The 57491-nt window shown below is 58.8% G+C and carries 54 protein-coding genes, 1 tRNA gene, 2 rRNA genes and 4 pseudogenes (2 of these 61 only partly in view); 32 read left to right on the forward strand and 29 right to left on the reverse strand.

What is annotated here, in order from left to right; all coding sequences use genetic code 11:
• The 4 genes from RNZ50_24545 to RNZ50_24560 all read left to right on the forward strand — a co-directional run.
• Positions 1-1027: ribosomal RNA gene (locus tag RNZ50_24545) — 23S ribosomal RNA — on the forward strand (it extends 1903 nt beyond the left edge of the window).
• 186 nt (positions 1028-1213) lie between these two features.
• Positions 1214-1328 (forward strand): 5S ribosomal RNA (rrf, locus tag RNZ50_24550).
• Between the two features lie 70 nt (positions 1329-1398).
• Positions 1399-1475, forward strand: a tRNA-Met gene (locus tag RNZ50_24555).
• A 161-nt stretch (positions 1476-1636) separates the two neighbouring features.
• Entirely contained in the window at positions 1637-1888 is a 252-nt protein-coding gene (locus RNZ50_24560) for a hypothetical protein (protein MDT8858142.1), read from the forward strand.
• Between the two features lie 10 nt (positions 1889-1898).
• Here RNZ50_24560 and RNZ50_24565 read toward each other — a convergent pair whose 3' ends face one another.
• The gene (locus RNZ50_24565; protein ID MDT8858143.1) at positions 1899-3038 is read right to left on the reverse strand and encodes a radical SAM protein; all 1140 of its coding nucleotides are present in this window, start codon (positions 3036-3038) and stop codon (positions 1899-1901) included.
• Between the two features lie 285 nt (positions 3039-3323).
• Here RNZ50_24565 and RNZ50_24570 point away from each other — a divergent pair, with 285 nt between their 5' ends.
• The 19 genes and pseudogenes from RNZ50_24570 to RNZ50_24660 all read left to right on the forward strand — a co-directional run bounded on the left by RNZ50_24570 (position 3324) and on the right by RNZ50_24660 (position 24450).
• A complete protein-coding gene (locus tag RNZ50_24570) occupies positions 3324-4301 on the forward strand; it encodes an IS5 family transposase (protein MDT8858144.1) in 978 nt (325 codons plus the stop codon).
• A gap of 94 nt (positions 4302-4395) precedes the next feature.
• Positions 4396-5244, forward strand: coding sequence for a plasmid partitioning protein RepB C-terminal domain-containing protein (locus RNZ50_24575; GenBank protein ID MDT8858145.1), 849 nt, complete (start codon positions 4396-4398; stop codon positions 5242-5244).
• Between the two features lie 437 nt (positions 5245-5681).
• Entirely contained in the window at positions 5682-6041 is a 360-nt protein-coding gene (locus tag RNZ50_24580; protein ID MDT8858146.1) for a MarR family EPS-associated transcriptional regulator, read from the forward strand.
• 123 nt (positions 6042-6164) lie between these two features.
• Positions 6165-7307 (forward strand): UDP-N-acetylglucosamine 2-epimerase (non-hydrolyzing), encoded by a 1143-nt coding sequence (gene wecB, locus RNZ50_24585; GenBank protein ID MDT8858147.1) that lies wholly within the window; start codon positions 6165-6167, stop codon positions 7305-7307.
• Positions 7304-8578 carry a UDP-N-acetyl-D-mannosamine dehydrogenase gene (gene wecC, locus RNZ50_24590; protein ID MDT8858148.1) on the forward strand — a complete coding sequence of 425 codons (1275 nt, stop codon included), beginning with the start codon at positions 7304-7306 and terminating at the stop codon, positions 8576-8578. The genes wecB and wecC overlap by 4 nt, the downstream gene beginning before the upstream one ends.
• Positions 8575-9789 (forward strand): O-antigen ligase family protein, encoded by a 1215-nt coding sequence (locus tag RNZ50_24595; protein ID MDT8858149.1) that lies wholly within the window; start codon positions 8575-8577, stop codon positions 9787-9789. Before wecC ends, RNZ50_24595 begins: the two co-directional genes overlap by 4 nt.
• 111 nt (positions 9790-9900) lie before the next feature.
• Complete coding sequence (locus tag RNZ50_24600; GenBank protein ID MDT8858150.1) at positions 9901-11001, forward strand: hypothetical protein; 1101 nt, start codon at positions 9901-9903, stop codon at positions 10999-11001.
• Between the two features lie 388 nt (positions 11002-11389).
• The gene (locus RNZ50_24605; GenBank protein MDT8858151.1) at positions 11390-12241 is read left to right on the forward strand and encodes an FkbM family methyltransferase; all 852 of its coding nucleotides are present in this window, start codon (positions 11390-11392) and stop codon (positions 12239-12241) included.
• Between the two features lie 54 nt (positions 12242-12295).
• Positions 12296-13345 (forward strand): glycosyltransferase family 4 protein, encoded by a 1050-nt coding sequence (locus RNZ50_24610; GenBank protein MDT8858152.1) that lies wholly within the window; start codon positions 12296-12298, stop codon positions 13343-13345.
• Positions 13338-14465, forward strand: a complete 1128-nt coding sequence (locus RNZ50_24615; GenBank protein ID MDT8858153.1) for a glycosyltransferase — start codon at positions 13338-13340, stop codon at positions 14463-14465. Before RNZ50_24610 ends, RNZ50_24615 begins: the two co-directional genes overlap by 8 nt.
• Positions 14462-15598, forward strand: a complete 1137-nt coding sequence (locus RNZ50_24620) for an N-acetyl sugar amidotransferase (GenBank protein MDT8858154.1) — start codon at positions 14462-14464, stop codon at positions 15596-15598. The genes RNZ50_24615 and RNZ50_24620 overlap by 4 nt, the downstream gene beginning before the upstream one ends.
• A complete protein-coding gene (gene hisH / locus RNZ50_24625; protein ID MDT8858155.1) occupies positions 15595-16206 on the forward strand; it encodes an imidazole glycerol phosphate synthase subunit HisH in 612 nt (203 codons plus the stop codon). The genes RNZ50_24620 and hisH overlap by 4 nt, the downstream gene beginning before the upstream one ends.
• A 2-nt stretch (positions 16207-16208) precedes the next feature.
• Entirely contained in the window at positions 16209-16991 is a 783-nt protein-coding gene (locus tag RNZ50_24630; GenBank protein ID MDT8858156.1) for an AglZ/HisF2 family acetamidino modification protein, read from the forward strand.
• Complete coding sequence (locus RNZ50_24635; GenBank protein ID MDT8858157.1) at positions 16988-19105, forward strand: bi-domain-containing oxidoreductase; 2118 nt, start codon at positions 16988-16990, stop codon at positions 19103-19105. Before RNZ50_24630 ends, RNZ50_24635 begins: the two co-directional genes overlap by 4 nt.
• A complete protein-coding gene (locus RNZ50_24640) occupies positions 19102-19821 on the forward strand; it encodes a class I SAM-dependent methyltransferase (protein MDT8858158.1) in 720 nt (239 codons plus the stop codon). The genes RNZ50_24635 and RNZ50_24640 overlap by 4 nt, the downstream gene beginning before the upstream one ends.
• Before the next feature lie 65 nt (positions 19822-19886).
• Positions 19887-21461 (forward strand): alginate lyase family protein, encoded by a 1575-nt coding sequence (locus RNZ50_24645; GenBank protein MDT8858159.1) that lies wholly within the window; start codon positions 19887-19889, stop codon positions 21459-21461.
• Positions 21458-22684 (forward strand): glycosyltransferase family 4 protein, encoded by a 1227-nt coding sequence (locus tag RNZ50_24650; protein ID MDT8858160.1) that lies wholly within the window; start codon positions 21458-21460, stop codon positions 22682-22684. The genes RNZ50_24645 and RNZ50_24650 overlap by 4 nt, the downstream gene beginning before the upstream one ends.
• 228 nt (positions 22685-22912) lie before the next feature.
• A pseudogene (locus tag RNZ50_24655) lies at positions 22913-23956 on the forward strand (IS5 family transposase).
• Positions 23957-24183: 227 nt separating this feature from the next.
• Positions 24184-24450, forward strand: a complete 267-nt coding sequence (locus RNZ50_24660) for an HPF/RaiA family ribosome-associated protein (protein ID MDT8858161.1) — start codon at positions 24184-24186, stop codon at positions 24448-24450.
• A 183-nt stretch (positions 24451-24633) separates the two neighbouring features.
• On the opposite strand, the gene RNZ50_24665 is transcribed toward RNZ50_24660, so the two are convergent.
• The 12 genes from RNZ50_24665 to RNZ50_24720 form a co-directional block, all read right to left on the reverse strand.
• A complete protein-coding gene (locus RNZ50_24665) occupies positions 24634-26154 on the reverse strand; it encodes an IS66 family transposase (protein ID MDT8858162.1) in 1521 nt (506 codons plus the stop codon).
• 69 nt (positions 26155-26223) lie between these two features.
• On the reverse strand, positions 26224-26571 hold the full coding sequence (gene tnpB / locus RNZ50_24670) for an IS66 family insertion sequence element accessory protein TnpB (GenBank protein ID MDT8858163.1): 348 nt from the start codon (positions 26569-26571) through the stop codon (positions 26224-26226).
• Positions 26568-26978 carry a transposase gene (locus tag RNZ50_24675; protein MDT8858164.1) on the reverse strand — a complete coding sequence of 137 codons (411 nt, stop codon included), beginning with the start codon at positions 26976-26978 and terminating at the stop codon, positions 26568-26570. The genes tnpB and RNZ50_24675 overlap by 4 nt, the downstream gene beginning before the upstream one ends.
• A 68-nt stretch (positions 26979-27046) precedes the next feature.
• Positions 27047-27598: a DUF6441 family protein gene (locus RNZ50_24680; GenBank protein ID MDT8858165.1), complete on the reverse strand. Its 552-nt coding sequence runs from the start codon at positions 27596-27598 to the stop codon at positions 27047-27049.
• Complete coding sequence (locus tag RNZ50_24685; protein ID MDT8858166.1) at positions 27595-27906, reverse strand: hypothetical protein; 312 nt, start codon at positions 27904-27906, stop codon at positions 27595-27597. The genes RNZ50_24680 and RNZ50_24685 overlap by 4 nt, the downstream gene beginning before the upstream one ends.
• 10 nt (positions 27907-27916) lie before the next feature.
• Complete coding sequence (locus RNZ50_24690) at positions 27917-28939, reverse strand: major capsid protein (protein ID MDT8858167.1); 1023 nt, start codon at positions 28937-28939, stop codon at positions 27917-27919.
• 69 nt (positions 28940-29008) lie between these two features.
• Positions 29009-29389, reverse strand: coding sequence for a head decoration protein (locus RNZ50_24695; protein MDT8858168.1), 381 nt, complete (start codon positions 29387-29389; stop codon positions 29009-29011).
• Between the two features lie 97 nt (positions 29390-29486).
• The gene (locus RNZ50_24700) at positions 29487-30947 is read right to left on the reverse strand and encodes a S49 family peptidase (protein MDT8858169.1); all 1461 of its coding nucleotides are present in this window, start codon (positions 30945-30947) and stop codon (positions 29487-29489) included.
• Positions 30947-32452, reverse strand: a complete 1506-nt coding sequence (locus RNZ50_24705) for a phage portal protein (GenBank protein ID MDT8858170.1) — start codon at positions 32450-32452, stop codon at positions 30947-30949. Before RNZ50_24705 ends, RNZ50_24700 begins: the two co-directional genes overlap by 1 nt.
• Complete coding sequence (locus RNZ50_24710) at positions 32452-32661, reverse strand: hypothetical protein (protein ID MDT8858171.1); 210 nt, start codon at positions 32659-32661, stop codon at positions 32452-32454. The genes RNZ50_24705 and RNZ50_24710 overlap by 1 nt, the downstream gene beginning before the upstream one ends.
• A 3-nt stretch (positions 32662-32664) precedes the next feature.
• A complete protein-coding gene (locus RNZ50_24715) occupies positions 32665-34719 on the reverse strand; it encodes a phage terminase large subunit family protein (protein MDT8858172.1) in 2055 nt (684 codons plus the stop codon).
• Positions 34667-35233, reverse strand: coding sequence for a hypothetical protein (locus RNZ50_24720; protein MDT8858173.1), 567 nt, complete (start codon positions 35231-35233; stop codon positions 34667-34669). The genes RNZ50_24715 and RNZ50_24720 overlap by 53 nt, the downstream gene beginning before the upstream one ends.
• A gap of 159 nt (positions 35234-35392) precedes the next feature.
• Between RNZ50_24720 and RNZ50_24725 the strand changes: the two genes are divergently transcribed.
• From RNZ50_24725 to RNZ50_24745, 5 genes are all read left to right on the forward strand, one after another.
• A complete protein-coding gene (locus tag RNZ50_24725) occupies positions 35393-35611 on the forward strand; it encodes a hypothetical protein (GenBank protein MDT8858174.1) in 219 nt (72 codons plus the stop codon).
• Between the two features lie 12 nt (positions 35612-35623).
• Positions 35624-35914, forward strand: a complete 291-nt coding sequence (locus tag RNZ50_24730; protein MDT8858175.1) for a hypothetical protein — start codon at positions 35624-35626, stop codon at positions 35912-35914.
• Positions 35915-36008: 94 nt separating this feature from the next.
• Positions 36009-36236, forward strand: a complete 228-nt coding sequence (locus RNZ50_24735; protein ID MDT8858176.1) for a hypothetical protein — start codon at positions 36009-36011, stop codon at positions 36234-36236.
• Positions 36226-36810 (forward strand): DUF3489 domain-containing protein, encoded by a 585-nt coding sequence (locus RNZ50_24740; GenBank protein ID MDT8858177.1) that lies wholly within the window; start codon positions 36226-36228, stop codon positions 36808-36810. Before RNZ50_24735 ends, RNZ50_24740 begins: the two co-directional genes overlap by 11 nt.
• Positions 36811-36887: 77 nt before the next feature.
• Positions 36888-38267 (forward strand): ISNCY family transposase, encoded by a 1380-nt coding sequence (locus RNZ50_24745; protein MDT8858178.1) that lies wholly within the window; start codon positions 36888-36890, stop codon positions 38265-38267.
• A gap of 86 nt (positions 38268-38353) precedes the next feature.
• On the opposite strand, the gene RNZ50_24750 is transcribed toward RNZ50_24745, so the two are convergent.
• Together RNZ50_24750 and RNZ50_24755 are read right to left on the reverse strand one after the other, a co-directional pair.
• Positions 38354-38677 (reverse strand): VanZ family protein, encoded by a 324-nt coding sequence (locus tag RNZ50_24750; GenBank protein ID MDT8858179.1) that lies wholly within the window; start codon positions 38675-38677, stop codon positions 38354-38356.
• A 122-nt stretch (positions 38678-38799) separates the two neighbouring features.
• Positions 38800-39789: pseudogene (locus RNZ50_24755) on the reverse strand (site-specific DNA-methyltransferase).
• Positions 39790-39874: 85 nt separating this feature from the next.
• Here RNZ50_24755 and RNZ50_24760 point away from each other — a divergent pair.
• Positions 39875-40903 carry an IS110 family transposase gene (locus RNZ50_24760; GenBank protein ID MDT8858180.1) on the forward strand — a complete coding sequence of 343 codons (1029 nt, stop codon included), beginning with the start codon at positions 39875-39877 and terminating at the stop codon, positions 40901-40903.
• 274 nt (positions 40904-41177) lie between these two features.
• On the opposite strand, the pseudogene RNZ50_24765 reads toward RNZ50_24760, so the two are convergent.
• Positions 41178-41471 (reverse strand): annotated as a pseudogene (locus RNZ50_24765) (ParB/Srx family N-terminal domain-containing protein).
• A 163-nt stretch (positions 41472-41634) separates the two neighbouring features.
• Between RNZ50_24765 and RNZ50_24770 the strand changes: the two are divergent.
• Positions 41635-41841: a hypothetical protein gene (locus RNZ50_24770; protein ID MDT8858181.1), complete on the forward strand. Its 207-nt coding sequence runs from the start codon at positions 41635-41637 to the stop codon at positions 41839-41841.
• A 163-nt stretch (positions 41842-42004) separates the two neighbouring features.
• Here RNZ50_24770 and RNZ50_24775 read toward each other — a convergent pair whose 3' ends face one another.
• From RNZ50_24775 to RNZ50_24830, 12 genes and pseudogenes are all read right to left on the reverse strand, one after another.
• On the reverse strand, positions 42005-42583 hold the full coding sequence (locus tag RNZ50_24775) for a hypothetical protein (protein ID MDT8858182.1): 579 nt from the start codon (positions 42581-42583) through the stop codon (positions 42005-42007).
• A 41-nt stretch (positions 42584-42624) separates the two neighbouring features.
• Complete coding sequence (locus tag RNZ50_24780; protein ID MDT8858183.1) at positions 42625-46170, reverse strand: DEAD/DEAH box helicase family protein; 3546 nt, start codon at positions 46168-46170, stop codon at positions 42625-42627.
• Positions 46170-49127, reverse strand: coding sequence for a site-specific DNA-methyltransferase (locus RNZ50_24785; GenBank protein ID MDT8858184.1), 2958 nt, complete (start codon positions 49125-49127; stop codon positions 46170-46172). Before RNZ50_24785 ends, RNZ50_24780 begins: the two co-directional genes overlap by 1 nt.
• A gap of 108 nt (positions 49128-49235) precedes the next feature.
• The gene (locus RNZ50_24790) at positions 49236-49928 is read right to left on the reverse strand and encodes an RES family NAD+ phosphorylase (GenBank protein MDT8858185.1); all 693 of its coding nucleotides are present in this window, start codon (positions 49926-49928) and stop codon (positions 49236-49238) included.
• A complete protein-coding gene (locus RNZ50_24795; protein ID MDT8858186.1) occupies positions 49922-50335 on the reverse strand; it encodes an MbcA/ParS/Xre antitoxin family protein in 414 nt (137 codons plus the stop codon). The genes RNZ50_24790 and RNZ50_24795 overlap by 7 nt, the downstream gene beginning before the upstream one ends.
• Positions 50336-50416: 81 nt before the next feature.
• The gene (locus RNZ50_24800; protein ID MDT8858187.1) at positions 50417-51070 is read right to left on the reverse strand and encodes a hypothetical protein; all 654 of its coding nucleotides are present in this window, start codon (positions 51068-51070) and stop codon (positions 50417-50419) included.
• On the reverse strand, positions 51067-51813 hold the full coding sequence (locus RNZ50_24805; protein MDT8858188.1) for a DNA methyltransferase: 747 nt from the start codon (positions 51811-51813) through the stop codon (positions 51067-51069). Before RNZ50_24805 ends, RNZ50_24800 begins: the two co-directional genes overlap by 4 nt.
• A 52-nt stretch (positions 51814-51865) precedes the next feature.
• A pseudogene (locus RNZ50_24810) lies at positions 51866-52324 on the reverse strand (DNA cytosine methyltransferase).
• A 5-nt stretch (positions 52325-52329) separates the two neighbouring features.
• Positions 52330-53298: a helix-turn-helix domain-containing protein gene (locus tag RNZ50_24815; GenBank protein ID MDT8858189.1), complete on the reverse strand. Its 969-nt coding sequence runs from the start codon at positions 53296-53298 to the stop codon at positions 52330-52332.
• A complete protein-coding gene (locus RNZ50_24820) occupies positions 53295-53690 on the reverse strand; it encodes a VRR-NUC domain-containing protein (protein ID MDT8858190.1) in 396 nt (131 codons plus the stop codon). Before RNZ50_24820 ends, RNZ50_24815 begins: the two co-directional genes overlap by 4 nt.
• A complete protein-coding gene (locus RNZ50_24825) occupies positions 53687-53950 on the reverse strand; it encodes a hypothetical protein (GenBank protein ID MDT8858191.1) in 264 nt (87 codons plus the stop codon). Before RNZ50_24825 ends, RNZ50_24820 begins: the two co-directional genes overlap by 4 nt.
• Positions 53947-54192: a transcriptional regulator gene (locus RNZ50_24830; protein ID MDT8858192.1), complete on the reverse strand. Its 246-nt coding sequence runs from the start codon at positions 54190-54192 to the stop codon at positions 53947-53949. The genes RNZ50_24825 and RNZ50_24830 overlap by 4 nt, the downstream gene beginning before the upstream one ends.
• 566 nt (positions 54193-54758) lie before the next feature.
• On the opposite strand from RNZ50_24830, the gene RNZ50_24835 reads away from it, so the two are divergent.
• Positions 54759-56027 carry a site-specific integrase gene (locus RNZ50_24835; GenBank protein ID MDT8858193.1) on the forward strand — a complete coding sequence of 423 codons (1269 nt, stop codon included), beginning with the start codon at positions 54759-54761 and terminating at the stop codon, positions 56025-56027.
• 27 nt (positions 56028-56054) lie between these two features.
• Here RNZ50_24835 and RNZ50_24840 read toward each other — a convergent pair whose 3' ends face one another.
• Positions 56055-56645 (reverse strand): hypothetical protein, encoded by a 591-nt coding sequence (locus RNZ50_24840; protein ID MDT8858194.1) that lies wholly within the window; start codon positions 56643-56645, stop codon positions 56055-56057.
• Between the two features lie 579 nt (positions 56646-57224).
• Here RNZ50_24840 and RNZ50_24845 point away from each other — a divergent pair.
• On the forward strand, positions 57225-57491 hold the beginning of the coding sequence (locus RNZ50_24845; protein ID MDT8858195.1) for a hypothetical protein. Its footprint extends 639 nt past the window's final position; the window shows 267 of its 906 coding nt (coding positions 1-267); its start codon is at positions 57225-57227; its stop codon lies beyond the right edge, outside the window.

Here is a 57491-nt window from a genome sequence, read left to right on the forward strand (position 1 = left end):
TAAAAGGAGGGGTGCAAGCTCTGAATTGAAGCCCCAGTAAACGGCGGCCGTAACTATAACGGTCCTAAGGTAGCGAAATTCCTTGTCGGGTAAGTTCCGACCTGCACGAATGGCGTAACGATCTCCCCGCTGTCTCTGATGTGGACTCAGCGAAATTGAACTGTGTGTCAAGATGCACACTTCCCGCGGTTAGACGGAAAGACCCCATGCACCTTTACTCCAGCTTTGCACTGGTATCAGGATTGTGATGTGCAGGATAGGTGGTAGGCATCGAAGCGGGGACGCCAGTTCTCGTGGAGCCTCCCTTGAGATACCACCCTTCGCCATTCTGATATCTAACCGCGGTCCGTCATCCGGATCCGGGACCCTGCATGGTGGGGAGTTTGACTGGGGCGGTCGCCTCCCAAATCGTAACGGAGGCGCGCGAAGGTAGGCTCAGACCGGTCGGAAATCGGTCGTTGAGTGCAATGGCAGAAGCCTGCCTGACTGCAAGACTGACAAGTCGAGCAGAGACGAAAGTCGGTCATAGTGATCCGGTGGTCCCAAGTGGGAGGGCCATCGCTCAACGGATAAAAGGTACGCTGGGGATAACAGGCTGATGATGCCCAAGAGTCCATATCGACGGCATCGTTTGGCACCTCGATGTCGGCTCATCTCATCCTGGGGCTGGAGCAGGTCCCAAGGGTATGGCTGTTCGCCATTTAAAGAGGTACGTGAGCTGGGTTTAGAACGTCGTGAGACAGTTCGGTCCCTATCTGCCGTGGGTGTAGGAGACTTGAGAAGAGTTGCCCCTAGTACGAGAGGACCGGGGTGAACGAACCACTGGTGGACCAGTTATCGTGCCAACGGTAGTGCTGGGTAGCTATGTTCGGACAGGATAACCGCTGAAGGCATCTAAGCGGGAAGCCCCCTTCAAAACAAGGTCTCCCTTGAGGGCCGTGGTAGACCACCACGTCGATAGGCCAGAGGTGTAAGAGCGGCAACGCTTTCAGCTGACTGGTACTAATTGCCCGATAGGCTTGATTTGATCCAGAAACAGCAAGGTTCACAACCGTGAACCCTGCCAGGATCGTCAAAAGCAGCACAAATGGACTTGGAACAAAACCGATGTTGTACACCCCGGAAAAACCGGATCAAACCCCCGCCGAAAAGCAGGGCAAGACCCGAAACCCCGGGGCGGTTGCGCAACAAACGCAACCGGTTTCTTCCTCGGATTGGTGGTCATAGCACGAGCAAAACACCCGATCCCTTCCCGAACTCGGCAGTTAAGTGCCGTCGCGCCAATGGTACTGCATCTCAAGGTGTGGGAGAGTAGGTCACCGCCAATCCTAGAAAGAAACCACAGCCTCTCAAGAAGGATCAAAGACACCAGGACCCAAACAAAAAGGGCCCAACCGTCGCGGGGTGGAGCAGCCCGGTAGCTCGTCAGGCTCATAACCTGAAGGTCGTAGGTTCAAATCCTACTCCCGCAACCAAAATACTTAAATATAACAAATAGATAGAACCCGACTTAAACAGTCTGGATTTTGTCGTTTGTGTTTGACTCAACGCTGACTCAATATTTTCCCCTGACAAGAGTGCGACAAGTGCTATCCCGTGCTAAGTATCTGGGATACCGAGGAAATATGAGATCGTAGTGGCTGAGGAATTTCTTGCTTTTGAATTGGATTTGCTGGGCGCGGTCATGAACCAGTTCGTCCCGACTCTCGGCGCCATGGAGAGAGCGCCTCCTACGCAGGCCAAAGCCCAATCCCTCCCGGACGCGCAGGGCGTCTATCTTCTGATCTATGACGGTGAGGTTCTCTACGTCGACAAAACAGATGCTGATGCTGGCCCTAAAATCAAGGAATTACTTGTGAAATGCGGGTCTAGTATGACGTTGATTTGAAGATCGCGCTTCAATCGTCCGTGGCCTCGGCGGGTGTTTCTGTTGAAGCAGAAACCCCAACCACCACCATCCCCGTCAGATGCCAAATCGCGGCCATCATGACGCCGAAGTTAAACGCAAACTCATTGGCGCAGGACTGGGCGAAGAAGTCGCCCTCAAGAAACATGCAGGACCCTTTGCAGAGCTGGACAACCGGGCAGGCCATGCATTCGGGGCGGAAGGCAAAATGGGTGGCAGTATTGAGTGCGATCGCATCAAACGCCTCCACATGACCAATTTTATGCGCCCCCTTGGCCCCGGTGTTCTGACAGGTCATGACATTGCCGCGCAGATCGACGGCGATGGTGTCTTCGCGGTCCATCCCGCATTTCTGGCCAAGCGCGTCGATTGGGCGGCGTCGCTGGATGGAAGCGTAGAACTCGTCAAGGCGTGCGCCTAGGCCAAAGGCGTTTGGATCCTCGACCAGCGCCTCAAAGATTGACCTCGTGAGGCTGTTCAACTGCGCAGGCTCAAAACGCCCCGTCCCAATGGCGGTCGCTGCGTCATAGACATTCACCACACCTTCCAGCCCTACGAAGACATCCGGGCCAACCTTGTCGGCGAACCAAGCCTTGAGCGCACCAAGATCATGATGCGTGCGTGTCAGCACCGCATTGAAGGACGTCTTGTCCGGGCGCTCAGTCAGCAAAGCCTCAATCCAGCGGCGCGTCTCCGGATCCGCGAGCGGATCAGGCCCGCGCAAATGCTGGCCGGGCCCGTCATGCGAGATCGTGATGGCAATGTCATAGGCCGCGATGAAGTTGAGCTTTTCGCGGCTCAAAAGCGAGCCGTTGGTAATAATGGAGAAGCGTGCCGCCGGGAACCGCTCCGCCAGCGCCGGGATCAGCCGCCTGATCTTGGCCCAGTAGAGAAACGGCTCGCCGCCCCAAAGTTCAATGCTTTCCGGGGCATCAGTGATCCAGCCGTCGAGCTGGACCAGAAAGTGCTCAACATCTACCAGTTTCGAGACCGTAGCATCCGCAATCTGGAACGCCTGATTGCAATAGCTGCAGGCGTAGTTGCACGACAGACCCAGTGAGAACGGCAGTGCAAAAGTTTGCCACGGAAGTGGCGGGATAATCCTGCTGCGGGCAGAGTAAAACTTTGCCACTTTGGCCCTTTCTGGTGACAGGGAGGGCGGGGGTATTTTAATCGTGGAACTTTATCGGAAGGTCCGTCTCGCGCGTCGGGGCGGCATGAGTGAACGAGCGGCAGCAGTTCATTTTGGGGTGTCGCGCGCGAGCGTGAAGAAGATCATGGAGTTTTCCATACCGCCCGGTTACCGGCGAACGGCAAATATCAAGCGACCGAAGCTGGATGGCTTCACAGGGCGTTGTTGCACGGACCCTGCCGGTTCTGTTAGGACGGCCCTTTCCTGATCGATTGGATGGCGTTGATGCCGCACAAATTAAATGACGCGTGGCGTCACAAGTTTAAGAAGAAGCGGTATCGGATTTCGAACTGGCCGCAGTATAATGAAAGCCTGCGCCAGCGCGGCGATGTAACGGTTTGGTTGAGCCCCGAGGTAGAAGCTGCATGGCGTGCAGAGCGCCGCAAGACACGGGGTGGCCAGCCGGTCTATTCTGATCTGGCAATCACGGTCTGTTTGACACTTGGCATCGTTTACAAGCAGCCACTTCGTCAGACTGAAGGGTTTGTGCGGAGCCTTGTCAAGCTCATTGGTGTGGATTTGCCTGTGCCTGATTACTCGACCTTTTCACGTCGTGGGACTGGGCTGACCTTGCCGATCAGATCGCGTGCTGAAAAGGATGGCCCGGTCCATCTCGTCGTGGACAGCACCGGTCTGAAGATCTTTGGCGAAGGCGAATGGCTGGAGAATAAGCACAAAACAAAGCCCAGACGCAAATCCTGGCGCAAGCTACACCTTGGGTTAGACCTTGTCAGTGGTGACATCGTTTGTTCGGATTTGACCAAGGACGATGTGGGTGATCCGACTGCCTTGCCTGATCTTCTGGACCAGATTGACGCGGATGTGACCCGGTTCATAGCTGACGGCGCCTATGATGGCGACCCCACCAGCGCCCTGCTCGCAGAGCGGTTTGGTACTGCCGTGGAGATCATCATCCCGCCTCCGAAGACTGCGATTTTGAGCCCCAATGCGGATGACAATCCAACGCTTCGCGACCAGCGCATCACCGTCATAACCACTCGTGGTCGCATGGCCTGGCAGCGGAGCAGCGGATACAATCAGCGCAGTCGAGGAGAGACCGTAATGGGCCGTTGGAAGGCAGTCATCGGCCCCAAACTGAAAGCGCGCAGCTTTCCCAACCAAAAGACAGAAGCCAAGATTGGCACCCACATTCTCAATAAAATGACCGGGCTTGGCCACGCCAAGTTCGAGGTCATCACTTGACCAAATCTACGGGTAAGGGAAAACTCAACCAAACCCTGACCCGTGCAACAAGGCCTCTTCCATTCGTGAAATCGGCCTGATCGAGCCTTTGTCGGTGATCAAGCCCGATCCTGATGCGCCAGGGTTTCTGCTGCTCGATGGCAACCTGCGCGTGCTGGCGCTGAAGGAACTCGGTCAGGACACGGCACCCTGCCTGATTGCCAAGGATTTCGAGACCTACACCTACAACCACCGGATCAATCGGCTTTCAACGGTGCAGGAACATTACATGCTGCGCCGCGCCATCGACAAAGGCGTCAGTAAGGAACGGCTGGCCCGCGCCTTCAACGTCAACCTGTCGACGATCAACAGCCGGATCAACCTGCTGCACGGCATTTGCCCTAAGGCGGTGGAACTCTTGCAGGACCATCAGTTCACGCCGGATGTGACCCGGCACCTGCGCAAGATGAAAGCCGCCAGGCAGATCGAGGCGGTCGAGCTGATGATTGCGGCCAACACGATCACCTCTGCCCATGCGGACGCCCTCCTTAAGGCGACCCCGCCGGAACAGCGCAACGATTACACCCCACCCCGGCCGGAGCAACCACAGGGCGACCCGCTAGAGCAAATCGTCAGGCTCGAACGTGAGATGAGCCAAGTGCAGGAAAAGTACAAACATGCCGAAGATAATTACGGCTCGGAGTTGCTGAACCTCGTGGTTGCCAAGGGCTATCTGAAAAAGGTGATGGAAAACGAAGCCGTCCGCTCCTATGTGGCCCGCCACGCGGTAGAAATCCTCGAGCAATTTGATCTGGTTTTGAACACGCTCAGCATGGAGGAGGCGGTTGAACAGGCGGAACGGCAGGAATTGGGGGCTGCAGGGCAAAACGACGCGCCACAGGACGTACAGGCGGGTTCAGGTCGTCAAGGCGAGGCGGGTGACCAGCTTGTGGAACAGGAGTGAAAACGGCCTCGGAACAGCCGAAACCTCCACAAAAGGCTGAGGTGGCCCTGAATTTTTGAGGCTGGGCGTCGCGGCCCCCGATAGCCTTCTTCGGCTGGTGACTGACTTCATAGCTGAAGCTGCTTAGGCTTGCGCATCACACCCCGCTCAACTATGAGCGCATGACGTAGTGGTTTTCTTTTCCTGCGGCAAAGTGACATGTGGTGCAAGCCGTTCAGCGACCAGGCCAAGACTTGGATGACAAGAACTGTGGCGAACTGCGAAGTCAGACTATCCTCTCAAAAGATATAAAATTGGGGCTGTTCGCGGCTGTAGCCTTGTGCTATTGCTCGAAATTGAACAATACAGCTAATTTGCGACCATTCGAATCCCACACACCCCAAGGCGCCGCGCAGGCGATCCTTGTGCGGTAGCCTGAAAAAAAGCATCACACCTCTATGACCAGTAAACGCAGCAAGCTCCAGGAAGACACGCATTTCCGCGTCCTTCGGCTTCTTCAGGACAACCCTGAAATGTCACAGCGCGAACTGGCTGTGGCTGTTGGGGTGAGCGTTGGCGGAATGCACTACGTGATCAATGCCCTGATTGACAAGGGCTTTGTGAAACTGGGAAATTTCACCGCTGCAGAAGACAAGCGGCGGTATGCCTACGTTTTGACGCCACAGGGTATTGCACGGAAGGCCGCGCTGACGCGAGCATTCCTGACGCGGAAGATGGAAGAATACGAGGCGCTTAAAGAAGAAATTGAAGCGCTGAGTTCCGAATTGTATGGCTCGTCAGTTCCCAAAACGCAGTAGTATTTTTTAACACTCAAAGCAGCGCAACACGTCAGCAACCACGTTCACAAGAAGAACTGCTTTCGACATGTCAGCTCAAATAGATTTGTGATTTAAGAATAAATCTGACCCAACGAGGTTTCGATGAAGAAAATATTGATGGTATTTGGCACAAGACCGGAGGCCATCAAGATGGCCCCGGTCTATGAGGCCCTCAAGAAAACACCCGGCCTCAATGTTCGGGTTGCTGTCACCGGCCAGCACCGTGAGATGTTGGACCAGGTCCTTCAATTGTTCGGGATCGTGCCTGACTATGATCTGAACGTCATGAAACCCGGACAGGGCCTTACCGAAATCACCGCATCGGTGCTGGCAGGGCTCAAGCCGATCCTCGAAGAATTTTCGCCGGATCTGATGCTGGTCCACGGCGATACGACGACAACGCTCTCAGCCTCGCTGGCAGCCTATTATCAGCAGATCGCTGTAGGGCATGTCGAAGCCGGTTTGCGCACTGGTGATATCTATTCGCCCTGGCCGGAAGAAATCAATCGCAAAGTTACCGGCGCGATTGCGCAACTGCACTTCGCTCCCACGGAAAAAGCGGCGACTAATCTGATCGCGGAGGGTGTGCCTGCGGCTTCGATTTGGACGACTGGCAACACGGTCATCGATTCATTGCTCGAAGTAGTCGCAAGGCTGGAAGCCGACACGGCGCAGAGCGCTGCATTGGATGCGAAGTTCGGGATCGACACGTCGAAACGCGTGATTCTTGTCACAGGGCACCGGCGCGAAAGCTTCGGCGGCGGCTTTCAGCGGATTTGCGTCGCCCTCGCCACGCTTGCCGAACGTGATGATGTTCAGATCATCTATCCGCTGCACCTGAACCCCAATGTGAAAGGCCCGGTAGAGGCCAGTCTCGGGGCGTTGGAGCGTGTGCAACTGATCGCGCCTCAGGACTACCTGCCCTTTGTCCATCTTATGCGGCGCGCCGACATCATCCTGACAGACTCTGGGGGTGTGCAGGAAGAGGCACCATCTCTGGGCAAGCCAGTACTGGTTATGCGCGACACAACCGAACGGCCCGAAGCAGTGGATGCCGGAACGGTCAAGTTGGTCGGTACCGTTTCTGATCTGATCGTGACAGAGGTAAACCGCTTGCTTGATGACGTTTCAGCCTATCAGGCGATGGCACGCGCCCATAATCCATATGGAGACGGCAAAGCAGCCTTGCGCATCCGTGACGCCATACTCGCCCACGCAAAAACACTTTCTCGAGGTCAAGCATGAACGAACTGAAATTCAAGCGTATCTCAGTCATCGGCATGGGATACATCGGCCTGCCTACCGCTGCGATGTTTGCCTCGCGAAAGGTCGAGGTGGTTGGGGTAGATGTGAATGCCCGTACGGTTGAGACCATCAATCGCGGCGGCATTCACATCGTAGAACCAGATCTTGACATGGTTGTTCATGCGGCTGTGGCGCAGGGTTTTCTGCGCGCGACTTTGACGCCGGAACCTGCCGAGGCCTTCCTGATTGCGGTCCCCACCCCCTTCAAAGGGGCGCAGCATGAGCCTGATCTAGCCTATATCGAGGCTGCATCCCGCGCGATCGCACCTGTACTAGAACGAGGCAACCTGGTGATCCTGGAGAGTACCTCGCCGGTCGGAACGACCGAGCGGATGGCGGAATGGTTGGCGCAAGCGCGGCCCGACTTGACCTTCCCCCATACCCATGGAGAGGCTTCGGACATCAGGGTCGCGCATTGCCCCGAGCGGGTCCTTCCCGGCAAGGTGATGCAGGAGCTGATCTCCAATGACCGCGTGATTGGCGGCATGACCCGGCATTGTTCAGAACTGGCTGTGCGTCTCTACAAGACCTTCGTAATGGGGGACTGTGTCATCGCCTCGGGCCCGCGCGTCGCGGAGATGTGCAAGCTGACCGAGAACAGCTTTCGTGATGTGAATATCGCCTTCGCCAATGAACTGTCGATAATCTGCGACAAGCTGGACATGGATGTCTGGGAACTGATCCGGCTGGCCAACCGCCACCCCAGGGTGAATATCCTGCAACCGGGGCCAGGCGTCGGCGGGCATTGCATCGCGGTGGACCCCTGGTTCATCGTCTCGTCTGCTCCCGACGAGGCGCGGCTGATCCGTACCGCGCGAGAGGTCAATGACTCGAAACCCGACTGGGTCCTGAACAAGGTGCGCGAAGCCATCGGCGCCTATCTGATGGAGAACCCTGGCAAGACGGCGGCCGATGTGACGCTGGCAATCTATGGCCTGACCTTCAAGCCCGATATCGATGATATGCGCGAGAGTCCGGCGCTGGCGATTGCCAGGCGGCTGGCATCTGACCATCCCGGCCCGGTGCTTGTGGTCGAGCCCTTTATCCGATTGCTACCTGACCACTTTCGAAATGCACAACTAGTTTCGCAAGATACAGCGCGTGAGGCAGATATTCACGTGATGCTCGTTAATCACAAAGCGTTCGTCAAGGCCAGCCCTCACAAGGGCGACATTGTAGACCTCCAGGGAATCTGGGCCAAAGAGTCATGAGGTATCGCCGTGCGGGGCTCAGTTTGCTTTATGTTTCGGCCGCCCTTGGACCAATATACTGGCTTCCTCTTATATCAATTCCCACGATGTACGCTATCAAGATCGGAGTTGGAGCTGCTCTATCCATTTGGCTTCTTCTTTTGAGAAAAAGAATTCAACTAAGCTATCGGCTGCTTTTCATTTCCCTAATCATCCTACTGGTTTCATTATTGAGTAGCTTAATAAAAAACGACATCTTTTTTCTAGAAATTGCTCCAATAGTAATATTCTTATTATTTGGAAATCTACTAGCCCAGGCGATTGAACTGGATGATTTCTTAGAGGCGATCAGTGCGGCTGGTGTAATCTTCTCCATGTTTGCATCCATCATTGTGATAGACCTAATACTCGGAGGATGGTTCCCCAACCCATACTATACTCAATACATCGTTTATGTATATGAGTCCGGATTGACAGGGGGGCGCACCGCATGGGCATACGCATCTAATCTATTCCTGGCAATCAATTTGCAAGGCTCCCTTTACTATCTGGCCAAAAATAAGCGAAAGGCGATCTTTCTTCTTTTTTGCGCAGCAATAGTTGCTACTAACATACTAGTTGTTGGCGCACGCGGTGGTGCTGTGGTCGCAATCTTCATAATTTTAGTATTTCTTGCTATGTTGACACGCAGAAAAAATAGCAAACTTTTGATTTCCGTTCTTACTGCGCTTTTTTTCCTATCAGGAGCCATCTTCCTTGTAGGATTTTCTGATGAACTTCGAATTATAACTACATTGATGCAAGCTGGGACCAGAAATCTATCTACGCTCGATTCACGTTTTACATCATTCAGTGAAGGCTGGATGTCTTTTTCATCTTCGCCTTTCTTTGGTACGGGATCGATATTTATTGATATTGGTTCCGCACAGGCACAAATTCATAATGTCTGGCTACGCTTTATTGTCGAACGCGGTGTTCTTTTTGCGCTCCCTATTATCTTTACCTCTTTACTAATTTTTCGCCTTTCATACCTAGGTGCCAGAAGTCGACACTACCAAATGCTTCTACTTTTATCAGCCGGAATTTTAACTGGCCTGTTTGAACCTAAGGCCATATTTGGAAACTACTTCGCCTCTCAAATATTTTGGATAACGGCTGCATTTTTCCTTGCACGCGGCACGGCAGAGGCCAGACCCGGAAATGGCACACTAGTGTCAAGCTGTAGCCGCTGATTTCTTAATAAGGAGGATCGAAAAGTTCGCCGCGCTTACTTTAATGCTGGAAGTGTTGAATTTCTGTCCAGGGGTATGCTCTGGGTGCGTGTCCTTGCGCTTGGCGCCTTCATGTCTGTTGACGGTTACGGCTTCATCCTCGTTCTGCTCGGACTCGAGGGTCTGCTGGCGGCCGTAGTGGCCTATCCGTCGATCAAGGACGTGTTTGTCCGGCAGGATATCGCGATCTCGATCTTTCGGCATTTCTCCATTCTGTTCTGTATCGTAGCGGTTCCCGTTCTGTGCGTCCTGCTCTGGGTATCCGGCCAGAGCATGGGGGTAGCGCTGACGGTAATCATGGCGGCCTTGCTGAACGGGTTGGGCCAGATCGGTCTCTACATGCTGCGGGTTTCCGACCTTTCGACCTACAACCGGGTAAAGTTGATCTGGGCGTTTGTGACCACCGCGGTTTTCATGATCGCCTTGCCGATGCACTGGGCGTTCCTGCCCCTAATCTACGGGGCGGGTGCCATCCCGATAATACTTGGCTTGGCCCAGTTCTTTCGAAAGCCTCCCTTCGCGCCGGCATTCGTGGCGATACGCGGCTATCATGCAAAGGGCTGGATCATCTACAGCACCCAGGCGCTGCTCGCCAACTTCCCGCAGTACGGTATCCGCCTGTTCATCGCCAGCACCATGACCCTTGCGCAAGTCGCCGCTTATACCCAGACCTACATGGTTGCCACGGCGGTATTTTTCGCGTTTTCCGCCGTCATGGTCGTTTTCGAGCCCCGACTGTCGCGTGCGGCGCCCATCAAGGAGATCGCAGCCCGGCTGCCGCTGATGCTCAAGGTCTCGGCACTATTCGTCGTGCTGACCATCATGTATGCAGGTGTCCTGTCGGTCGTTGTGCAAGGCGACCTTCTGACGCACGTGCTGGGCAATGATTTTGTCATCGACCACCGGCTTCTCGTTCCGATCATGGTTTTCATTGCGCTCGGCGGTGTCTATACTGTAGCCAATTGTCTAGTGCTTGCGGGATCGGGCCGGGCGATATCCTTGCTGTCCACGGGCATCGGCTCGGCCGCTCTTTTCCTCGGCCTTGCGATTTTGCTGCCGTTGCCGACGTTGTTCGGAGTCGGAGTGGCAATCGCGCTTTCGCAGGGGGTCGCCTTGGCGGTTCTTGTTCTATTCCTGACGATTCGTGTCGTTCATATTGACGGAGCAGTCTGATGACGGAGGCCACACCGCTCCAAGATCCGCACAAGCGTGTCCTCATCGCCTATACTGAGCTTCTGGAGTAAAGGGTTCCGATCTTCGCCGAACTTGGCAAAACCATTGATTTAACACTGACCGATCCCAGCAGACGGACACACCAAGATTATGCCGCGTTTCGCGAGGTTGCGCTGCCGGTATTCAAAGGAGTACACTAGTGTTCTGAATCTGATGCAAAGTACTCGCTACTTATGCAGCGGTTGCTATGGCGGATCAGGCAATCTAAGACCGATAACCTTGATAGGCTGGAATCTTGTGTCAGGTGGCGAACACTAGATAGCGACAATTAGACCAGACCGGGCTTACCGGAGGCCCCGTATTTCGGAAGGTAATTTGTGGTGAACGCATGAAATGGCTCGTACGGAAAATAAAAAGCAGCCCCGTTGTTTACAGGACGTACGTGACGCTCAAGCACGGCTATCAACGCGCGACCGGACTCCGGCATCCGATCCAGGACACTGGCACTGTCTCTGGTTACAAGCTGACCAGACTGGGATCACCGAACTGCGGCTGGACCTTCGTGGACGAACCGTCGTTGAAGAACTGCATCATTCTGTCTGCGGGGTTAGGCGAAGACGGTTCTTTCGACGTAGAATTCGCTTCGAAATACGGTGCAACGGTGCACATCGTGGACCCCACGCCAAGGGCAATCTCTCATTTTCAATCAATCGTCGAACGCCTGGGTCAGCCGAAGGAGGCCACCTATTCCAACACAGGAACCCAGCAACCAAAATGTTATGAACTTGGTGATGTGACAGTCGAGCAGCTTCAACTGCACAAAGTCGCACTCTGGAGCGAGCGGAAGAAGGTGAAATTCTTCCTTCCGAAAAATACGGATCATGTCTCACATTCAATTGTCAACTTCCAAAACGAGTATGCCAGTAACACGCCTTTCATCGAGGTCGACGCGATGCCGGTACGGGATATACTCGAAAAAAATGGGGTTGCTCTGAAAGACGTAGCGATGCTCAAACTGGATATTGAGGGCGCGGAAATTGAGGTGATCGAAAGTATCTTTGTCGCAGGCTTTCTGCCCCGTCAGATCCTGGTCGAATTTGACGAATTCAATGTGCCGACCAAAGGCGGCGTGGCGCGGATCAACCGGGCACATTCCTTGCTGGTCGAAAAAGGCTACGGGATCATCTATACCGATGGTCAGGCGGACTTTCTCTATGTCCGGGACCAGGCGAATGTGTAGACTCTGTCAAACAATAGCACGAAGAAAAGCCCTCTGCGGCAAGCTGGTGTCACGATGATCCTGGTAGTCCAGGGACAACTGCCGCACTATCGGCGAGAGTTTTTTAATGCACTTTGTTCACTCGACGAAGTGACGGTCGTTCACTCCGGGGCGCAGACGAAAGGTCAGGGTGACCGTTTTTCCGAAGTGCTTCTGCCAATGCGCGTGCTGGGCCCCTTTAGGTTGCAGCAGGATCTTGACCAATTAATCTCCGAGCTTCGCCCCAGAACCGTCATCGCCATGTTTGACATGCGGTGGCTCAATTCAGTCCGCGCGATGTTCTCCCATGACCGCAAGGTGAATTGGGTATGGTGGGGCCTCGACCAGGGGCGCAGCAAGACCGCACTGCGCCTGAAGCTCATGATCGCGCGGCGCAGCAATCCGATCGTGTTCTACGACAACCAGACCCGTAGCTCGTTTGAACCTCTGTTGCCCGCCGATGATCGACTTTTCGTGGCAAACAACACTTTTCATGTGTCTGATCGTGTCGAAAGCTACCTGCATCCGGTGAAGAACCGGTTCATCAATGTCGGTTCACTCGATGCACGCAAGCAGAATGATGTGACTATACGTGTCTTGAAGAAGATCCGGGACGAAACCGGAGAAAGCCTCATGTATACACTGATCGGTGATGGCTCGGAGAAAGAACGTCTTCTAGATCTGATCGACTCGCTCAAGATGGCCGAAAGCGTCGAACTTGTCGGAAGGATTGAGGACCCTGAGAAGCTGGCGCGGTATTATTCCGAGGCATTGGCATCCGTGTCGTTTGGCCAGGCAGGCCTCGCGGTACTTCAAAGCATGGCTTTTGGTGTTCCGTTTGTGACGAAGAAGAATGCCATTTCCGGAGGAGAAAAGAACAACATTGCTCACAAAATAAACGGCATCGTCTGTAGCGACGACCCGGAGTCTCTTGAGGCGGCCTTGCGCAAATTGATCGAATCTCCAGACTATGCCCGTAAACTGGGAAAGGAAGCGTATCAGTATTATTCGCGGGAAGCGACGGTCGAGAATATGGTAGAGAATTTCGAGCGGGCAATAACCTGGAGAGAATCAGCCAGTGCCTAAGGTTTTCGTCAATGGGATCAGCGCAAAAAGTGGTGGCGGGCGGAGCATTCTCACTAATTTCCTAAAGATTGCTCGTGACGCCAAAGACGATTTTACCTTTGTTGTCGTTGTGCCTGATGCCGACTCTTACCGCGAATATGCCAACGAACGCGTCTGTCTCGTGCCACTGGCCCACTGGAGCATCACCACGCTCGTACCCTTGGCCAGCATCACTGTTCTGCCTCGTCTCGCCCGGCGCATGGGCTGCGATCTGATTTTCAACCTTGCCGATGTGCCGCTTGGAACACGACGGCCGCAGGTGTTCCTGTTCGACTGGGCCTATGCCGCGTTTCCGGAATCCCCTGCGTTGCAATTGTCTACCCGACGCGATCGGCTGGTGCGTCGCGCCAAATTGTTCTTCTTCCGGTGGCTGCTACCGTATGTAGATCTTGTGATTGCTCAAAACGGCGTGATCGCCGACCGTCTGCACAGGATCTACGGCTGCGATGCGGTTCAGGTGGTCCCCAATGCGGTATCGCTCGACAACCTCGACGGGGGCAGCGATCACGATTTCGCCTTGGGCTCGGGTTACAAGCTTCTTTGCCTGAGCCGGTACTACTCGCACAAGAACATCGAGGTCTTTCTTCCGGTCGCAGAGCGGATCAGGGCCGCAGGCGAAGATGTGAAGATCGTGACAACGATCTCGCCCGACGACGGTGAGGGGGCGCGACAGTTTTTGGCAGATGTTGAGAAGTTCGGGTTTACCGACATCATCGTGAACCTCGGATCGGTGCCAATGAAGCACGTTCCAAGCCTCTATCGGCAAACTGACGGGCTGCTACTGCCTACGCTGCTTGAATCCTTCTCGGGCACTTACATTGAGGCGATGTTTCACCGCCGCCCGGTCCTTACGAGCCGCCTTCCGTTTGCCGAGGCGGTATGTCAAAACTCCGCGTTCTACTTCGATCCCAACGACCCGGTGGAGATTCTCGACCGGGTCCGGCAAACGCGCGACGACGTTGCTGAACGCAATCGACGCGTCGACCTAGCAAGCGTCTTGCTTTCCCGCATGCCGACCTGGCAAGACGCATATCAAGCCTTTTCGAAGGCCTTCATAACTACCTTGGGAAACAGTAAGTGACCGAAACTCACAAAATCTGCACCAACTGCGTGATGGATACGACCGACAGCGCAATCGTGTTCGACGAAAACGGTGTCTGCGACCATTGCAACACTTTCTACACTCAAGTCCAGCCCAACTGGAACACCGGCGAAAAGGGCCGCGCAGAACTGGATCGCATGGTCGAGACCATTCGCGCCGCTGGCAAGGGCAAGGATTTCGATTGCATCATCGGCATGAGCGGTGGGATCGACAGTTCCTATCTGGTCTATGCCGCCAAGGAACTCTTGGGTTTGCGGCCACTGGTGTTTCATGTCGACGCCGGGTGGAATTCGCAGATCGCCGTCAACAATATTGAACGGCTGGTGGACGGGCTGGGCCTCGACCTCTTTACCGAGGTAATCGACTGGGAAGAGATGAAAGACCTTCAGCGGGCCTTCTTCCGCTCGGGTGTGTCGCATATCGACACGCCGCAGGATCATTCCTTTTTTGCGACAATGTATAAATTCGCGACCCAACATGGCGTCAAGCACATCCTGACCGGCGCGAACTATTCGACCGAGTGTATCCGCAATCCGATGGAATGGATGTATTTCCAATCGGATTCACGCCAGATCCGCGACATACATCGCCAATTCGGGGAACGGCCATTGCAAAACTTCGCGCTGACGTCGATTCTGTGGCACAAGGTCTGGCTGCCGTATGTGCGCCGCATCAGCGTGCTTCGGCCGCTCAACTCCATGCCCTACATCAAGACCGAGGCCCGCCAATTGTTGATGGACCGTTTCGGCTGGCAGCCCTATCCGCAAAAGCACTTTGAGTCGCGCTTTACCCAGTTCTACGAAAGTTACTGGTTGCCAGAGCGCTTTGGCTATGACGTTCGCAAGGTGCAGTTCTCCAGCCTTATCGTCACCGGGCAGATGACGCGCGACGAGGCGCTGGCCGAACTGGCCAAACCATCCTATGATGCGCAAGCCATCGGTCAGGAGATCGAATTCGTCGCAAACAAGCTGGATATCAGCGTCGATGACCTGATGGGTTACATGGCGCTTCCCAGGGAAACCTACAGGGATTACCGCAATCAGGAAGAAATCTACCGGGCCGGTGCACGGGTCATGCGGGCACTCGGGCTGGAGCGTGGGGGCAAGCGATGATCGGGATCGTCGACTATGGCCTTGGCAATGTCCGGGCTTTCGAGAACATCTACCGCCGCCTTGGCATCGCGGCCATGCCTGTGCGGACTGCAGCAGAGCTGCTCGCTGCTGATCGGCTGATCCTTCCGGGTGTCGGGGCTTTCGACTGGGCAATGGCGCGACTGACGGCTTCGGATATGGTCGAGCCCTTGCGCGCCCGTGTTCTGGACGAAGGCGTGCCGGTCCTCGGGGTTTGCGTCGGTATGCAGATCATGGCCGACGGCAGCGACGAGGGGTCTTCCGCCGGGCTCGGCTGGATACCGGGCCAAGTCGAGCGTTTCCGCGATGAATGGTTCAACGACCGCACCCATCTGCCGCATATGGGCTGGAACGACATCGACCCCGAAGGCGAGGCCGCCATCTTTGCGGGCATTCAGAACCCACGCTTCTACTTCCTGCATTCCTATTATTTCTGCCCCGTTGACGACGCTCATGTGGCCGCCCGGACCCAGTATGGCGTCCGCTTTGCCTCGGCGCTGCGGCGCGGGAATATCTGGGCAACGCAGTTCCACCCGGAAAAGAGCCACGACTGGGGCGTGCAATTTCTTCGCAACTTTGCCGGGGCCTGACCATGTTGCGCCCCCGCCTCATTGCCTGCCTTCTGATCCAGAGCCTTGGTCTGGTGAAGACCCGTCAATTCGGTGAACCGAAATACGTCGGCGATCCGATCAATGCCGTGCGTATCTTCAATGAAAAGATGGTGGACGAGTTGATGGTGATCGACATCGACGCCACACCGAAAGGGCGCGAACCTGATTACCGGATGATCGCCAATCTGGCGAACGAATGTCGCATGCCTTTGTGCTATGGCGGCGGGGTCAGCACGGTCGAGCAGATCGAGCGTATCATCGGCCTCGGTGTGGAAAAGGTTGCGCTTTCTGCGGCAGCACTTGCCCGACCCGCGCTGATCGAAGAGGCGGCGCAGCGGGTAGGCTCGCAAAGCGTGGTTGTCGTCGTCGACATCCGCAAGGGCGGCCTTTTACGCCACCCCGAGATCGTCACCCACAACGCCACCCGCAAGACCGGGCTTGACCCTGCCGCTTTCGTGCGCGAGGCAACGGCGCGCGGCGCCGGCGAAATCGTGATCAACAATGTCGATCGGGACGGCATGATGGAGGGCTACGACCTCGACCTCGTCGATAGGCTTCGGCGCGAAACCAGCCTGCCGATGACCATCCTTGGCGGGGCAGGTTCCCTTGACCATGTAGCAGCATTATGGCGGGCCGAGGGCATCATTGGCGCAGCCGCCGGAAGCCTGTTTGTTTTCAAAGGAAAGTATCGAGCCGTGTTGATCAATTATCCGAATGCCGACGAAAAATCTGCGCTGCTTGCACGCGCCGGGTGGTCGCTTTGAAACAACTCCTGCAATCGCTCAAGGACGGCACGACGACTGTCGCCGAGGTTCCCGCACCCCTATGCGGCGGGGGTCAGGTTTTGATGCAGACATCGATCAGCCTCGTATCTGCCGGAACCGAGCGTATGTTGGTGGCATTTGGAAAGGGCAACCTGATCCAGAAAGCGCGGTCGCAGCCTGACAAGGTGAAGCAGGTTCTCGAAAAGGCCCGCACCGATGGGGTGGCCGCGACGCTCGATGCCGTGCGCTCCAAGCTCGACCAGCCGCTGGCGCTGGGGTATTGCAACGTCGGCCGGGTGATCGAGGCGCGGGCCGAGGGGTTCGAGCCGGGCGACCGGGTCGTCTCGAACGGCAAACATGCGGAAATCGTGGTGGTGCCGCAAAACCTGTGCGCCCGGATCCCTGACAACGTGTCGGACGAGGCTGCGAGCTTTACCGTTCTGGCAGCCATCGGGCTGCAAGGTATACGGCTGGCGCAACCTACGCTGGGCGAATGTGTTGTGGTCACCGGCCTTGGTCTGATCGGCTTGCTGACCGTGCAAATGTTGCGCGCGCAGGGCTGCCGGGTGCTGGGAATCGACTTTGACCCGGCACGGCTGGAACTGGCGCGCGCGTTTGGGGCGCAAACCGTGAACCCGGGTGCTGGCGAAGACGTTCTGGCACGCGCCGCCGCCTTTTCACGCGGCGCGGGTGTGGATGCTGTGATCATCACGGCGTCGACGAAAAGCAACGAACCGGTCGCCCAGGCGGCCCATATGTGCCGAAAGCGTGGGCGTATCGTATTGGTCGGGGTGGTCGGGCTGGAACTGAGCCGCGCCGATTTCTATGAAAAGGAACTCATCTTTCAGGTCTCGTGCTCCTATGGGCCGGGGCGTTATGACCCGGCCTATGAAGACGGCGGGCAGGATTATCCCATCGGCTTCGTGCGCTGGACCGAGCAGCGAAATTTCGAGGCCGTGCTCGATCTGATGGCTGCGGGCGCGCTGGATGTGGCCCCACTGATCACACATCGCTTCGCGATTGACGAGGGCGGCAAGGCGATGGCACAGTTGACCTCTGGCGAGCCGTCGATGGGTATCTTGCTGACCTATCCCCTGCCCCCGACCGGGTCTGCGCCCGTTCGCAGGATTCCTCTGGGCGCTTCCGCACCCGCAAGCGGCAAGGGCGTCGTCGGGTTTCTGGGTGCGGGAAATTATGCGGGGCGGGTGCTGATCCCGGCCTTCAAGGCGGCAGGCGCCAAATTGCACACCATTGTAAGCGGCGGCGGGGTCAGTGCCGTTCATTTCGGCAAGAAGTTCGGGTTTGCAGAGGCTTCGACCGAGATGGCGGCGGTACTGGACAACCCCGACATCGACACGATCGTGATTGCGACCCGCCACGATGCCCATGCCGGTCAGGTTCTGGCAGCCTTGTGCGCCGGTAAGCATGTATTCTGTGAAAAACCGCTCTGCCTGACGCTCGACGAATTGTCCGGCATCGAAGCCGAAATCGCACAGCGGCCGGACCAGCAACTGATGGTCGGTTTCAACCGCCGATTTGCGCCGCAGGTGGTGAAGATGAAGGCGCTGCTGGCACCGCTCGACGTGCCCAAAAGCGTGATCATCACCGTCAATGCCGGCGACATTCAAGCAGATCACTGGACGCAGGATCCGGCCGTCGGCGGCGGGCGCATCCTTGGCGAAGCGTGCCATTTCATCGACCTTGCCCGCCATCTTGTCGGGCATCCGATCGTTCGGCACCACACCGTCGCGCTTGGACAGCACTCTGCGATCGCCATCCGCGACGACAAGGTCAGCGTGATGCTCGAATTTGCCGAAGGCTCGGTTGCGACGATCCATTATCTGGCGAATGGCGATAAGGGCTTTCCCAAGGAACGGATCGAAGTCTTTGCCGCCGGGCGTGTCCTGCAACTTGACAACTTCCTTAAGCTGCGTGGCTGGGGATGGGCGGGGTTCTCGAAGATGAACCTTTGGCGGCAGGACAAGGGGACGAAAGTATTTGTCGCGGTCGTCCTCAGGTGCTTGCGCGAAGGCCATGCGCAACCAATACCGCAAAACGAAATTATCGAGATATCGCGGGTCTCTATCGAAATTGCACAGGAGACGAGGCGATGAACTTCGTTGCAGCCATCGACCGAAAGTTTTATCCGGAATTCGAGCGCAATTGGGACGATTGGCTTTTCCGTCGGAAGCTACTTACAGTGGTGGGGCCGCGCGTTCGCGTGCTGGATCTTGGCGCCGGAGCTGGTATCGTTGAAACCATGAACTTTCGAGGGCTGGCCGAACGAGTCTGTGGTGTTGATCTCGATCCTCGTGTGACGGTCAATCCGTTTCTTGATGAAGGACTGGTCGCCGATGCGGATCGAATTCCTTATCCGGACGGAAGTTTTGACATCGTCTTTGCCGACAATGTCATGGAGCATCTTGACCAACCGGAACAGGTCTTTACAGAAATTGCGCGCGTCCTGCGCCCAGGCGGGAAATTGTTGTTCAAGACTCCTAACCGCAACCATTACATGCCGGTTATCGCGCGCGCAACACCGCATCGCTTTCATCAATGGATAAACCGCTTGCGCGGGCGAAATGAGATCGACACGTTTCCAACCCTTTATCTTTGCAACTCAGCATCACAGGTCAACCGGATCGCTGCCTCGACGGGCCTTCAGGTCGAGGCTATCGAAATGATCGAAGGGCGTCCGGAGTATCTTCGATTTGTTGCGTTGACCTATTTCGTTGGTATTGCCTACGAGCGGATAGTAAATGCCTTTCCTTTTCTTGCTCGTTTTCGAATCCTGATGATTGTGACGGTGATCAAGCCGAACCACTGTTGATGGGCAGGATTTTGCGCCTTTGGCGGACGATCCGTCACCTGCGCCCGGTCCAGGTTTATGGCCGGGTGTGGTTCCGGCTGGCACGACCGCGGCCCGATCTGGCGCCAGCCCCGCCGCTGCGTCTCGTGTCGGGACCCTGGTGCGCACCGGCGCGGCGGCTGCCGAGCCTGACCGGCCCCGGCGCCTTTCATTTCCTCAACGAGGCCGGGAGCCTGCCCGAGCACGGCTGGGATGGCCCCGCCAAGGCCAAGCTCTGGCGCTACAACCAGCATTATTTCGACGACCTCAATGCCATGGGGGCGCCGGAACGGGCAGGCTGGCACCAGCCGCTGATCGCCGACTGGATCACGGCCAACCCGCCCGGACGCGGGACGGGGTGGGAGCCCTATCCAACGTCGCTCCGGATTGTGAACTGGGTGAAATGGGCTCTTGCAGGCAACGCCCCGAGCCAAGAAGCCATCCAGAGTCTCGCAATTCAGGCCCGCTGGCTGACGCGGCGGATGGAATGGCACCTGCTGGGCAACCATCTGTTCGCCAATGCCAAGGCACTTGTCTTCGCGGGGCTTTATTTCGAATGGCGCGAGGCTGCGCGCTGGCTCGACACCGGCACCCGTATTCTCGCCAAGGAAATCCCCGAACAGCTTCTGCCCGATGGCGGGCAGTTCGAACTGAGCCCGATGTATCACGCGCTTTCTGTAGAAGACATGCTCGATCTGGTCAACATCGCCCGCGCTTTCGGGCGCAACGATCTGGCGCAGGCCTGGAGCGCTCGGGTTGCGTCAATGCTGGACTGGCTGGGCGCAATGACCCACCCGGATGGTGACATAGCCTTTTTCAACGACGCCGCAATTGGCATCGCACCCGATCAGCAACAGCTTTTTGACTATGCCGGGCGGCTGGGTTTCGCCCGCCCTAAAGACCCGGGTGCGCTGTGCCACCTCGCGGCGTCAGGCTATGCGCGCCTGTCGGCGGGGCCCGCCGTGCTGATCGCCGACCTTGCCCGCATCGGCCCCGATTATCTGCCCGGCCATGCCCATGCCGACACGCTCAGCTTCGAGCTGTCAGTGCGCGGGCAACGAATCATCGTGAATTCCGGCACTTCGGTCTACGGAACCGGGCCGGAACGCCTGCGTCAGCGGGGCACGGCGGCGCACTCGACGCTGATGATCGATGGCGAGGATTCGTCCGAAACATGGGCCGGATTTCGCGTCGGCCGCCGCGCCCGCCCCTTCGATATCGACGTCAGGAACGACGACGCGGCGTTGCTCGCGCGCGCCGCGCATGATGGCTATAGCCACATGCCCGGAAATCCGGTGCATCGTCGCGAATGGCACTTGGCTCCAGACGGGCTGATCGTGACAGACAGGGTCGCGGGGACAGGGCTGCATCGGGTTGATGTGCGATTTTTTCTAGCACCGGATCTCCACGTCGTACGCTCTGCGCCCAACAGTTTCGACCTGAACGCCGACAATGGAGAAGACATCCTGACCTTTACATCTGAGGGCGGCAGCGTCTACATTGTCCCATCAAGCTGGCATCCGCAATTCGGCATGCAGCTGCAGACGCAGGCAATCCGGGTCTGCGCCGAACTGGAGCTGCCCTGCAAATTTCGCACGTGTTTTCGGTGGAGGGCTGCATGAAACTTCTAATCCTGACCAACTATTTCACACCGGACCTCAGCGCAGGTTCGTTCCGCATGCAGGCATTGATCGAGGCATTAGAGAACTGGCGCGAAAAAGGTTTGGAAGTCGACCTGATCACCACACGCCCTAACCGCTATGCAAGCTTGAAGGCCGAAGCCCCCTTGTTTGAAGACAGGGGGTGGCTGCGCATCCACCGGATCGAGCTGCCGGCCCACAAGGGTGGCATGGCCGATCAGGCACGCAGCTATGCACATTATGCAATCGGGGTCCGCAGGCTTACAAGCGGACAGCGGTGGGATCTGGTCTTCGCTACGTCTTCACGGCTGATGACAGCCGGGTTGGGAGCTCATGTCGCGCGCCGGATGCGGGGCCCACTCTATCTCGACATCCGCGATCTGTTCACGTTGAACATGGACGAGTTGTTGGTTGGAAGCCCGCTGAAGATGCTCCTGCCCGTCTTCCGGCGCATCGAGCGACAGGCGTTCTGGAGGGCTGGACAGATCAACGTCGTCTCCGAAGGGTTTATCCCGCATCTGCGCGCTATCGCACCAAAGGTTCCAATCCGGTGCTTCACCAACGGGATCGACGACTTGTTCCTGTCGGAAGATTTTGAAAGGTCTGAAACGCGTCACGCACTTCCCCTGCTTCTCTACGCGGGGAACATGGGCGAAGGTCAAGGCCTGCACCGCATCCTGCCCCAAGCGGCCAAGGCACTAGAAGGTCGGGTGCGCTTTCGCTTGATCGGGGGCGGCGGGAAACGGCTGGATCTTGAAGCCGCGCTCAGGGCGCAGGATATCACCAATGTCGAAGTCCTGCCGCCTGTGGCGCGCGACCAGTTGCTCGCGCACTATTGCGAAGCGGACATCCTGTTCCTGCACCTCAACGACCTCGACGCGTTCCGCAAGGTCTTGCCCTCAAAGATATTTGAATACGCTGCCACCGGGAAACCAATCCTTGCGGGTGTGGCGGGTTACGCCGCCGATTTTCTGCGTAAGGAAGTGCCCAATGCGGCCGTGTTTGCGCCCTGCGACGCAGACGCGATGGCAAAGGCAGCTCTGAGCCTGCTGGCACAGTCGGAAACACCCGATCGGGGTGATTTCTGCAAGGCATATGCCCGAACCACGATTATGGCCGAAATGGCCGCCGATATTCTGGCGACCGTGCCGGAAGGACGTAAATTGACCGAAGCAGTGCCTTCTTTGATAGGAGATTCCTTGTGACCCAGAAGAAGATCGTGATTACTGGAGCCACAGGGTTCGTTGGGCGCGAGCTAGTCGAGCGACTGAGGGCGCGGGGCTGTTCGCTGCTTCTGGCCGGGCGGAACAGGGACAAGCTGGAGGCGCTTTTTCCGGGCATCGACGTCTGCGACTATAGGGCACCTCTATAAATTGCCCCACCCCCCACATTGCGGTATGGTGAGACAGTGAACCGGCAGTGGAGATGCAACGATGGCGCAGATGGGTTTTTTCGATCTTTCGGACCGTTATGCAAGCCTGGACGCCAAGAAGGATCCGCTGGTCGAGATTGACGCTGTCGTTCCGTGGGAGGAGTTCCGCCCTGCATTGGAGCGGGCCTGGCGCAAGTCGGACGCGGACCGCAAGTCCCGCGCCGGGCGCAAGCCGATGGACGCAGTTCTGATGTTCAAGACGCTGGTTCTGAGCGCGCTTTACAACCTTTCCGACGACCAGATCGAATATTAGGTTCGCGACAGGCTTTCGTTCATGCGGTTTCTGGGGCTTGGCCTCGGGGACCGGGTTCCCGACGCCAAGACGGTATGGCTGTATCGCGATGCGCTGGCGCAGGCCGGTAAGGTGGAGGAACTGTTTGGGTTGTTCGACGGTCATCTGGCGCGGCGGGGCTACATTGCGCGGGGCGGGCAGATCCTGGATGCCTCCATCGTGCCGGTGCCGCGCAATCACAACACGCGCGATGAAAACGCCGCTATCAAGAGGGGCGAAGTGCCCGAGGATTGGGCAGATAAGCCCGCAAAACTGGCGCAGAAGGACGTGGACGCGCGCTGGACCAAAAAGCACGGCAAGAGCCATTACGGCTACAAGAACCACGTGAATGTGGACCGCATGCACAAGCTGGTCCGGCGCTACCACGTCAGCGACGCCTCTGTGCATGACAGCCAGGCGGTGGATCATCTGCTGATGCAGGGCAATACCGGTTCGGGCGTATGGGCGGATTCAGCTTATCGGTCCGAAGAGATGGAGGCCAAGCTGCGCGACCGCAAGCTGAAAAGCCACATCCACCGCAAGGGCAAGCGCGGCAAGCCGCTGACCGAACAGGCCAAGGGCAGCAACCGGACCAAATCCACCGTGCGGGTCCGAGTCGAGCATATCTTCGGCGCGCAGGCCAACGACATGGGTGGCACCCTCGTGCGCACGATTGGCCTGGTTCGGGCCAAGGCCAAGATCGGGATGAAGAACCTCGCCTACAACATGCGCCGCCTCGGCCAACTGGGTCGCATCAACCCGCATCCGGTGTGAAAAACGGTTGGCCAAAGACGCAGATCATGCTCCGCATCGCGAAAAACGGCCCTGAAACGAAGGTCCGCGAAGCGAAATGGGCAGCACATCATCAAACCCAAGGCAACAATCGGTCAACTGAAGGTCGCTGACGCGCTTCAGGAGAAACCTGCTATGCCGTTGCCGCGAAAACAGTCAAAAATCGAGGTGCCCTGAATACAGATTCCAATATTCAAGGGAATGATAACTTGGCAGAAGAGGCCGAGACAGTTGTCACTTCGGCGCTGGGACACCTGTCCGACCGGCTGTCCGGGATCGAGGTCCATCTGGCCGATGTAAACGGTGCCAAAGGCGGGTCCGACGATATTCGCTGCACCGTTGAGGCACGTCCGGATGGAATGCAGCCGCAGACCGTCACCCACAATGACGCCAATGTAGACGCAGCCCTGCGCGGTGCGGCGAAAAAGATCCGCTCCCTGCTGGACAGCGAATTCGGCAAGCTGGATCGGCGCTGAGGCTCACTGATGACGTAGGCGATCCGGCTTTGCCAATCGTCGTCGTCACCATTCATCGCCGACCCTCTACCCAATTGGCCACGATCAGTCCCGGTACGCCGTCCACCGCACGCTCTGCGTCCCGCGCCAGATCCAGCCGTTTGCGCAGCTTGACCGTAAGCGTCCGGTCTGACTGGTGTTGACTTATTCGGCAGCCCAGTTCCATGGCATGAGTTCTTCGAGGCGGGTCATCTTGTGGTCTGCAACGCGCTCGAGAACCCAGCGAAGCCAGGCTTCGGGATCTACCTTGTTCATGCGGGCGGTTTCGATGAGCGTGTAGGCTATGGCCGCAGCTTCACCGCCGCCCTTTGATCCCATGAAGAGATAGTTTTTGCGGCCGAGAGTCACCGGCCGAATTGATCGCTCACAGATGTTGTTGTCCAGCTCGAGCTGGCCGTTTTCAAGATAGGCCCGGGCCTTGGGCATGCGACCGAGCGCATAGCGGATAGCCTCGGCCAGCGACGATTTGCCGGAGATCTTGGGCAATTGCAGCTGCAGCCAGACTTCGAGATTGTCGAAGACCGGCTTTGCCTTTTCCAGCCGCAGGGCAACGCGCTCTTCAGCAGGCTTGTAGCGCGCCTCTTTTTCCACTGCATAAAGGGCAGCGATCCGTTTGATCGCTTCCTCGGCAATGGCAGAGCCTTCGCGCTCAAAGACCTCGACAAATTTGCGGCGCACATGAACCATGCAGGCCTGCTCGCGGGCCTTGCCGTCCCCGAACAGACCGTTGAAGCCGGTATAGCCGTCCGCATGCACGACCCCTTTGTAACCAGACAAATGGCTGACCGGATGTTCCCCCTTACGATCCACGCTGAACTGATACCACGCGCAGGGCGGTGCCTGTCCCTGCCATGGGCGTTCGTCACGCACATAGCTCCACAGCCGGGCGGTTTGGGTCTTTTTTGTCTTGCCCTTGGTTTGCATTTTAACGGGCGTGTCATCGGCGAACAGCGCTGGTCCGGCCCGCGCCAGTTTGCCGATGTGGTTGGCCAAGGGTTCCATCAGCGCCGTAGAACGGCCCACCCAATCGGTCAGCGTGGAACGATGCAGATCAACCTTGTCCCGGGCATAGATCCCGGACTGACGATATAATGGCAGGTGATCGCAATATTTGCTGACCAGCACATGGGCGAGCAGGCCAGGACCGGGGCGTCCGCGCGTGATCGGGCGCGAAGGCAACTCGGCCTGGGCGAAAGCCTCGCAGCAGGTGCAGGTCATGCGGGGGCGCACGATCCGCTTCACAACGAAGTGGCCGGGGACGTATTCCAACTCTTCGGTGACATCTTCGCCGAGTTGCTTGAGCTTACCACCGCAATTGCCGCAGGCGTTGCCGGGCGAGAGTATCTCTTCCTGGCGCTCAAGGTGGTCAGGCAGCGGAGCGCGATTGTGAGAGCGCTTGGCTGGGGTGGTCTCATCCGCTCCATCTTTGGATGCTGTCTTTTGTGCCTCGGCGGCCGCTTCAATCTCGGTGTCTTCCTGCAGATCGAAAGCCAGCTGATCCAGACTCTCGGACTTGGCCCCGAAACGGGCTTTCCGATGTGCCGCCAGTTCCTTCTTCAGCTTCTCGATCTGGTAGGCCTGCGACTTGATGTGCTCACCCATCTGGAAGACCAATCCCTTCAGCTCTGAAGGGTCATCAGGTAGCGATTTGAGGGCGTCCAGCATGCGCCAAATATACTGGAATGTCCCCAAGATCGGAACACAAAAATGCTCCAAATCCCATGTTTTATTGACTTACCCCACCTGCAGCGGACGCCAGGTCCTACGCGGCATGCGCCAATCTATCCCCTCCAGAAGCATCGCCAACTGTGCCGCGGTCACGCTCACCTTGCCGTCCTTCGCTGCAGGCCAGACAAACCGGCCCCGCTCAAGCCGCTTCATAAACAGGCATGCTCCCTGCACATCCCACCAGATGATCTTCAGCAGATCACCACGGCGGCCACGGAAGACAAACAGATGCCCCGAATATGGATCCTCGGCCAGCACCCGCTCGGTTTGCGCCGCCAGCGTGTTAAACCCGCGCCGCATGTCCGTCACGCCAGCGGCCAGCCAAACCCGCGTGTTGCTCGGAACCGGGATCATGCCATCAGCCCCTGCACAAGACCCAGAACTGCCGACAGCGCCGTTGGACCTTCCACAAGAACCCGGCGACCGTCCGACAGGGTGATGTCCACGCGCTGTGCTGAAACCGCAGCGCCGAGACCTGCCGCTGCCCTGTGCGACGGTGTTGCAGCAACACCCTCCATCGGGGATGCAGCAATCTCAACCGGAAGAAAAACACCCTCAAGGGCTGCGTCCTCAGGCGCTGGCACGCTGCCCGGCGGTGCAAATCGAGGATCCTTCAGCCATTTGAAAATCAGGTTAGCATTCATCGAATACCGTCGCGCAACCTGTGCAACCGAAACACGCGGCGTCAGCGTTTGTTCACAAATCAACCGCTTCTCGTCGTCAGACCAGACCCGCTTCTTCAGACCCTTCTTCCCCGCCATAACTAACCTCAAGATGTCCACTATCGATGGTGGACACTATCACCCACTCTATCACGCAGGCAGGGCGGTCAGACCGGACGGATACGCTTGACCTGCGGCACCAGCAGAAAGATCGGCACGGTTGCCACGCCGCGCCCGGTTTTTGACTTGCTCGCCACAGCGCGACCTTTCGTATTCAGCCGTCCTTCAGCCACCAGCAGGCTCGGTCCGCGACGACGGTAGATGAACCGCAGCCGCAACCCAGCGCGGCGTTCCCATTCACCGGGGGTGATGCGGCCGCCTCGGGTGGATTTGCCCGCCGCTGGGGTGGGGATCGCCAGCCAGAACCCGTTCTTGGACCGGATCAGCGGGCCCGTGTCATGCGCGCCGATGATCACCGGGGCCTTGGACCAGATGAGGGCCGCCGCGTTCAGACTGTCGCCAGACTTCGGAAAGCTGGCGAGCCGGATAGAATTGGCAAGCCTGGTACCCAGCCCGGCGCCGGTGATCTGCGTCCGCCAGGCGGATTTCAGGCCCGTTCCGGCCTCGCGCATGGCGGCCGTGACTGCGCGTTCCCCTGCGGCAACCTCGGCCGCCATCATGGCGACGATGTCTGGATCAATGGCGAGCTTCAGTTTCATGCCGGACACAAATTCAAGGTCCAGACGAGCCGCTCGCGGTCGCGAACCGGCTCGCCCTGAATGACGAAGGCCTCGGAATTGATCTCGATCCGTTCGCCGGGTCGCGGATTGGGGACCTCAGCCACGCGAAGGTCAATGCGGGTGGTTTCCGACCACAGACGCGCGTCGCCGAACGCAGTGATGTCGTCCGGGCGGCGCAGGACCACGCGGACGAGGACGGGTGTTCCACCGTCGGCGACATAGACCGCATCTCGGGCGATGTTGGGATCGCAGAAGACGTTGTCGATGGCAGCGATAAACACGGACATGGGCTACCCCTCAGTTGGCGCTGACGAGCCGGATCGCAAGGCGCGGGCGCTTGTTGACCGGCAGGATCGATCCTTCCGTCATCAGGTCGATCCAGCGGCCCTTTGCGTCCATCATCTGGCGGGCATAGAGCGGCAGGCCGATAGTGTTGGCGGTTTCCAACAGGTTCGCGGGTCCGCCATAGGTGGTGAAGGTATCGAATGTGCCCATCGGAAAGGCGATGCCCTCGCCGGTCGGGATCAGCCGTTCAGCGGTGCCGCTCGAGAGCGTGACCGAGCCGTTGTATTCTTCAAAGAGCACGCCCGCAAAGGGGAAAGCCCGGCGCATGTCTTCGCGCAGGGGCTGGCCGCCGGTGGCCGAGAAGAATTTGTAGGCGTCCTCTGTCTTGGGGTGGCTGATCAGCTTGTCGAAGAACTCGGAGCTGACCAGCGCGTGTGCGGTGGTCATGGTCTCGCCCATCAGATTGTCCTCGATGGCGCGCAGGGTGGTGCGGACTTTGCCTTGGATGTTGGTGCCAGCGGTTCCAAAAACAAAGTCGACCGAGATCTGATCAAGCCCGAATTCGGAGAAGTAGTTGTAAAGCGTGGTGCCAGCGCCATCCTTCACGATGCCGCGCAGCGCATTCATCTCCATGTATTCGCGGGTCTGGGCGTGCTTGCGACGCATCAGCGTCAGTTTGCGGTTCATCACCTCGACCAGCGGATCGGTGGCATCCGAGAGGCCGAGCGCGGGCATCCCCTGGACGTCGGCGGGCAGGATCACGTCGTCATGCGGGATCCACGGCAGGGCAAAGGAGCGCATCGAGCGGGCCTCGCGGTTGCCGACGGTGGCGGGCGCGCCGAGCGGCACCGAGGGCAGCAGGCTCAGCACACCCTCTCGCTGTTCGATGACGATGGAGCGCTGGCTGACGCCCTCAAAGCGGAACAGGCCGATCTGGCCGAGGCGGGTGTAGAGGTTGGGCAGAATGTTGATGGCCTGCGTCATCTCGGCCAGCGAATAGCCGCCCACGTCAAATGGGTTGCGGGTGATGGTCATGGGGGACTCCTGGGGAAAGAGGGGAATAAAGGCTGGCCGTGCCAAACAATTGGCGCGCGGCTGGTAAGATCAGGCGGTGTCGCGCGCAAGGATCCCGGCAGCTGCTAATTGGCTGATTTTGGTGGTGATCTTGGCAGCGTCATCGACGGTGGCGTCGTATGCGAGCGCCGCCCGCGAGACGATGGCAGGGCCGCGCGCGACGACGATGCCCGTCGCATCGGCCAGTGTGGCGTCGACGGCGTAGAGCAGAACGGCGCTAGCTGTCTGCGCGCCATCGGTGCCGCCGCTGGTGGCCAGCTTGTATTTGGCGCTGGCTGTGATGCGGCCCAAGACCGAGCCGACCGGATAGGGCATGCCGGCCAGCAGCGTGATGGTCTCGCGGGTGTAGTTCGGGTTGACCTCGTACTTGAGGACATCGCCCATGGTGGGCGGCTGGGTCAGGACGGTCATGTCGGGGATCCTTGTGATCAGGGGGGATACAGAAATCCCCCGCCGGGCAGGTGCAGCGGGGGATCAGGTGGCAGGGTGTCAGAGGTGAGAGTGAGGCTCAGCCCTTTGCACCTGCGGAGGCCGCGCGTTTTGCGGCGGCAACAATTGGACTTTCCGCAGCCTTGGGAAGCACAGGTGAGAGCGGTGCCGCCACGATATCGCGCGCATCGGCTGCAGCGGCCGCGCGCTGCAACACCAGTGAGCGCAAAGCCTCGGGCGTGGTGCCATCGCGCATCGCCTTTGCTGCATCAATGGCGATGCCAAGCCGTCCGGCCTGTGCCGCAATCTCGGCGACCTCCGCCGCCGCCTCGCGCAGTTGTGCCGATAGCGCGGCCAGATTGCCCGGCTGCGCTTTGGCTGAGACAGCCGGTACAGGTGCCGCAGGTGGCGTGGCCGGGATGGCAGGTTGATCATCAGCGGCATCGGAATGGCCATCCTGCGGGATTGCTGCCTCATCGGCAGCATCCTCAAGCAGGGTATCTTCCTGATTATTTTCCGTATTGCTGTTTGGGTTATCTGTTCCGTTGGCCATGTGTGCCTTCTCTTTCGGTTGGGTTGGTTTGCGGGAATGGGGTGCTGCCACGCGCCTTGCGTGCGCGGGTGCGAGGGTTGGGTTGTTTGCCACGCGCTGCCGGAAGGCGGCAAAGCCGCGCTGCATATCGATGACCTCATCGGCGAGACCTGCGGCGACGGCGTCTGCCCCGCGGTAGGTGGCGGCTTCGGTCGCGATGGCGGCCTCCTGGCTCAACCGTCCCGCGCGCCCCGCCGCGACGGTCTCAGTAAAGAGGAACCGCAGCACATCGATTTCACGCTGGATGTCATTATGGACTGCGTCAGGCAGGGGCGCGTAGGGATTGGCATCCACCTTGTGGGATCCTGCATGGATCAGCGTAACGCGCACCCCGTCTTGATCCAGCTGACCGCTGAGATCAGCATGCATGACGACAACGCCGATGCTGCCGACGGCTCCGGTGCGGGGCAGCAAGATGCGGTCGGCCTGGCTGGCCAGCGCGTACCCGGCTGAGAAGGCGTGTTCAGCCACAAAGGCCCAGACGGGTTTGGTGGCGCGAACCGCACGAATGCGATCTGCAAGGTCAAATACCCCCGCAACTTCACCCCCAAAACTGTCAATTTCCAACGCAAGGCCGCGCACGGAAGGATCAGTGGCCGCCGCCTCGATTTGGGCAGTGATCCCCTCATAGCTGGTCTGGCCCGAGGACTGTCCAATCCAGCCCCCGCGGTGGATCAGCACGCCGGAGATCTCGATCACGGCGATGCCATCAACGACTGGGTACAGGGCGTCACTATGCTGGCCAAAGCCCTCGGCAAGGCCACCCGCCAGAATACTGGCGCGCGCTGTTGGCATGGGGGTGCTTTCCAACGCGAAGCCTTGATCCAGCGTTTCGACTTGGCGCCCAAGGATGCGTGGCCCAAGACCGGACAAAAACGCCATGGCTTTGGAGGGCTCAACCAGCAGCGGCGTATTGAAGGCGCGCGCAGCAATGCGGGCGTGGAACATCAGGTCTGGTCCTCAGGGTTGCGCGGGCGGCCCGCGTCATCGGTTTCATCTGTCTGGTCGGTGTCGTCGTCTTCGTCCCCATCCGGGCCCGTCAAAGCCTGTACACCTTGTGCGGGCGAGCCGGGGCGGCGAAAGTCGAGGCCGAGTAATCGCTCGCGTGCGCGCTCAGCCGCGATTTCGCGGTCGACCTGTTCTGCGTCGTAGCCACGCTCAGCGATGGCTTGGCTACGCGATTTGAGGCCTGCCTCGATCTGAGCAATCTCGGCATTGGCATCCTTCAGGGGATCGACCCAATCCCACTTGGTGGGTAGCCAGTTGGCCGCCAGCAGGCGTGACCGGTCGGCCTCATAGCCGGGAAGGTCCAGTGCGCCGGACATTACGGCGGCATCCATCCAGCGCGCATAAATCGGTCGGCACAGCTGATAGACCATCACCGAGTGCTGCCAGGCCGAGACGCGGCGTCTAAATTCTATCAGCGCCAAGCGCGAGTTCGAGAAGTTCCCCTTCACCATGTCATTGGTCAGATAAGGATAAGGAATGCCCAGCGCCGAGGCGACCTGCAGCAGCGTGCGGTATTGGAACGGCTCGTAGGTTGCCCCTGAATCTGCAGGCTGGCCCACGGTCACATCTTCGCCTGGATCCAAACGCACGACCTGGCCGGGGCTGATCTCAAACCCGCCCAGCATGTCGTCATCCTCGGACGGCAGCAGGGGGTTTTCTGGCGCGGGCGAGGTGACGAACATCGCATACATCGCCGCCACCTTTTTGCGGTCCAGCTCGGCATCGTCATACTGGTCGAGCAGAAACAATTTCACGATGGCGGGTGCCAGCTTTGAGACCCCGCGCAGCTGGCCGCCTTCGACCGGGTCAATCACATGGATCACCTCAGAGGCAGGCACCCGCACGATTTCCCCTGCAAGCCCCGGATCGGTGCTGTCGCCCGGGTGGCGGCGAAAGAAATGGTAGGCCACGCGCCGCCCGATCCGGTCGAACTCGATGCCTTGGCGGATGGCATTGCCAGCAGCGGAAACGCTGGTCAGTTCCAATGGTAGCATTTCGGCGGGCAGCATCTGCAGCTGGACGGGCACGCTCAGGCCGTCGCCCGCGCGCCGTGGGCGAAAGCGAAAGAACACCTCGCCCGCAAGGAAGACCTCTCGCGCCGCGCGGCGCTGGAGCCCGTAGAAATCGGTCAGACCTTCGCTGTCAGCCTCATCCGTCCAGGCCAACCAAAGGCGCTGCAGCTCTTCCTTGTGCGCTGCGTCTGCAATCTGCGAGATCGGTTTGATCCCATCGCCCACGGTATTTGCAGCCCAGCTTTCAACAGCATTGGCCGCATAGCCGTTGTTGCGCACCAACCAGCGGGCGCGTGCAGTGATATCGGGCCCTGACGCCGCGATCAGCGCATTCACATGCGCGCGCGTCGCCTGGAATCCGCGCAGACGGCGGTGATGCTGGCCTGCATCAAAGCCACCGACAAAGGCCCCGAGACGCTGCCGCCAGTTCATCACAGGTCCTTTACGGCATGGGGGCGAGAGATGCGCCCAGCGCCGCGCTCGGCCTTTGCGATGCGCCGTTCGATATCGAAGACAGCGGCCGCCAATTCAGCGTCGGTGCCATAGGTCAGGGTCTTGCCATCATAGCTCACAGAGCGCGTGCCGCTGTACCGCGCCGCCAGCAACGCGCTGTGGCGGGATTTGAGATCATCGAGGGTCATAGGTCATTCCATGTATTTTGGCGTGCTTACCCGCCAACCGCGCTTGCGGGGGGCGGCAATCCTTCCGGCTTGAGGCTCGGACGGTGTGTCAGTGTCGGCTTTGGCGGCCGCCGTGATCGTCTCAACCCCGGCCTGTTTCTCGAGCTGCCGCCACATCCGTTCATCGAAGCGGTCAGCACCGAGGATCCAGACAGCGGCCCGGGCGTACACCCGGGCGTCCAGCGCCTCATTGCGTTCGCGCATCTTTTGCCATTCCTGGCGCGCGTAGCCCCGCTTGTTACGGATCGTGACGAGCTGCTCGGCCACCAGCTGCTTTAGCCATTCGCTGTCAGCCCAGTCCGGCAGGTGGATCGTGCCCGCTGGATTTGACACGCCACTGGCGCGGTCTTCATCATTGGGCCGCTCCAGCCGGAGATAGCGATAGGTCTCCGCCTTGAAGGTCGCCGTGGCCACCGTCCAGAGCCGTGCGCCGCGCTTGAGCTTTCGTCCATTCACGGTCGCATCAACGAAGGTCGGCCCTGAGACCGGCGTTGTGCGGTTGAAGCCTTCCATGCCTTTGACAGGAGCCACCTGTGCGATGCCTTGGATGCGGGCCCAAGCGTAGACGGCTGCCGTTTCATACCCGGTGTCGATTGCCAGCTTTGCCAGGGGCATGACCGCACCGTGTTCATGCACCCAAGTTTTGCCCAAAAGTGCCGTCAGTTTGTCCCAGCACGCGGGATCATCTGGCCCGCCAGAGATCACGACGTGATCGACAAGCCAACTTTCCAGGCCACGGCCCCAGGCCCAAACATCGACCTCGATGCGATCCTTCTGCACGTCCGCCCCAGCGGTCAGAAACAGTCCCCGCGCTGGGATCTGGGCCACGAACGTCTCGCGCCGATCTGCGAGGCGCTGCCATTCCGGTGCGTCGCCACTCTCGACCCATGTTTCACCCAGCAGGGTGTTGCGCGCCGCGCGCAGCATCTCGTCGGATCCTTGGGCCGCCAGCCAGTCACGGGCGATCTGTTCCCAGCTTTTCCAGCCAATCGGCGAATAAAGCGCCGAGAGGTGGAACCCGATCGCGTTCGGGTTGGCTGACACAGCGGTGGCGCGCCACTCACCGCGTGCGAGCAGTTCGGTCTTGTGATGCTCGGCGATGGGCTTCTCGCAGCCTGCGCAATGATACATGGCCGTTTCTGGCTGCCCCTTGTCCCAGCGCAGCCGCTCGAACTGCAGCCATTGCCGATGGTCGCAATGCGGGCAGGGCACAAAATAACGCCGCCGAACAGAGGCCTCAAATTCCCGCTCGATACGCGACAGCCCCCGGATCGTCGGGGTCGAGACCATGAACACCTTGCGGCGATGCGCAAAGGTCGTCGTTCGAGCCTCGGCCAGCGTGACCGGATCGCCTTCCTCGTCTGCGGAGGCCGGATAGGCGTCAACCTCATCCAAAAACACATACCGCGCGGGCATTGAGCGCAGGCCAGTGGCCGAGTTTGCCCCGGTCAACACCAGAATACCGCCAGGGAATTCCTTTGACAGCATCGAATTGCCCGCGTCCCGCGAGCGGGCCGGGCTCACCTTTTCCCGCAGCGCCGGGCTGTCCTCGATCAGCGGATCAATCCGACCCCGCGAGGTGCGTTTTGCCATCTCCAGAGTGGGTAGCACGGCGAGCATTGGCCCGGGCGCGTGGTGAATGACAAAGCCGATCCAGTTGTTGCCTGCTTCTGTGGCCCCAACCTGAGCGGCTTTCATGAAGCTGATCCGCTGCGCCGGGTGGCACGGCGACAGCGCGTCCATGATCTCGCGCAGATAGGGCGTGCGCGCCGTGCGGTATTGCCCGGGTTCTGCGGAGGCGCGGGACGATAGTTTGCGATGCGCATCGGCCCATTCCGATACCGTCAGGTCTGGATCGGGCCGCATCCCCTGACGCCAGATGCGCAGGATATCCTCAGCGCCATCAAAGCCGAGGTCGAGCCCCTCGGTTAGATCGCCGTCGTTCAGGCTGTGATCATGATCACCCTCATGCAAGCGAGACCCTGAGGTCTGCGAGGGCGGTAAGCTGCTCTCGGACATGGGTTTCCAGCACCCTTTGCAGGATCGCAGTTTCGATCGTCACGGGTGTGCCCTGCGCCTTCTCCATCTCTGCGGATAATTGTGCGGCCATCAGGGCTGCCACGCGGGTGGGCCAGGTGACCCAGACATCCCGCTCTTGACGGGCCAGGCGAAACACCAGCGCCTCTGCCCGGGCGCGATCGACCAGAGTTCCCTTTTTCTTTTGCAGTGACAGCTGGCGTTCCTGCGCTTGGTAGACCGTCAGCGCCGTGCGGGCTTTCAGATAGGACGTGCTGTCGCCCGGACCAGAGATGCTGCCGGTATCTGCGTTGCTTCCACCAGCCCCACCAAATCCACCCCGTGCGCGCATCTGTTGGTCGGGATCGGTCATAGCCCCGCGCCGCGCATTTGAAGCGGCAGCATTGATCGACCCGTCTGCAAACAGAACCAACCGTCCGGTTTTACGTGCTTTTTGCACGGCTCCGCGCGAGAGCTTGGAATGGTCGGCATAGGCGCGTTCAGACATACCTTCCATGGCGCTTTGATGATCCTCAACATATTGTATATAAACGAGAAAAAGTAATTATTTGAGTTGATTACACTCCGCGATAGAGCGATGCATGGTTTCAAGAAACGGATGCATTGCGCACCGCCGCCACACCCCAACCCAACCCAACCCTGAAAGAGCAATATTATGACCGCCACCACCACCATCCGCATCGATCACGCTGTTCTGCCAGACCAGTTCGACCGCTCGCGCCCAAACGCTGTCGCCGAGGCCATTGAAGCCGCGTTGCGCGAGAGCGGGATCAACGCTGAGGCCTCAGACGTTATTTACCATCTCAAGATTGAGCTGCCGACCACCCAGCTTGCAGCTGCCAGCACAGTGCTGGCCAGCTTGCAGCTGATCTGAGGAAGGCCAACCATGAGCACCCGCGCGCAAATTGCCATTCAGACCGGGCCCGACGCATGGGCGCATATCTATGTCCATTACGATGGCTATCCCTCGCACATGCTGCCAGCCCTCGCGCATTGGACGTCCAATGACATCCTCGCCGCTCAAGAAATCCGGCAAGTCAAACCGGACGCGCTGAATTGTTTTGATCCGCCGCGCGCGCCGCGCAGTCTCGATCGACCCACCTGCGAGATGTCCCACCTCTATGTTTGGCAAGGTGGGGCGTGGGTCAATCTGACCCCTCAGGATCGACAATTATAAAGCCATAAGATTGCTTTGATTTACCTACGACAATCTCAGCTCCAGAGCGATGGTTGTCACAGGAAACGATGTAATTCACCCCAAGGAGCCCGCCATGACCACCCGCCGTGCCACCGACAATTCCAAAGCCTTAGACGCTTTCATGACAACCAAGCTCCAGATCGACGCAATGCTGGAGCGGCTGCAGGCCCTGAGTGACGGCCATTTCAACACCCACGCCGACGAGATTAACTGGGGCGATGTCGGGACCCTAAACCACTACGCCAGCCTGCTGCGCCGGATTACTGACCGCGCCTTCAAGGAGGGCGAACATGTCGCTTGATCCCACCCAGCGCCACCAAATCAAACAGGACCCCGCTTTGACAAAACTCACCGACACCCAAACTATTATCCTCAGCGCCGGGGCCCAGCGCCCCGACAACATCGCTCTGCCGCTGCCCAAAGGGCTTCATGGTGCGGCGGCGAAGATGGCTGTCACCAAGATGATCGCACACGGTTGGCTGCAAGAGGTCGACGCCAACCTGCGCCAGTGTGAACCGCTTTGGCGCGAGACCGGCGATGGCCAGGGCACCACGTTGATCGCAACCGCAGCAGGCCTCAAGGTCATCGGGATCGAGCCTTGGGGTTCCGGTCCCGTAGCGACCGACACGCCCGGGCCAAAGGCGCGCACACCGCGCACCGGTACCAAGCATGCCGCAATGATCGACATGCTGTCCCGCCCGGAAGGCGCTACCGTCGAAGAACTCTCAGTCGTTACTCAGTGGATGGGTCACACTGTCAGGGGAGCGATCTCCGGTACCCTGAAGAAGAGACTGGGGCTGGTCATTGCATCCTCAAAAGATGATCGGCGCGGGCGCGTTTACCGATTGGCAAATTATGCGTCAGGTGCTGTGTAGCCGCAAAGCGATAATGTCACCCCTGTGCAATTCAGGAATGTCACTCTCTTGTTCAAACGAGCAACGGGAGATCGGACATGGGATGGGTGATGATGAGCGAGCGCGAGTTAAATCGCATTGAGGTGTTGGCGCAGGTCGATGACGGGCGTTTGAGCGTTCAGAACGGCGCGAACATGTTGGATGTCACGAAGCGGCAATTGTTTCGGTTGCTGAAGCGATACCGAACCGAAGGCGCGCCTGCGATCCGCCACAAAGCCCGCGGCAAAGCTCCGAACAACAAGATCCATCAGGCGAAGCGTGACTATGCTGTGGCTCTGGTCAAAGAGAACTACGCAGATTTTGGGCCGACATTGGCCACTGAGATGTTGGCGGATCACCACGGATTCAAGGTCTCTCGCGAGACGCTGCGCAAGTGGATGACCGACGATGGTTTATGGCTGTCGCGCAAACAACGGCGGACATTCCATCAGCCCAGATCACGACGGGAATGCTTTGGCGAGCTGGTTCAAATCGACGGTTCTGATCATCGCTGGTTCGAGGATCGGGCCAGTCCTTGCACTCTGCTTGTCTTCATTGATGACGCGACCAGCATGTTGATGGAGCTGCGGTTTGTTCAATCGGAAAGCACGTTCAGCTACTTCACCGCGCTGGAGAGCTACCTGCTTAAACACGGTCGCCCCGTTGCGTTTTACAGTGACAAACACACGGTGTTCCGCGTCTCAAAACCCAACCAACACATGACCGGTATGACCCAGTTTGGGCGTGCATTAGCCGAGCTAAACATCGAGATTCTATGCGCAAACAGCTCTCAGGCCAAAGGTCGCGTCGAACGGGCAAACCGCACATTGCAGGACCGGCTAGTGAAAGAGCTGCGCCTTGCAGGCATCTCAAACATGGATGAAGGCAACGCATTCCTGCCGGGGTTCACGGAGCGCTTCAACGCTAAGTTTGCAAAGGCCCCTGCCAAGTCAAACGACCTGCATCGCGCGCTGAACATCGAACCGGATCGACTGAGCGAGGTCTTCTGTTTGCGTGACCAACGTCATGTGACCAAAGATCTGATGCTGAAGTACGACCGCAAACGCATTAAGTTGGAGATCAATGAGCTGACGCGCGGCCTCGTTGGCAAATACGTTGACGTCTATGAGTATGGCAGTGGGCGTATTCAGGTGCGTGCCAACGGCGTTGTCCTGCCCCATACGATCCTAAACCTTGAACGCCGGATCACACACGCAGCTATCACAGAGAACAAGCGGCTCAGCGCTGTTCTTGAACATATCAAAACCGAACAGGACAAAGCCCCGCCAAAGGTGATGATCAAACCAGTAAGCGCTAAGAATGGTTACGTGAAGACGGGGCGACGCCCACCTGGAGGCCCGTCTAAGATGGAGCCATACTACGCCCGCAAGCGCGCAGAACGAGAGGCACGCGCAGCCAGCCAAGGCTCCGATATTTGAGGTCTACGCCCTGTCAGGCTGCGCTACCATCAGCGCCCAAGGTGACATTTCTACTTTGCGCAATCGGTGACATTTCAGCTTTGCGTTTACATGCTGCAGCCTTTTGACAAGGAAAGAAGGCGGCCTGATAGAACATATCCGGCCCCTGCACCCAAGACAGCACCGAAGGCATCTGCTACGAGGTCTGCCCATTCGGCCTGACGTCCGAAAAAGGGCTGCACCAACTCAATGCTGCCCCCATAGGCGATGACGGCCAGTGCCACCCAAATCACAAGTCGCGGTCGCACAAGCGACAGTGGAAACGCCAGGCTGGCAAAGGCCAGAATATGGTAAATTTTGTCCGATCCTGCTGGACCCCCAGACGGCATCGGGGCCAAGGTCAGTACAGCAATGATGAGCGCCAGGGTCAATGTCGCAGTACTTCCGATTAATATCTGTCTGAACTTAGGCCGCTCTCGGATCACAAATCGCTCCATTGCTAGAAGTCGTAACAGCAAGACAGTACCGTGGTGTGTAAATAGTATAGCGTGGACTATGCAACCGTTTCTCCCTTAGTCGGCACGGCGGCGCCGGATTTCAGCGCATCGAAGCTCTGCCCACTGCTCTCCAACAGGACCGCCTCGCCGGTGAACTGTTGCCAGCGTTCGACGGCGACATCGACGTAAACCGGGTTCAACTCGATCCCGAAGCAGACGCGGCCCGTGGTTTCCGCCGCGATCAGCGTGGTGCCGGATCCCATGAAGGGTTCAAACACCGCCTGACCGGGGCTGGAATTGTTCAGCATCGGGCGGCGCATGCATTCGACCGGCTTCTGGGTACTGTGGATGGTGGTAGCATCCTGATCCTTGCCGGAAATGCGCCACAGCGTGGTCTGCTTGCGATCACCCGCCCAGTGGCCCTTGCCGGTCTTCTTGACGGCATACCAGCAGGGTTCATGTTGCCAGTGATAGTCGCCACGGCTGAAAACGAGGCTGTCCTTGGCCCAGATGATCTGCGACCGCACGTTGAAGCCCGCCGCCACCAGGCTCTCGGCCACCTCTGCCGCATGCAGCGCGCCGTGCCAGACATAGGCGACGTCGCCGGGAAACAGCGCCCAAGCCTCACGCCAATCGGCCCGGTCGTCGTTCAGCACGCGGCCTATGCGTTTGGTCTTGGCGGCACCCACCTGGTTGCGCCAGCTTGGGTCATATTCCACGCCATAGGGCGGGTCTGTCACCATCAGCATCGGCTTCACATCGCCCAAGAGCCGCCCGACCACATCCGCCGATGTGCTGTCGCCGCAGATCAGCCGGTGCTTGCCCAGCTGCCAGAGATCGCCCGCGACCGACACCGGCGTGACCGGCGCATCAGGAATATCATCCTCGCCCTCGACCGCACCACCATCTTGCTGATCCGGGGCGCGCAGCAGGGCTTCCAGATCCTCGTCGACGATCCCCAGAAGCCCGAGGTCGTAATTGACGGCCAGAAGCAGCGAGATCTCGTCGCGCAGTATCGGATCATCCCATTCGCCCAGCTCGGTCAGATGGGGTGGTTGCCGCCCTCCCCAAACGGCATCGTAATGTGCCAGGATGTTGGTCTGAGAACCACAAAGCGAAGAGGACGGCGAGATGAAAGATACAATGATCGGGGTGGATCTGGCAAAAAATGTTTTCCAGCTTCACGGGGCATCAATGACGGGCGAGGTCAAGTTTCGCAAGAAGCTGACGCGCCCGCAGTTCATGGCGTTTATGGCAGACCATCCGGCGGCGGTGGTTGTTTTGGAAGCCTGCGGCAGCGCCAGCTATTGGGCGCGAGAGCTTTCGAAGGCAGGCCATGAGGTCAAGCTGATCGCGCCACAATATGTGAAGCCCTTTGTTAAACGCCAGAAAAACGATGCTGCTGATGCCGAAGCGATCGTCGTCGCAGCGCAGCGCCCCGAAATGCGCTTTGTGCCGCCGAAGACTGAAGAGCAGCAGGCGCGGGCGGTACTGTTTCGGGCCCGCGAACGGCTGGTGCATCAGCGCACCGAGCTTTCGAATGCACTGCGCGCGGTGCTCTACGAATACGGCCATGCGGTGCCGCAGGGATCGGTGCATCTTAAACGCATTGTCGAAATCATCGAGGCCGAAACTTGCGATCTGCCAGATCTGGCGCGAGAAGAGGCGCGCGACCTGCTCGAACAGATTGCTGAGAAAACCGTACGCATTGAGGCCAAGACCCGCAAGATCGCGGCGCAGGCGGCGCTGACCCCGACTGCGCGCAGGCTGCAAACAATGCCGGGCGTCGGGCCGATGACCGCGCTGGCGGTTGAGGCTTTTGCGCCTGCGATGGCGACGTTCAAATGCGGTCGCGACTTCGCCGCCTGGCTTGGTCTAGTGCCAAGGCAGATGTCATCGGGGGGCAAAGAGCGGCTTGGGCGTATTTCCAAGGCCGGGCAGTCTGACATCCGGCGTCTGCTGATCATCGGCGCGATGTCGCGGCTGAACTGGATGGGGGCAAGATCCATTCGCGAGGGGTCGTGGCTCGACCGGCTGCGGGCGCGCAAGCCGAAGATGCTGGTGGCCATCGCGCTGGCCAACAAGATGGCGCGCATGATCTGGGCCATGCTGACGAAACAGGAAGATTACAAGGATCCGGTACCGGCTGGCGCTGCATGATGGGGGCAGAAACCCCGTCGGCGTGACGCCGGTACAGGAGGTGTGAGAGAGCGACGACCCGAATGGGCAAAATGATCGAACAGATCTGGATCGGGAAAACCAGGAACAAATTGGGGGCGATAAAGCCCGGCAGTCAGATTTGGACCCGATCCGCGGATCACCATACCGGCCAGCAGCTTCTGACATGGCTGCATCGAAAGGCCTGACAGAAGTTCGCAATCGATCACATGCGCAAAAGGGAAGAAAGCTCTTGCACCATGGGCGGCAACCACAGAAGTTTGTTGTCGGCGATCCGGTAAGCCCGGCGATCATCCTCGTCGAGGTGGCTGAGCCGGATCACCGGCACATCCTTCAGCCCCAGCATGATGGCCGCCAGCACCCGGCCGTGCCCGGCGATCAGTTCGCCATCGTCGGCCACCATGCAGGGCACGGTCCAGCCGAACTTGGCCATGCTGGCCGCGATCTTGGCGACCTGATCGGTGCCGTGGATCTTGGCATTGCGGGCATAGGGCCGCAGCCGGTCAATCGGCCAAGTCTCAATCTGGCTCGGTGCAAAGACCAGGTCCATGGGCGGTTCTCATTTGGGGTCGGGCGGACGTGCCGATACGCGTGGCCAGGACGGCCAGCGGCAGAATCGGGGTCCGCGATGTGGGGGAAAACGAAAGCGCCCGCGAGGGTTATCCTCCGGGCGCCATTCTCGACTATCAATAGGTAGGTCAAGGGGGGCAGCTTTGTCAAATGGAAAATTGGTTTGGATTCATGGGCTTCCGGGAGGTGACTTCCGCTGGCTGGCTTCTGGCGCGGTGGCTTCCACAAACTGGATTTGGTGGATTTGGCAAAAAATCCAGCACGGCAAGATCGTGATTCAGCAAGCCTTTGATAATGAGTCACTTTTCAAGATCAAGCAGCAGGTGGATTCCGCCTGGCTTCCCCGGTGAAAATGCCGCGCGCTAGCCAAATGGCGCGCTGCGCCCCCCCGCATACGTTTGGGGCCGGGGAGGAACCATGCCGAGGGGGAAGCATGCAATCAATACCAATTGGCGGCTGCGCCCGCAGACTTGTTGCCGAATGCTGCAGCGCGGATCAAGATCACGTGGACACCTATTGGTCGGTACCTTCAAGAAACAAATTGCAGCTAACGTGAGCAACCGCGAGCGTCTCTCCGCAGGAATGGGCATGGCGTGACAAGAAGGACCACTTAAGCGTGTGGTCTGACGTTGGCCCTTCTTGGAAGCAGGGTAAATCCGCGTCCATCATCTCCCTTACCGATTCTACGAGCTGCGCGATGTTTTTTTTCCGAACATAAGAAATTACGATTCCTCTTCCTTCCCTTCCGGTTGTGTACCGGCCAAGAAGCTGCGACAGGCCGCTGACATGATAACTAGGTCCGTCATAGACTTTTGCTTCAAATAGCTTCTTTCTAATGGGTGTGCAGTGGTCCAAAGAGACAGTGATGTCTACATGGCCATTCGAGTTTGCCTCTTGAAGCACGGTAACGCCAGGTAGTTTAAGTGGGCCAATAAATGCGCTCGACAAACCTTCCTCTTTCAAAAGGGCAAAGTTTTTTTTGTTCACTTCTAAATGCTCGACCGCCTTTTCGATGAATGCGTCAAAGGCTTTGTCGAACTCGTCCTCAGTGCTGGCGCAGATGAGATCGACGTAGTCTGGAGATTTCTTCATTAAGAGTTCCGCAAGAGCCAGAACTGAATTTGGATTCACAGTCAAAGTACAAGCCCTTCCGTGAATTCCCACCTGATTTCGATGCTATTGGCCCAGTTGCGCCATTCTAATTCTGTGATTCTTCCTTGCTTCCACGCGGCCATCATTTTGAATGTCTCGGCGAGGTCACCAGTTTCTGTTGAGGTGGAACTCGGGAAGAACCTCATTTTCAAAAGTGGACGCTCATAGTCTGTCAATGCTGAAACTACAGAAAGGCCTTGAATTGTTTCGGATGATGCATCGTGTGCGGCAGCCTCGATGTGCTCGAGCTGAACAAAATTTCGGTTTTCGCGCCTAGCTCTTTCAAACAATTTCTGGCCGATCTTCACCATGTTCGGCGTGCCCTCAAAGTGACGGAGCAGTGTATCCCTGAGTTCGTGTGGGAGTTGACCGCCATTAAACAATGGCAAGGTGGCACTCTGCTGTTCCAAGTCCCACGGCTGGTTCGTAAGGCCATTTATCGCCAGTCCTACCCTGCCAGGATCATCCACCAATACATAGTGCCAAATCCCGTGTCCGCCTGTGTGGTTTACCGCTTCGACCCAGCGCTCTGCAGCCTTTGCCTTTGCATCGGCATCGTCATTGACGCGGCCCTTGATCTCAATGATCACATTCAGGTCTTTGTCGGTAACGACAATGAAGTCGGGGATGTATCGTGAGACAACACCACGGTGACGGTAAGGAACAGCGAACCCAAGCCTATCGTTCTTGACCCAACGTCTCACGCCAGGGTGGCTATCCAGAAGAAAAGCGGCACTCTGCTCCCATTTTTCCGTGTCGGCGACCATCGCGTTTAGGTGGCACCGATTGACCGCATATATTGGCTTGGTTGTGTGAAAATCGACGTTCATTGTGCTTCCGCGCCCCGAAGCACCGATGGGAATGACGGCAACCTCACGCTCTCCTGTCTTCGAACCTTTCTTAATCGCTTCGAGCAAGGAGCTGATCGCGGCTTGCATGTACTCGCCGACCAACAGCACATCCCTTGGCAAGCTGTCACCCTTGAGATCAAGCTTCTCGTCCAGGAACCGCTTTGATGCAAAAGCAACCTGTGGGAAAAGCTGCTGTACTGGGACAGCTTCAGCACCATTGTCTGCTTGCCATCGAGCGCAGACCTCCCGAGCCAGCCTGAATGCGACTTGTTGATCGCGAAATCTCGCCCGCCAGTCTTTCAACGACAGGACTGGTCGCTCGCCTGGCCCGAAAACTGCCAGTGAGCCATCCGGAGAGGTCAGCGGCGTGAGTTCTACCATCTGCGGGATCCTCAGCGGATCGATGGTGACCTTGGACACCTTGGACCAGTCGACGTGAACATCGAAATGTCCCGTTTGGTGGTAGCCAGTCACAACCGGAAAGTTGATCTCGTAGTCAGCTTTCTCGGGGACGGAAAAAATGTGGTTCGGATCGGGCTGAGGTGGCTGCGGACCAACCGGTTTGACCTTGAAGGGGATCAACTCGAACGGCACCCCAAAGACCTTAGCCGTCTCCTCGGCAAACATCTGGGTTTCTTCATTCAACGCATAGCTTTTGCGGCGCAGCGCTCTACCGACCACCTGTTCACACAGGAGCTGTGACCCGAATGGCCGCAGGCCTACGATGTGCGTCACGGTGTTTGCATCCCATCCTTCGGCCAGCATGGCGACGGAGACTATGCATCGTACATCGCGACCTGGCGGAATGCGCTCGTCGATCCACTTGAGAGAACCGTCGTTGTCATCGCTTGCAACTTTGTCATTGTGCTTGCGAACGAGTTCCGACCAATCTTCGGGGATCCTGCCACCAGGCCAAGTAGCTTTGCCCACAGTGTCGAGGATGAACCGAAGGCGCTTTGTCTCATCCTTCGAGCCACCTTCCTCAATGTCCTCCATCACCTTCGAGTCGATGCGGACGGTCACTTCCTGTCCAGGCGCGTTCCGGAACCAGCTAGGCGCAACGCCATAGCTGTCCTTGCCATTCGCCAACCAACCGTGGACCTCCTTTGCAACCGCTGTGTCGCGGCAGACCACGATGAACACAGGTGGTACTGGGTGCTTCTGCTGTTGCTTTGACAGTTGCTCCCATTCCGAGAACCGCTGGTACCATTCTTGTGCCAGCAAGTTGATCGGCGCTGACGCGTAGTTCATCACGATTTCAGGCGTGATGTTGGTTCCAAGGCCATCTTCTTTGGCTTTGGCCTGAACCCACCGCCAGATGTTGAAGTACGCCGCCTCTTCTGCCCCCGATACATCTCGGGCAGGCAGTTGCGGGATTTTCACCAGACCTGATTCAATGGCGTCGAGAAGACTGAAGTCTGAAACGATCCAAGGGAATGGTTTGCCGACCTCGTTGCCCGATCCTTGGATGTAGAAGGGAGTTGCAGATAGGTCGACGCACAGGTTTATCCCGCGCCTGCGGCCACCGCCAGCAAGCTTGTTGATCCTGTCCAGCGCCTCAACCCAGATGGTCGCCTCACGGGCGTTCTTTCTGGCGAGATCCTTGTCCTCGTCCAAGTTTTCTTCTGTCGACGCATCACCTCGGCGATAGGCGTGGTGTGCCTCGTCGTTAAATATAAGCCAATGGGAGCTCCGCCCTTTGCCGCTGCCCAATTCTCGCTTTATGCGCTTAAACCATGCCTGATCGGACTCGAAGTACTTCGTCTCGACGCTCTCGTTGGCCTTGCCTGCGTTCTTGACGATCTCGGTCGGTTCGCCGGTTTTCACGACCTTGGCGCTATCGCCGTTGACGGTGTTCGTTTCCTTTTTCGCCAGACGATGCCAGTTGGCGATCATGACTTCACCGCGGCGAAGTTCTTCCATACGATGAGGTGGGACGAGCTGCCGGGTTCGATAGAGGCTGATGTCTCCCAGCGCCGGGTCAAGTTCCTGCAACCGCTCGCGGATCGTCACGTTCGGGCAGACGATCAAGATAGTGTCCGAAAACCGGTCGTCGCGCGGAGAGGCAACGCGGTTCAGGATCGACCAGGCGGCCAGCATGCCCATTACGGTCGTCTTGCCGCTGCCTGTCGCCATCTTACACGCGTAGCGGATGAAGGCACGAATACCAGCCGCCTTGGCTTCAAGCCCGGGTTCGTCGCGGGGGACTTCGGGAACGCCTTTGCGGTAAGCGTCCTTGGCCTCAACGAGAAAGATGAGCGTTTCGGCCGCTTCGATCTGTGCGAAGAACAGCCTTTGCATGCGCTGATCGCTGCGCCAGAGTTCCAGGAGCTCCAGAGTTACGGGGGAGGCGCCGTCATAGGCCACGCCACCGCTGTGAATGCCTGACCGCCAATCCTTCACGCGGCTGCGGATCGCGTTGACGATCTCGAGCTCGACCTCTTCGCCTGCCTGGCTTTCGAACAGTTCCGCTTGACTGCGGTCAGGGCGGCCCCGGCCGGAGTGTTCTGGCACCCGGTAGAAGTAACTTGCCCGCCGACGGCCTTCTGCCTTGATGGGCGGCTTGGCCTTCGCGATCTTCCAGTGAACTTGCGGCTCACGAAACGGCGAGTTGATGATGACCGGTTGATCCTCGGGGATCGGCTGCGGTGCGTCTTGTTCTACTGCGGCGATCATCAGACGGCATCCTCTTCGCCGCGGGTCGCCATCAGCTCGTTGCCGCGTTCATCAACCACTTTCACGGCGATCCGCTTCTTGTCGCCCAGCGTGAAGGGTTCGCTGACCGTCCCCGCGAGGTGCAACCAGACACTGTCCTCGAACTCACCCTTCAGCGATTTCTGCAGGTTGTCCCAGGCGCTGGTTCTAGGGAAGAACACCTGGCTGGCATAGAATGCCATTCCGTTGTGATCTGTGTCGAGCATCCAGCAGGGCAGGTTTTCGGCGTCGATATGGTCCGTTTCCATCAGATGCGGCAGGAAGATGTCGAGCCCGCGCAGAACGACCCGATAAAGGGGCGTGCCGTCCGTTCGCTCGCCTGCCTTTTCCAGCCGAATATCTGGAAGGCCGGTGATCGAGAAGATCTCGCTGTTCTTCGACGTCTTCAGCAGGTCCGACATTACCACATCCGGTGTTACCGCAATGTAGGTGGTCGCAATCTTCATCTTTGGCAGCATTTCGCGTGCCTTGGCCTGTATGGCGAAGCCGAACAGGAACAACTGGCCAAAACCCTGCTGCATCGCCTCCATGGCCGCGTTGAACACGTAGTCCGAGCCGATGGCGCCGTCCTCGGGGCCGAAGGCGATGGCGATGGTCTTTTCGGTGCCATTTCTCGCCACGGCTTCGGCGTGAAGATACTCGCGGTCAGCCAGTGGTCGGACGTTGTCGAGTTGCAGCGTCACATTGCCTGGTAGGCTGAGTGACTTGCTCTGCCGCAGGACCTCGGTCATCCGGTCCAGATAGGCACGCGGGCTAGAGGATTGCGGCTGCGTGGATGCGCCCTCGGAATCCCGCTCCATCGTCATAGCGGCCTGGATCGTCGCTTCTACGGTGAAGGGGCCGCAAACGCGGGTGACCTTTTTGTTTACCTCAGCCCTGTCAACTATGATTTCGGTCTTGGGATCTTCATCTCGCGCGATCGATTGCAGCGTAATTCGTGGAATGAGGCCGCCTACTTCTTCTACGTTCCTGTTCTTCTTGCGCTCGTATACGAAGCCTCCGGCAGGACCCTTCGACGGCTCCTTCAGCTTGTACCAAGGAAAAGTGCTTGTCAGAAGTCGCTGTCGCGCGAGAGCCATAGGAACACGAGAGGTGTCAGTCGTTATCCACCGTCGCCCCCACTGTTCTGCAACGACTGCCGTCGTCCCAGAGCCGCAAGTTATATCAAGGACAAGGTCTCCTGGGTCCGTCGTCATTAACAAGCATCGCTGTACAACCGCCGTATCTGTTTGGACAACGTACACTTTGGGGTCTGAGCTGCTATACCCTGCACTACCAGTGTCGGCCCAAAGGTTGGTCAATGGGGTGGCAGGAAAATCATCCAGATATCGGATGTAGTTGAGCTGACTTGCTACGCCAATCAGTCGGTTTGCTTTCGCTAAGCGATCCAAGCCAGTGTGACTTGTTTTCCAATGCCGGTTCGCGCCGCAGTCATATCTCTGCCCTTTGAACGTATAGAATCTTTCCTCCGCCGACCCTGCATCTTGAGAGACAGCGAAACTCAGCTGCGCTACCCGCCAGCCCTCTGGAATGGGCACAGTTCCTTCTTTTTCTTCTTTTGTAAGTGTCCGTATTTGCTCGGCCTCGCCTTTTACAGCGTATTTGTAGCTTTTGAATGTGCCGAGTTTCTTTTCGCTATAGAGTTGGTTATATTTTACCATCGTTTTGTCTTTTGCGTACCACAAGAGGTAGTCGAACTCCTCATTCAGGAGTGTTGTGGCTGTGCTGGAAGTTTTCGCGAATGGAATCAGCGAACAGAAGTTTGTGTCACCAAAGACTTCATCAAGAACTTCGCGGACATGGTGCAGGTTGTCATCGGATATTTGCACAAAAATTGATCCACCTGGCGCCAGAATATCCTTTGCAAGGCTCAGACGGTCTCTTAAATACGCCAAATACGAGTGTAATCCAAGCTCCCACGTGTCGCGGTACGCTTTCACCATTTCAGGTTCGCGGATCATGTAATCGTCTTTTCCGTGATTCTTGCCAACGCTTCGATCACGAACGAAGGGTTGGAAGTTCGAGCCGAACTTCACACCATAGGGCGGATCGAAAAAGATCATCTGCACTTGGCCGCCCATTCCCTCATACTCGAGGAGCGAGTTCATTACTTGCAGCGAGTCGCCAAGGATCAGGCGGTTGGTCCAGGGGCCCTTGTGCTCGTAGGCATCCATCCGATCAGCGATGTCGAGGTCCACATCACCGAACAAGTCTAGAGTCTGCCCGCGCGCCTTATGCGATTTCAGCGTCTCGAGGATCGCTGACGTCGAGTGACGCTCGTGCACGAACAGTGGCAGCGTCGGCACGCTGATCTGCTGCCGTTCAGCTTTACCCGCCCAATTCAGGAATGGCTTCGTCAGGCTGCGCAGCCGCGCCGCGCATTGTGACAGTGAAGTGAACCGCTCCTCCGTCCCCTTCCAGACCTGCGGCTCGGCAAAAACCGTGGCCTCTCCCTTCTCGGCCGCATCCGCCACGAGGTTCAGCAGCCATTCCGCAAACGGCCGCTCGCCGTTCTCGTCCCAAGTCAGTTCCGGAGCGAGGCTGGAATCGTAGCGATAGGTCTTCGGCGGCTTGCGATGTGAGAACTGCGCCTCGACCCCGACATCCGGGCGCAGAACAGCTTGAGCGGCATGCGCATAGGCGGCAGACCCAGCCGCAGATGCGATGGGCGCTGCTTTGGGCTTGGCTGACTCTTTTGCCTTGGGTGCGTCAACACCTGCCCGCGAGACCGAACCACCCTGACCGCGCCCTTTGGCTAGGACTCCCTCGGCGACCAACTGATCTCGGACCGCGTGATAGTCTTCGTCCGTCAGATCCGGCTGGTCTTCGCGGAGCCGCTCAATCAGGGAGCGGTTGCCGATGTTAGAGCCATCTTCGGGAATAAGCGAAAGGACAAGATCACGTAGGGAATCGGACATAGGGAACCTTCGGAAGGAGCGGCTGTTTCGGGTAAGCTAAAGAGTTTACAATCGAATTGCAGCCCAAAGTTGTTGAATGCGGGCGAATTAAGGTGGTTTGCCTTGGGGTTATCGCACTTCCATGACCTCGCCAGTGTCGAGCTTCTTGATAAAATCGACTGCTGCGCCGTTCCAGTGATAGGCGAAGTGCCCACCTTGGGTCGGGATAGGCACCACATCCGGCCAGAACGCCGCGATGCAGCTGCCGCCTGGATAACGGACGCTGGGCCATGTAATTCCATCTGACCCTGCTGCGCGGCACTGGGCGCCGAAGACCTGCGAGGCGGCATAGTCGTCTGGATGCAGCAGGTCGGCTATCCCCAACACATCGTCGAGGTCTGCATCCACCGATCCGATAAGCTCGCGGAATTGCGAGGTCCAACCGGGGGCTTCGGCCGTGGCCAGCATGGTTTTCGTGTGGTGGTGGATGGTTTCGGCGATGGCCACTTCGGTGCTGTCGCCCGCATAGTAGAGGCCGAACGTCCCGTCCGAGAACCTGCCCGGCCGCAGTGGCGAGCAGTGAACGAAAGGTGCCATGACCCAGCTGGCACCTGGGCCAGTGACGCGACGGGCCACAGGCACCTTTGCCAGATCGCCGATGCTGTCGCGGATGCGCGGGTTGAACTTGGCCTCGGCCGAGGCCAACGCCTCCCAATCGGCGGGGTCAGCGACGTCCTCGAACAGGTCGATCGGTGGATAGATCAAACGGATGATCCGGGCGGTGCGTGGCCAGACCACCCGACGTAAGGGCGCTGTCACCATGCACCGCGCTCGGCGTCCAGGTAGCTGCGCAGGTCAATCAGGTCAGTAATTTCGCCGCGCATCATGATGTCGAGAGCGCTTTTGCCGTTGAAGGTGGCGTTCTGCTTTCGGATCCAGTCATAGCCGCGCGCGGGGTCGGTGAAGAGATAGCGCAGGCCTTTGTGGATCCCCATCAGAATTGCCATGCGCGCCCGCAGGTCACGGTCGATCCGTCCGATGTTGCCCTCTTTCCAGCGCGCCCATGTGCGCTGCGCCATGTCACCCAGCAGCGTCCGGGCCTCGTTGTCGCTCAGCTGCCATGCGCGAAACAGGTTTACTGTGGTGCGCGCAAGGGCTGCTGCCTCCTCGTCGGTGATGGCGGGAAGGTCAGGTCGGGCTGTCGTCGGGTGAATCGTTGCAAACTGCATGGCATTTTCCTCTATGACATTAATATAGAGAATAGATGCCATTTGGCAAGATCTGGTTTCTTCGGCGATCATCGCAGTGGTTCAAGCCCACGGCCTTACTTTCGGCATCGCCGCCGTCACTTTTACCTCACGCAGCATCCGGCCTGCCTGCAGCCCATCCCGGACCCACTCCAGCGCCAGCCACCAATCCTCATAGCCGCGCCGGGCGGAGGCGATCTGCTCCGGATGCGGCCGCCAGGTTACCGGGCAGGCCAGCACCTCGACCGTGCGCCACTTACCCCGTGTCAGTACCCGTTCGGTGCCAACGACAATGGTTGTTGCGCGCTCGCCATGCTGATTTTGCTTGGTCTCTATCGGCACGCAGCGCGGCACGACGCCGGGCATCCAATCGGGCGTAATCCCCGCGCGCGCCAATTCGGCCACGCTGATTGCCATGCGGATGCCGCCGAGACTGTCTGGCATCCCTGCCACGGTGGCAGCGATCACCTCGGCGTCGGCATGGGTGTAGCTGCCCATCTTGTGCTGGCCACCGTCCACTTTGCAGCCCAGCGCTGCGCGTTGCAGCAGGATATATTCGAGGCCAAACCCATAGCCTTCCTCGATTGCATCCTTTGGTGGGGGCAGTTCGAGTTGCGCCTGTTCGGTGCGAAACGCCCATTCCAACGCTGCTTGCATGCCCAGCGCGCGTTTCATCGGAGCGCCGCCAGCGCGCCCAATCCGTCCCTGCATGCTCATGGCAGCATTCCTTCAAAGAGGCTCATTTGCGCTGGGCTCTCCGGCCCATTGTTCGGTCGCCAAATCCACGGGCCCGAGGCCATGCGCAGCCGCGAGAGAGCGCCACGCATGTGCTGCTGCCAGAGGGTGAACTCCGTTGCCGAGCAGGCGCAGAGCGCGTGCCCGATGGGCCAGCCCATCAGCCATCCGACGAAGAGCGGGTTCAGCCTTCGCCTTGACCGTCCTTTCAGGATCCGCCGACAAGCGACGCGCCCATGCGAGGCAATCATCAAAGCCCAGAGCGGGCGCGAGATCGGGGCGTGATGTGAGGATTGCCGCCCATTTGGCGTGATCGCCGGGTCCGGGTGGGTGAAGCCCTGTTCTGCCCGGTAGTGCAATATGTCCATCCGGGATTTGCCATCCGCCCGCGTCACGCTGGCCGGGCTGCTGCCCTTCCAGTTCTGCGCCGCCGGGGTCGGCCACTGGATCGCCTGCGCACTCAGCTTGGGTTCGCCCCGGCTGTTGATCTTGCCGCGCAGCCGGTCGACCTGATCGTCCGCCACCGGCGTTTGCCATTGGGCCGCCTGTGCTGGCAGGGGCGGCCTCCCGCCCGAGCCATAGCTCTGCCCCGGCCCACCCTTCGCACCATCTGTCGCCTTGGGTGTCGACCATTTGCTGATGCCCAGCGCCAGTGCTTCCGCCTTGCGGGTAAAGTCGCTGTTGCCCGCCGGGTTGTAGCGATCCGTGCCGGGATGCAGGCTCATCGGTGTGGGCCAGGATGAAGATGCGCAGCCGCTGGTGCGGCGCGCCGACTTCTGCCGCGCTGAACAGACCCGCCGCAGGCGTGTAGCCCATGCTCCAAAGCTCTCGCAGGACGGCTTCGAGGCCGAGGGTGACATGCCCGGCGACGTTTTCGAGGAATACCCATTCGGGGCCGCACTCGGTGATGACGCGGGCGACCTCGGGCCAGAGGTGCCGGGGATCATCGGCACCGCCGCGCTTTCCGGCGGCGCTGAAGGGCTGGCAGGGATATCCGGCCAGAACCGTGTCGAAGGCACCGCGGAAGGGGCGAGCATCGAAACAGCGCAGGTCGTCCCAGATCGGCGCTGGGGCGAAGTACCCCGCACGCTGGGCCGCGATGAGCACAGTTCGGGGATATTCCTCCCATTCGACAAAGGCGCGGGTGTGGAAGCCGGGTTCGGCGAGCATGAGGCCCAGATCAAGGCCTCCGCCGCCCGCGCAGAGGGACAATCCGTGCCGGGGACGTGACACCATGCCATTCACCCCACCCCTCGCGTCTTGAGGCGTTCGGGCGTGACGAGGCCGCGCACTAACATCAGATCGCGGATGCTATTGTTGATCGAGCTGACCGGCAGAAAGCCATCGGCGTTGACCAGCTTGGCATAAAACGCCGCCTTCTCGTCGTCGCTGATCCGGGGAGGGTCTTCGCGCTTGCGTCGCCGTTTGGCCTTTTGGCCCTTTGCGGTCGCGATGGCCGTTTGCGCATCGCGCTGGGCTGCGCGCTCCATGAACCGGTCGAGCGCTTTCGGCCCATCGGGCGGATTGGGGTGATCGGCCCGGGTCTCGGTGGCTGTCTCGATGATCCGCTTCTGTGACAAGCCGAGGTCATCGATCCAGCGGCGAACATGCGTTTTGGCTGGCCAGCCTTGCCACCAAGCGGGCAGGGTGGCGTTGGCGGCAAAGCCCAGCGCCGAGAGCAACTCTGCGAAGAACCGATCAAAATCGGCCTCGCGCGCTTGCGCGTCCTCCTCCTCCTTTACAGGTTTACTTAAGGGTTCTCTTACAAGGTTAGTCTCCGGATTCCGGAGATGGCTTTGGGCAAAATCCGGAGATGGCTTTGCCGAAAATCCGGAGATGGCCCTATCTCCGGAATCCGGAGTTGGGTCTGCGTGTTGTTCTTCCTCTGTTCCGCAAAAGCCGTGTCCGGTTTCCGGAGTTGGCTCTTGTGGAAACCCGTCTTCAAACCCCAGGATGTAGCGTGTGGCCTGGCGCTTGTGGGTGCGCGGATCATGGACCCGGACCCGGTGGATCAGACGCAGCTCTTCCAGCTTGGCGAGGTGGTCGTTCAGCGCCGAGATCGACATTTCGGCATCGTCGGCCAGCCGCGCCTGCGTCGGAAAACACCCGAAATCCGGGTTGTGCCGGTCGCACAGAAACCACAGCACGATTTTGGTGGCAGGCTTCAGCCCGCGTTGCTGGATGGCCCAGACGGTCGCCTTGTGGCTCATGGCCGGACCCTCCGCGCCGGGATGTGCACACGACTGGTGAAGCCATTGTCAGCGAGTGCGCTAAGCGCATCGTCGACGGACCGCACCAGTGCCCAGCCGAAGCCCTGCGCGCAGACCGTGTCGCGAAACACCTCCTGCGATTTGCGCAACCGCCCCGTCTCGCTTTTGACCTCAAGGAACAGCACGCGGCCGCCGCAAATCACGATCAGATCCGCAAAGCCCGCATGGACGCCCATTCCGACAAGGATCGACTGGCGTTTGGCACCGCGTGGCCCAGCCTCGGTTACCTCGTTGACGCAGTGCTGCACGATGGCATCGCGGGGCAGGGCGAAGCGCAGAGCCTGTACGATGGCGCGCTGGGCATCGGCTTCAGGTGTGCTGCGCCGGTTCATGCGACACCGCCTTTCGGAAAGGCAGCGGCGGCGACGGCATGCAGGGGGCGTCGGTCCAGCAGGCGCAGCAGGTCGAGGGCATCGGCACATTCACCGGCATCGCCGGTTTGACCGACGACCACACGGGCCGCCAGGATGACCAGCGATTCCGGATGCTGGGTGGTATCGGCCAGGACGCCGCGCGCCTCAGTGAGACGGTCGTGCATCCAGTCGCCGGTGGTTGGCGCGGCGAGAAGCGGGTGGGACAGGGGCGCGGTCATCGACGGCCACCTGTGCGCCGAGGGCTGGGTACTTCTTGCAATTGCAACCAGTCGTGCACGCCATCGCGGCGGTAATAGACCTTGCGACCCGCGCGTACGCAGGGTGGGCCAAAGCGCAGAGCTTCCCAGCGCCGCAGCGTGTCGACCGTCACGCCCAACTCAAGCGCAAGGTCCAGGCGGCTGATCCAGCCGCCCAAAAGCCCCGCGGCGGGTGATCGCCGGGGTGTTTCCGTCGTCATCATGTTCTGTTTCCCCTTCATCGCCCGGATCGGGCTGATTTCTGGGACCATGGTGCGCAGGCGGTCAGGGGTGGCGGGAAGGCGCGGGGTGGCACTGGAAATGCCCTTTGCGTGCCACCCCTTGTTTCATTGAGATTTTTGGAGTTTTGGCTTGGGTGAGGACAGCATTGCCAGAGTGGTTGGCAGGTTCAGTTGCGACCGCCTCGGCATAAGTTGGGCGTGTTGTGCCCGCTTCGCCTGCATTGGCCGACATTCGGCAGCATTCGCAGGCTTTCCGGGGGTGGCAGGGTGGCAATGCCACGCTGAAACCGCGCCACCCCCTGATTTCATTGGCGATTTACAGAAACCAAACAGAAAATTGGCTGCACGACCTCCGATGGCGCCCTGATCGGCGTTCCGTCGCACTGCCAGCGCTCGGCGATTTTTGCATATGGCTCAATAAAACAAGGGGTGGCGCGGATACGGCACATCAACGCCACCCTCTGCCTCCCCGCCACCCCGATCGGCATGCTTCACTTGATAGAGCCGCGAATCTACGCCTGTGTCGCAGGCCAAAGGGGAGATCATCCATGCTTAAACGTCTGCGATTGAACGATAAGTGCGTAAGGGAATGCGAGCCGGAGGTGGCGCGCGACTACCAGGTGTTCGACACGGAAGTGCGGGGCTTTTCCATCCGGATTCTGCGCTCCGGCAGCCGGTCCTTCTCGTTGGATTACCGTTTTGCCGGGCGACAGCGCCGCATGGCCATCGGGCGCTGGCCCGAATGGACGGTGACGGCCGCTCGCGAGCGCGCAAAGGAGCTGCGGCGCGAGATCGACGAAGGGCGCGACCCCTTGGGCGAACGGAGCGAGTTGCGCGAAGCCCCGAGGTTCAGCGACATGATTGACCGCTATCTCGCCGAGCATGTGCCCCATCTGGCTAAGACCAACGCGTCCGATCAGAAATCAATGCTGACGAAGTTGGTTGCCCCGCATTGGGGAACAAAACTGGTGATGGATATAACGCCGCATGATGTGGCGAAACTGCTGAACATCATCGCGAAGGGCAGGGCGCGCCCGTCAAAGGAAAAGCCGAACAACCGCGCGCGTAAGCTGCAGGGCGCAAAGCCCACGCCGATCCGGGCCAACCGCGTGGGCGAGGTGCTGCGCAAGATGTTCACCCTTGCCATCGGCTGGGGTTGGCGCACGGACAACCCGGCATCGGCCTTCAAGAAGCGGATCGAGAACGAACGCGAAAGATTTCTATCGCAAGAGGAAATTGGCAAACTGGCCGAGGTGCTGGATGCTGCCACCGATCAGCGCGCAGCCGGGATCATCCGTCTTTGCATGCTGACTGGCAGTCGGGTGGGCGAGGTGCGGCAGGCGCGGTTTGAACAGTTCAATCTGGAATTGGGCAGCTGGTCAAAACCTGCCGCCACCACCAAGCAGCGAAAGATCCACCGCATTCCGATCTCGGCCGAGGTTGCGGCCATCGTGCGCCAGCGCCAGCTGCTGGTGCCGAAGGGCAACCCATGGCTGTTCCCCGGCGATGTGCCCGGCCAGCCGGTCAAGGAAATCCGCCGCTTCTGGATCAACGTCCAGAAGGACGCCAAACTGCCCGAAGTTCGCATTCATGATCTGCGCCACACATTTGCATCCCTGCTGGTCAGCGGTGGCGCGTCGCTCGAGATGATCGGCAAGCTGCTGGGCCATTCGCAGATGCAAACAACCCAGCGCTATGCCCACTTGATGGACTCGCCCCTGCGCGCGGGCGTCGATGCTGTGGCCAGCGCGTTCCGGCCACGACCCGTGCTGGTACATGATGCCGGTGCTGAACCAGTGGCGCGCAAAACCGCATGACGACGCTGGCCCAGCGCACGCGATCAATCAGTCAGCTTCCTTCCGCAAGGCGCGCCAAATCGGAGTGATGCGCCTTCGGATGCTGCGGCTGTCAGGGATTTTGGTGCCGTCTGACTGATTGGCGAACCAGTCCTGCATTTCCGCAATCAGCTCGGCCTGCGTTTCGGGCAGGCCGCGCTCATGGATGCGCTGAACCAGGAAGACGATCATACCCTCCCAGTCGTAGGGGGTTCCATTGGTGGTGGGACGGCGGATCATGTCGTGATCGTCTTCAAACCCAAAGACGTCCTCGGCCAAGATCAGCATGTCGGCCACCGCGACCGCGATCCCACCAGCCGGTTCAGTGATAATCAGCCAATCCGCACCACCATCGGGCATAATCCGACGCACGATCCCTTCGACCGGGCCAGTGCCGCACCGTCGAAACAGCGGTTGCAAGTCCATAGCCGAGAGGGTGACCCGGCCCGCGAAGACGGCGTCGCCGCAGCGCACGAGTCCGATCCCGGTCATGATCTTGAGTTTGCCGATGGCCGCCCAGCCAGCGATGTCGGCAATAGAACAACCCCAGCGAGCCGAGGCTTCGTGAAGAGTAAAGAATACGCGTTGTGGTAGTGCCATGATGAATCCGCCCTCAAAAGGGCCAGAGGAGTGAACGTGCCTGTATCGCCTGCTGGCCGTGTTTCTTGTGTGCAAAACAGGAAAAATCGGCATGAAAGGTCAGGACGCAAAAGCGCCTTCTTCGACCTGGAATGCCGGATGATACGTCCTGTTATGCTTTTTAGTTGAGGACTGCTCTCCCCATGCGTGCAAGCTGCACTGGGTCACGATTCGGAGCAAGAGGGGGCCGATAAGGAAGTTGTGGATAACGCCAGAAAGAGAACAAAGGATGAATATGAGGTTCGAGTGAGGGACGATTTTCCGCGTGGCAAGGTAGCGCGCGGAAAGCACGGAATGGGTGCGATCGTGCCGTTCGCGGCACGCTGTGCGAACGGCAGCTATGTGCAGATAGCTCACTTGGCAGAGACGGGATGACGCGTCTAGCTCCTAGATATGGAGTTCGACTCCCTCAGGCACACTAGGTCACTGAAAACGGATGTTGCCGAGCCTATGTATCTGCATCATAACTATCAGACGTTGCCAAGAGATTGCCCTTGCGAAAAATGTGGGAATCCAACGAAGCGGGGGCACAACTTTAGCATGAAAAAGACCGACTTCGACATTCATTTCGAGAACGCTTTTGCTACCATGAACCAGTCCAAGTTCGAGGGCTGGTTCGCCTCTATGGCTTGTCGAGTCTTCGGAACTGACTTTGAATTGATTAAAGCAGGTGGGTCGGATGGAGACAAGAAGAGCGATGGACGGCGCATTTCGACAGAAACCGTTTTCCAGTGTTACGCACCTGAGTCACCAGCGACATTTGCTTCTAAAGCAAAGGCTAAAATTGCAGACAGCTTTCCAGAAGTT

It is taken from the genome of Paracoccaceae bacterium Fryx2, assembly GCA_032334235.1.
In the GTDB taxonomy this organism is placed as follows: Bacteria; Pseudomonadota; Alphaproteobacteria; order Rhodobacterales; family Rhodobacteraceae; genus JAVSGI01.

Bases quoted from the DNA above. Each gene is read 5' to 3' on its own strand.
- RNZ50_24570 (MDT8858144.1), top strand. From the start codon at position 3,324: ATGCCGCACAAATTAAATGACGCGTGGCGTCACAAGTTTAAGAAGAAG.
- RNZ50_24580 (MDT8858146.1), top strand. From the start codon at position 5,682: ATGACCAGTAAACGCAGCAAGCTCCAGGAAGACACGCATTTCCGCGTC.
- wecB (MDT8858147.1), top strand. From the start codon at position 6,165: ATGAAGAAAATATTGATGGTATTTGGCACAAGACCGGAGGCCATCAAG.
- wecC (MDT8858148.1), top strand. From the start codon at position 7,304: ATGAACGAACTGAAATTCAAGCGTATCTCAGTCATCGGCATGGGATAC.
- RNZ50_24595 (MDT8858149.1), top strand. From the start codon at position 8,575: ATGAGGTATCGCCGTGCGGGGCTCAGTTTGCTTTATGTTTCGGCCGCC.
- RNZ50_24600 (MDT8858150.1), top strand. From the start codon at position 9,901: ATGTCTGTTGACGGTTACGGCTTCATCCTCGTTCTGCTCGGACTCGAG.
- RNZ50_24605 (MDT8858151.1), top strand. From the start codon at position 11,390: ATGAAATGGCTCGTACGGAAAATAAAAAGCAGCCCCGTTGTTTACAGG.
- RNZ50_24610 (MDT8858152.1), top strand. From the start codon at position 12,296: ATGATCCTGGTAGTCCAGGGACAACTGCCGCACTATCGGCGAGAGTTT.
- hisH (MDT8858155.1), top strand. From the start codon at position 15,595: ATGATCGGGATCGTCGACTATGGCCTTGGCAATGTCCGGGCTTTCGAG.
- RNZ50_24630 (MDT8858156.1), top strand. From the start codon at position 16,209: ATGTTGCGCCCCCGCCTCATTGCCTGCCTTCTGATCCAGAGCCTTGGT.
- RNZ50_24640 (MDT8858158.1), top strand. From the start codon at position 19,102: ATGAACTTCGTTGCAGCCATCGACCGAAAGTTTTATCCGGAATTCGAG.
- RNZ50_24650 (MDT8858160.1), top strand. From the start codon at position 21,458: ATGAAACTTCTAATCCTGACCAACTATTTCACACCGGACCTCAGCGCA.
- RNZ50_24665 (MDT8858162.1), bottom strand. From the start codon at position 26,154: ATGCTGGACGCCCTCAAATCGCTACCTGATGACCCTTCAGAGCTGAAG.
- tnpB (MDT8858163.1), bottom strand. From the start codon at position 26,571: ATGATCCCGGTTCCGAGCAACACGCGGGTTTGGCTGGCCGCTGGCGTG.
- RNZ50_24675 (MDT8858164.1), bottom strand. From the start codon at position 26,978: ATGGCGGGGAAGAAGGGTCTGAAGAAGCGGGTCTGGTCTGACGACGAG.
- RNZ50_24680 (MDT8858165.1), bottom strand. From the start codon at position 27,598: ATGAAACTGAAGCTCGCCATTGATCCAGACATCGTCGCCATGATGGCG.
- RNZ50_24685 (MDT8858166.1), bottom strand. From the start codon at position 27,906: ATGTCCGTGTTTATCGCTGCCATCGACAACGTCTTCTGCGATCCCAAC.
- RNZ50_24690 (MDT8858167.1), bottom strand. From the start codon at position 28,939: ATGACCATCACCCGCAACCCATTTGACGTGGGCGGCTATTCGCTGGCC.
- RNZ50_24695 (MDT8858168.1), bottom strand. From the start codon at position 29,389: ATGACCGTCCTGACCCAGCCGCCCACCATGGGCGATGTCCTCAAGTAC.
- RNZ50_24700 (MDT8858169.1), bottom strand. From the start codon at position 30,947: ATGTTCCACGCCCGCATTGCTGCGCGCGCCTTCAATACGCCGCTGCTG.
- RNZ50_24705 (MDT8858170.1), bottom strand. From the start codon at position 32,452: ATGAACTGGCGGCAGCGTCTCGGGGCCTTTGTCGGTGGCTTTGATGCA.
- RNZ50_24710 (MDT8858171.1), bottom strand. From the start codon at position 32,661: ATGACCCTCGATGATCTCAAATCCCGCCACAGCGCGTTGCTGGCGGCG.
- RNZ50_24715 (MDT8858172.1), bottom strand. From the start codon at position 34,719: ATGTCCGAGAGCAGCTTACCGCCCTCGCAGACCTCAGGGTCTCGCTTG.
- RNZ50_24720 (MDT8858173.1), bottom strand. From the start codon at position 35,233: ATGGAAGGTATGTCTGAACGCGCCTATGCCGACCATTCCAAGCTCTCG.
- RNZ50_24725 (MDT8858174.1), top strand. From the start codon at position 35,393: ATGACCGCCACCACCACCATCCGCATCGATCACGCTGTTCTGCCAGAC.
- RNZ50_24730 (MDT8858175.1), top strand. From the start codon at position 35,624: ATGAGCACCCGCGCGCAAATTGCCATTCAGACCGGGCCCGACGCATGG.
- RNZ50_24735 (MDT8858176.1), top strand. From the start codon at position 36,009: ATGACCACCCGCCGTGCCACCGACAATTCCAAAGCCTTAGACGCTTTC.
- RNZ50_24740 (MDT8858177.1), top strand. From the start codon at position 36,226: ATGTCGCTTGATCCCACCCAGCGCCACCAAATCAAACAGGACCCCGCT.
- RNZ50_24745 (MDT8858178.1), top strand. From the start codon at position 36,888: ATGGGATGGGTGATGATGAGCGAGCGCGAGTTAAATCGCATTGAGGTG.
- RNZ50_24760 (MDT8858180.1), top strand. From the start codon at position 39,875: ATGAAAGATACAATGATCGGGGTGGATCTGGCAAAAAATGTTTTCCAG.
- RNZ50_24775 (MDT8858182.1), bottom strand. From the start codon at position 42,583: ATGAAGAAATCTCCAGACTACGTCGATCTCATCTGCGCCAGCACTGAG.
- RNZ50_24780 (MDT8858183.1), bottom strand. From the start codon at position 46,170: ATGATCGCCGCAGTAGAACAAGACGCACCGCAGCCGATCCCCGAGGAT.
- RNZ50_24785 (MDT8858184.1), bottom strand. From the start codon at position 49,127: ATGTCCGATTCCCTACGTGATCTTGTCCTTTCGCTTATTCCCGAAGAT.
- RNZ50_24790 (MDT8858185.1), bottom strand. From the start codon at position 49,928: ATGGTGACAGCGCCCTTACGTCGGGTGGTCTGGCCACGCACCGCCCGG.
- RNZ50_24795 (MDT8858186.1), bottom strand. From the start codon at position 50,335: ATGCAGTTTGCAACGATTCACCCGACGACAGCCCGACCTGACCTTCCC.
- RNZ50_24800 (MDT8858187.1), bottom strand. From the start codon at position 51,070: ATGAGCATGCAGGGACGGATTGGGCGCGCTGGCGGCGCTCCGATGAAA.
- RNZ50_24805 (MDT8858188.1), bottom strand. From the start codon at position 51,813: ATGAGCCTGCATCCCGGCACGGATCGCTACAACCCGGCGGGCAACAGC.
- RNZ50_24815 (MDT8858189.1), bottom strand. From the start codon at position 53,298: ATGAGCCACAAGGCGACCGTCTGGGCCATCCAGCAACGCGGGCTGAAG.
- RNZ50_24820 (MDT8858190.1), bottom strand. From the start codon at position 53,690: ATGAACCGGCGCAGCACACCTGAAGCCGATGCCCAGCGCGCCATCGTA.
- RNZ50_24825 (MDT8858191.1), bottom strand. From the start codon at position 53,950: ATGACCGCGCCCCTGTCCCACCCGCTTCTCGCCGCGCCAACCACCGGC.
- RNZ50_24830 (MDT8858192.1), bottom strand. From the start codon at position 54,192: ATGATGACGACGGAAACACCCCGGCGATCACCCGCCGCGGGGCTTTTG.
- RNZ50_24835 (MDT8858193.1), top strand. From the start codon at position 54,759: ATGCTTAAACGTCTGCGATTGAACGATAAGTGCGTAAGGGAATGCGAG.
- RNZ50_24840 (MDT8858194.1), bottom strand. From the start codon at position 56,645: ATGGCACTACCACAACGCGTATTCTTTACTCTTCACGAAGCCTCGGCT.